Here is a 56222-nt window from a genome sequence, read left to right as displayed (position 1 = left end):
GCCGGGGATCACCGAGACGATCGCGATCCAGTTGGCCCAGGCGGCGAGGTAGCCGGCGAGCGAGCCGTGCGAGTACTGGCCGTAACGGACCATGCCGCCGGCCTTCGGGAACATCGCACCGAGTTCCGAGTAGGTCAGCGCGATGGTCAGCGCCACGAGGGCGCCGATGATCCAGGCGCAGATGGCGGCCGGACCGGCGATGGCGGCGGCCCGCTCGGCTCCGAAGAGCCAGCCGGAACCGATGATGGACCCGAGACCAGTGGCGGTCAGGGCGATGGTCCCGAGGGACCGACGGTAGTGCGAGTGTGAACCCTGCTCCGCACTCGAGGTTTTCGTCGTGCTCACGTGCTGGTCTCCTGGTCTTCCCCCGTGCCGTGCACAAACTTCGCCATCGTAAGAGCGATTCGAAGTGTCGGCTTCCCACACCTGCCTAAAAAAGCCGGTCAGTTGAGGCTCTGTGAGTTATCCAACACAAGGTTTCAGCCATTTTTTGCCATCGAATTACCGCAAAATGGACACCTGTCCGAGAACCAAGGCTGAAGTCGTGGCGTCTCGCGCACGCGCACGGAGCAGGAAAATGCCCGCACGGAGGACAAGCGGAAGGGCTCTGCGACTACTTCACCGGCAGGTGGTAGGCCACCCGGTAGCGGTCCGCGAGCGTGACGACATCGGCCGTCTCGACCGCCCGCCCGCCCGCGCAGTACGTACGGGAGATCACCAGCACCGCATGCCCCGGCACCCCGCCCAGCGCCATCGCCTCCTCGGCCAGCGCGGGCCGCGCCCCGACCTCCTCGACGACGTTGTCCACCACCACGTCGATGGCCGCCATCCGCTCGACCACCCCGCGCCCCGCCAGCGGCCCCTCCTCGGGCAGCATCACCGGCGTCCGCCCGGTCACCTCCAGCGGCTCCCAGGACGTCGAGAGCATCGCCGGCTCCCCCTCGGCCCGGAAGACATAGCGGGTGCGCATCACCCGGGCGCCCGGCAGGATCCGCAGCCGGGCGGCGACCGTGGAACTCGCGGCCTCCTGCTCACTGTTCGACTCCCAGGTGCCGCGCACCCGCTCGTCGGTCTGCTCCTGCCGGAAGGGCGTACAGCCACCGGCGGCGTGGAAGCCGGCACGGGCGATCCGGCGCGGGGCGGGACGTTCGCGCACATAGGTGCCCGACCCGGACCGGCCCTCGACCAGCCCTTCGGCCATCAGCACCTTGCGCGCCTCCAGCGCGACGGTGTCCGAGACGCCGTACTCCTCGCGGATCCGGGCCTGGGAGGGGAGGCGGGTGTGCGGCGGCAGCACCCCGTTGACGATCTTCTGGCGCAGGTCACCGGCGACGCGGAGGTACGCGGGCTGCTCACCGAAAGGCACGTGCCCCTCCCAACAGCTTGACAGTCAGCAGCAGCGTGGCAACCGCGCGTGGCCACTCGCAAGCTTGGGCCAGATATTCACCTGATGTGATGAAACCCAGTTCAGGTCCCTCTGGAGCGCACCCCGGCCCGTCGCCCCCGCCCGCCCGCCTCACCCGCACCGCACGCTCCGCCTCCGCGTCAGCACCGCTCCTGCATGACACGATCGTCACGCACACAGACCACCCCAAACGGGACGAACCGGTACCGGCCGCGAACCCCGTGCGAAGGCTCACCGTCGCCGGCCCCACCACACCCACCCGCAGCCACCGCGGCCACTCGAAGCACCGACAGCCCGCCGGAGAGCCCGGCACGGAACCGGACGCAGGAAGGGAACCAGGCACATGCCCGCCGAACCCCACCTCTCCCCCATGCCCAAGGACTGGCAGCGGGCCCTCGCCGTCGTCGCCCACCCCGACGACCTGGAGTACGGCGCCGCGGCCGCGATCGCCGAGTGGACCGCTGCCGGCCGCGAGGTCAGTTACCTGCTGGTCACCCGAGGTGAGGCCGGCATCGACGGGCTGCCGCCGGCCGAGTGCGCACGGGTCCGCGAGGCCGAGCAGCGGGCCGGCGCCGCGCTCGTCGGCGTCCACACCGTCGAGTTCCTCGACGACCACCGCGACGGCACCATCGATGCCGGTACGGCGCTGCGCCGCGACCTGGCGGCGGCCATTCGGCGCCACCGGCCCGAGCTCCTGATCACCCTCAACCACCACGACACCTGGGGCGGGGTGCGCTGGAACAGCCGGGACCACCGGGTGGTGGGGCGCGCCGTCCTGGACGCGGCGAGCGACGCCGGCAACCGCTGGATCTTCCCCGAGCTCGTCGACACCAAGGGGCTGGCCCCCTGGAACGGCGTCCGCTGGGTAGCCGTGGCGGGCTCCCCCCACCCCACCCATGCCGCCGAGGTCGGGCCCGGCATCGACCGGGCGGTGGCCTCGCTGGCGGCGCACGGCGCGTACATCAACGGGCTGCGCGGCACCGACCTGGACCCGCGCGCCTACGCCCGTACCTTCATCGAGCAGATGCTCCGCAACGGGGGTGAGCGCTACCGGGGGCGCCCGGCCACGCTGTTCCAGCTGTTCCCCCGGTAGCGGCGCGGGCCTCCCCATAGGGCCCTCCGCTACAGCCCTCCGCTACAGCCCTTCGCTACGGCCCTCCTGCCCGGCGGCGCCTCAGGCGCCCGGGCCCGGCCGCGCGCCCCCTGTGCCCGGCCCCACCGCCCCGGCCACGAACCCGGCCACCAGGTCCGCGACCTCCGCGGGACGCTCCAGCACCATGGCATGCGTCCCGTCCACCCCCGCGACACGCACCCCCGGCCGGGTCCGCGCCAGCTCCGCCAGGTCACGCCGCAGCCCCTCGACGTACGCCGCCATCAGCTCGTCGACCCACGGCGGCACGCCCGGCACCGGCGGGTTCGGCCGCAGCGCACGGGCGATCAGCAGCGGCCGGGAGACCCGCCGGTACAGCGCGAACAGGTCGATCCCCGCCATCGCCGCCTGCACCTCCCTCGCCGGCCGGCGCCCCGGCCGGCGGAACAGCCGGCCGTCCGCGGTCTCCGCCAGCGCCCGGTGCACCCCGGCCGCCATCAGCTCCGGGGGAATGCCCAACTCCGCTCCCATACCGGTCTCATAGGCAAGCACCCCCTCCAACGCATCTGCCTCGAAGGTCCGTCCACCCGCCTCCTCGGCGAACTGCCGTACCTCCGCCAGCCGTTCCCGCACATAGGAGGGCTCCAGCCCCACGTACTGCTCCGGCCGGCCCATCCCGTGCCCGTCGAGGTTCACCGCGGCCGGCGTGCCGGCCAGCCGCTCCAGGCAGAGGGCGGCCACCATGCCGCCCATCGAGTGCCCCACCACCACCGCTTCCGGCGCCCCGCAGGCCGCCAGCACCGCCGCGACATCGGCCACGGCCACCTCGAACGTCCAGGGCATCGCCCCGTCCCCCGACCTGCCGTGCCCGCGCAGATCCATCGCCAGCACCCGGTGCCCCGCGGCCAGCAGCGGCGCGACCCGCGCCCAGTCCGCCAGCGTCCGGCCCGCCCCGTGCAGCAACAGCACCGCGGTACCCGCCCCGCCGTAGTCCCGGACGGCCAGCTCCACCCCGTCCCCCGCCACACACACCAGGTCCCTGCCCGCCTCGTCCATCACGTCCGCCCCGTCCGCCGTGCTCGTCCTGTCCGTCACGTCCGCCCCGTCCGCCGTGCCCGTGTCCTGAGTCATGCGTCCACGCTAGGCGCCCAAAAACCGCCCAAGATCATCCCCAGAAAGGATGCCGAACGCCCCGTTTCTGCATCAGAATTGGAGAAGCCGCCTTTGAGTGAGCGCGCATCACGCCGAGGGCGGCCGGCGCCCCAGGTCGAGCATCAACGCCGTGTCCGCGCTGGCCTCACAGCAGTCCCGGCTCGAGGTCCCCGACACCGGATCGCTGCGCGGTGACCTCCTTGCCGCGCCCCAGGTCCTGCGGGAGACGTTCCTCGGGCCTTTGGGCCTGGTGTGCCTCCGGACGGCGGTGGAGGCCAAGATCTATCCCGAGCTGTTCGGACAGGCGATCGCAGACTTGCGGAGGATGGAGAGCCTGGGCGATACGGAGATCCAGCGTCGCGCAGTGCAGCGTGGCGAACTCGCGGAAGAGGCCACTTCACCGCTCATGCTGAAGACCGTGATCGGCCCCCTGATCCTCCGCTATCTCAGCACCCAAGTCGACGAACTGCCGGACTTCGAGGCGGCCTTCGACCACGATGCGGCACCGCTGGTGGACTTCGTATGGACCGTCTTGCACATGCGGTCACCGTTGCCGCCGATCGCCCGGAAAGCTGGTGCTACAACGGTCCCAGAACCTCCGCACAATCAAGGGCGAGGCGTCCAATACTTCCGGCTTCACCCGGGGATCGGATCAACGAATAGATGAAGAGCCCGGCAGCGGCAAGACCGTGAAGAGCCCTGACATATGTGTCGGCGCTGAAACTCCACGGGCTGCGGAGAAGTGCCTTGTTCAGCATGATGACCTCAATGGACACGCTAACGATCATGGTGCATGCCGTGTAGACCATGACCCACCAGGTTGAAGGTCCGGGCTCAGCCTCGAAGACAAGTTGCAGACTGGTGCCGCCTACGAGCAATGGCACCGGGGCAAGTAGATAGAGCAGAACCGTGACCGGGATGTGCCACGGCCCCATGTAGAAGACATACTCGCCATCGTCGTCATCATCCTGAACCGTCTCGCGGACGCGAGGTGTCGCTACGTCGAAGTGGTAGTGGTTCTGGACGAAGTGCTGATCTCTACCGGCCTGATGTACCTGGGACTCATCGGAGGCGTCGGCCCACATCGACCAGGGCTCGTTCATCTCTCCGTCATGACTGGGCAGAGTCACGACTGGGTGATCCTCTGGTCGCGCCCGGCCTGGAACACCTGCCCGTTGCCGCTTGCATTGGCGGTCATGTTCAGGACGGGTGGAGCACCGCTGGTGTTCTCTTGCGCGAGCACCGCGTTGAGGTGTCTGAGGGCGTCAAGAGCCTGAGGCTGTGCGACGAGTAACCCGAGCAGGTACCCGTTCCATGCAGCGACGAGCGCGGCGTGCGTATGTTCATCACCCGCTTGGAGAGAATTGAGGAGAACCCTCCGGTTCTCCTCAAAATCCTCAAGGATCGAGTCGGCGGACTCGGGCCGGAACCGTTGCCAGAGCGCTACGACGCCGTCCCTCGCGCGCTGCCAGCCATCCGTAGCCATCGCTGAAACGATGGCGGTGCCAGCCGCGCCGGCGACTGCGACAATCTGCGGGTCCACACATTCCCCCTGGAAGACGCGGGACGATCTCGTGACGCCATGTGTCGTGACTCATCAGCTATAGCACGCAGTTGATGACTCGCGACAGGCTTTCCAGGAGCTCGCCGCCGAGCTCACTCTTACCGTCCGGAGAGTCGTCGGCCCGGCCTTCTCCGAATCCTGATCCGGCGCCACAGAACCCTGCCCGTTAACACCGAGGACGCAGGGAGATCACACCGCCACGAGCCGGACACGATCGCCGCAGAGTTTGACCATGTCATCGATATCGGAGGTCAACACGACCACGGGGCGGTGCTGCCGCAGCGCAGCCTCGGCGACCGCCGCATCGATCGCATATTTGTGCCCGTGCAAACCGGCATCCATCAGCAGCTTCGAGGCCGCCCTCGCCTCCCCGTCGCCCACCGGGACTACGCGCAGCCCGGAGAGCACCCAATTCAGGCGTGACTTGTTCGTACGGGCGTGGACGGCCTCGATGATGGTGAGAGAGCTGATCACGACCTCCATACCGCGCGAGCGTGCCTCGGCGACCAGCGCAACCACCTGCTCGTCGTCGGCAAGCGTTTTCGAGAGCCCTTCGCTGTCGAGGACCAGCGTCCCCTCGTGACTCAGCTTGCGGCGGGCCACTCGCCCTCCTCAGCGAACACCTCGTCGAAGACCTGCCGCGCCCGCTGACGAGCCGGCTCGGAAACCGGCCCCTTGCGGCTCTCGTAATCCGCCAGGTACTCGTCCAGGACCTGCCCGCGCAACTCACGCTCGACCGCCTCGGCGATGAACGCGGAGAACTCCCGCTTGCCCACCCGCGCCCGGATCGCCTCCGCGGTCCCCTCCGGCAGCGACAGGCTCACCCGCGTCGCCGGGCCTTCCCCGATGCTGTACGTCGTCTCACCCATACCTTGAGTGTGTCAAACGAGTAGGAAAAGCGCCACGGATCGAATCTGCACGGGCCCCGGAGCCGTAAAGAAGTCGTGCGGATGGGCCCCACCCGCCCGCCTGTCACATCGGGGGATCGCTGCCCGAAACCCAGCACGGGCACCCTCATCCCATCCCAGCACGATCCCGGCACGGTAGGGATGAGCAGGGGTGATGACAGGTGACTAGGGGTCAGCTATCCCAGCACGGGAAAAAGCTAAGGGCCCGACTCCGAAGAGCCGGACCCTCCCTGACCTGCATGTTTGCCAGATCAGCGATGTGGCGGTACGTCACCCACTACACGTTGAACCGGAACTCCACCACGTCCCCGTCCTGCATCACATACTCCTTGCCCTCCATGCGGGCCTTGCCGGCGGCGCGGGCGTCGGTGACCGAGCCGGTCTCGACGAGGTCGTCGAAGGAGATGACCTCGGCCTTGATGAAGCCCTTCTGGAAGTCGGTGTGGATGACACCGGCGGCCTCGGGGGCGGTGGCGCCCTTCTTGATGGTCCAGGCGCGGGTTTCCTTGGGGCCGGCGGTCAGGTAGGTCTGCAGGCCCAGCGTGTTGAAGCCGACGTGGGCGAGGGTGGCCAGGCCCGGCTCGTCCTGGCCGACGGACTGGAGGAGCTCCAGGGCCTCCTCCTCGTCGAGCTCGGCGAGGTCGGCCTCCAGCTTGGCGTTGAGGAAGATCGCCTCGGCGGGGGCGACCAGGGCGCGCTGCTCGTCCTTGAAGGCCTCGTCGGTCAGCTCGTCCTCGTCGACGTTGAAGACGTAGAGGAACGGCTTGGTGGTGAGCAGGTGCAGGTCGTGCAGGAGCTCGGCCTTCTCGGAGCCCTGAAGGATGCCCTGGGAGAAGAGCGTGTTGCCCTCCTCCAGGATGGCCTTGGCCGCCTCGACGGCCTTGACCTTCGGGGCCACGTCCTTCTTGATCCGGGACTCCTTGACCAGACGCGGCAGGACCTTCTCGATGGTCTGCAGGTCGGCGAGGATCAGCTCGGTGTTGATGGTCTCGATGTCGTCCTTGGGCGAGACCTTGCCGTCGACGTGGACGACGTTCTCGTCCTTGAAGGCGCGGATGACCTGGCAGATCGCGTCGGACTCCCGGATGTTCGCCAGGAACTTGTTGCCCAGGCCCTCGCCCTCGGAGGCGCCCCGGACGATGCCGGCGATGTCGACGAAGTCCACGGTGGCCGGGAGGACCTTCTGGGAGGAGAAGATCTCGGCGAGCTTGGCGAGGCGGGGGTCGGGGACCCCGACGACGCCGACGTTCGGCTCGATGGTGGCGAACGGGTAGTTGGCCGCCAGCACGTCGTTCTTGGTCAGGGCGTTGAACATGGTCGACTTGCCGACATTCGGCAGACCGACGATTCCGATCGTGAGCGACACGGTGGCGACTCGACTTCCGAAGGGTGGTGGTGGGTGGGCGAGCGCTCCGGGAGCGGATCCGTACGGTGGATGCCGTCCTGGGAGAGCCGATCCACCAGTCTACGGGGCGGGCGGCGGCAACCGGCCGCCACCGGGAGCGGGCGGACCGGACCCGCCCACCGGGCCGGGGGCCGAACGGAGTCCCAAGGTCGGAACAAAGCGCGTGTCCCGTAACCGGTTAATCCCACTTAGCGGCCTACCGTTGCCGGGTGGAGCAACACGAAGCGCGCACGAACCAGCACGGTCCGCCGTGGTCCCCGGGCCCGGTCACGGATACCGGAACCCGGCTTCCGCGCCCCGCCGAGGCCCCCGCCATCGACCCCGACGACGCCTTCCTCACCGCGATGCGGGCCTCCGGGTTCGCCTCCGTCCCGGTGTCCGCGCCCGCGCCCGCATCGGTGCACACCCCGACGCGCGGCCCGGCACCGGCCGGGGCCACCCGCGGGCCCACCCCCGCGTCCGTACCGGCCCGGGCGCCGCGGCGCGCCCCGGCCCCACCGGACGACGCCCCGCCCCCGGCCGTACGGCGCCCGCGCCCCCCGCGCGCCCCGGAACCCGCCGAGCCCGCCGGCCTGGTGGGCCGGATGCCGTCCGCCAAGCTCACCGGCCTGGGCTGCTGGCTGCTCGCGACCCTGACGCTGCTGGCCTTCGGGTATCTGGACCGGCTGCTCCTCGGCGGGGTGCTGCCCGTCTACGGCGCGTTCTTCCTGGTGGTGAGCGTGGGCACGGCACTGTGGGTCAGGCCCTACGACCTGGTCTGCGCGCCGGCCACCCTGCCGATCGCGTTCACGCTGGGCGCGGTGCCGGTGCAGCACGGCGGGGACGGCTTCGGCGGGCTGGCGATGGGGGTCTTCGCCGTCCTGGCGCTGAACGCCGGCTGGCTCTACGCGGGCACGCTGATCTGTGCGCTGATCGCGCTGGTCCGGAAGGCCGCGCTCATCGCCCGGCGTCGGGCCAGCCGACCGGCGACTCGACCGCAGGGCGGGCCGCACGGTCCGCAGGACGGCCGGCCGGCGCGGTCTGCCGGGCGGGTGCGGCCACGACCGGGGAAGCGTCCGCGGCAGGTGGCTCGCCAGCCCGAGCGGCGTACGCCGCCATCGCGGCCCCGACAATCCCCGCGTTGTTCTGAAGCCGAGCCGGCACGATCTCGGCCTTGATGCCTTCGATCAGCGGCAGGAACTTGTCCGCCTTGCGGGAGACGCCGCCGCCGATCACGAACAGTTCGGGCGAGAAGAGCATCTCCAGATGGGCGAGGTACTTCTTGACCCGGTGGGACCACTGTTGCCAGCTGAGCTCGTGATCCTCCTTGGCCTTGGTGGACGCGCGCTTCTCGGCCTCGTGGCCGTGCAGCTCCAGGTGGCCCAGCTCGGTGTTGGGGACGAGGCGGCCGTCAATGAAGACGGCGCTGCCGATGCCGGTGCCCAGGGTCAAGAGGATGACCGTGCCGGACCGGCCGCGGCCGGCGCCGAAGCGCATCTCCGCCAGGCCGGCCGCGTCCGCGTCGTTGAGCACGGTCACCGGGCAGCCGCCGGCCTCGCCGCCCAGTCGGCCGGCGAGCAGTGCGGCGGCATCGGTGTCGATCCAGCCCTTGTCGACGTTTGCGGCGGTACGGGTCGTACCGCCGGTGACCACCCCGGGGAAGGTTGCCCCGACCGGCCCCGACCACCCGAAGTGCGTCACGACCTGCTGGACGCAGTCGGCGACCGCGTCGGGGGTGGCCGGGTCCGGGGTCAGCACCTTGTGGCGCTCCTCCGCGAGGGCGCCCCGCTCCAGATCTACCGGGGCACCCTTGATGCCCGATCCGCCGATGTCCACACCGAAGACCCTCATGGGAAAAGGCTAGGGCGCCCCGGGCCCGCCCGCCCGGGGGACGGCAGAACCGGTTCAGCTCTCGGTGGACTCCACGGCCGACTTGGCCTCGGCCCGCAGATCGCGGCGGAGCTCCTTGGGGAGCGAGAAGTGGATGGACTCCTCGGCGGCGGTGATGGTCTCCACGTCCTCGTAGCCGCGCTGGGCGAGCCAGTCCAGGACGCCCTCGACGAGGATCTCGGGGACCGAAGCGCCGGAGGTGACACCGACCGTGGCGACGCCCTCCAGCCAGGCCTCGTCGATCTCCTCGGCGTAGTCGACCAGGTGGGCATCGCGGGCGCCGGCGCCCAGCGCCACCTCGACCAGGCGTACCGAGTTCGAGGAGTTCTTGGAGCCGACGACGATCACCAGGTCGGCCTCGGCGCCCATCTGCTTGACCGCGGTCTGACGGTTCTGGGTGGCGTAGCAGATGTCGTCGCTGGGCGGGGAGAGGAGGTTGGGGTAGCGGCCCTTGAGGGCGTCCACGGTCTCCATGGTCTCGTCGACGGAGAGCGTGGTCTGGGAGAGCCAGACGACCTTGTCCGGGTCGCGGACCTCGACGTTGGCGACGTCGTCGGGCCCGTCGACGAGCGTGATGTGGTCGGGGGCCTCACCGCTGGTGCCGATGACCTCTTCGTGGCCCTCGTGGCCGATCAGGAGGATGTCGTAGTCCTCCTTGGCGAACCGGACGGCTTCCTTGTGGACCTTGGTGACCAGCGGGCAGGTGGCATCGATGGTAGCCAGCTTGCCGCGCTTGGCCTCTTCGTGGACGACGGGGGCGACGCCGTGCGCGGAGAAGATGACGATGTTGCCCTCGGGCACCTCCTCCGTCTCGTCGACGAAGATCGCACCCTTCTTCTCCAGGGTCTTCACGACGTACTTGTTGTGCACGATCTCGTGGCGTACGTAGACGGGGGCGCCGTACTGCTCAAGGGCTTTCTCGACGGCGATCACGGCGCGGTCCACGCCCGCGCAGTAGCCACGGGGGGCGGCGAGCAGGACCTTGCGGTTGTCACGGCGACGCGAAGCGTCTCCACCCGGGGCGGTGGCGGGCGACGGGCTGGGCGTAGCAGTCATGCGGTCCATCGTAAGGCCGTGCCTCCACCGCCGAAGATCGCACCCAGGCCGACACTGGGGCGGAACGGACCGAGGAGGCTGGGATGGGCTCGCTGCGGCGGACCGGGACGACGGGCGGGGAGGCACGGCCGGGGTCGCTGCGGCGGACGCTGACGTTCCGGGACCTGCTGGTCTACGGGCTGCTGTTCATCGCCCCGATGGCGCCGGTGGGCATCTTCGGGGCGCTCCAGGCCCGGTCGCACGGCGCGGTCACCACCGTCTACGCGGTGGCGACCGTGGCGATGGCCTGCACGGCGTACTCGTACGCCCAGATGGTGCAGGTCGTCCCGCGGGCCGGGTCGGTCTACGCCTATGCGCGGGCTGGGCTGGGCGAGGGCGCGGGGTTCGTCGCCGGGTGGCTGGCGCTGCTGGACTACCTGCTGATCCCGGCGGTGGCGTACCTGTTCTCCGGGATCGCGCTGCAGGCGCTGGTGCCGTCGGTGCACCGGTGGGTGTGGACGGCGGTCGCGGTGGTGGTGACCACGCTGCTGAACCTGTGGGGCGTACGGGCCGCGGCCCGGGTCGGATTCGCGGTGCTGGCGATGGAGATCACGGTGCTGGCCGTCTTCGTGGTGGCCGCGGCCTGGGCCCTGGCCGCGCACGGGGCGGAGCGGAGCTGGACGGCGCCGTTCACCGGCGAGGGCGGCTTCTCGGTGGGCGCGGTGCTCTCGGCGGTGTCGGTGGCGGTGCTGTCGTACCTGGGCTTCGATGCGATCGCGGCGTTCGCCGAGGAGTCCGCGGGCGGCGCGCGGCGGGTGGCCCGGGCCCTGCTCACCTGCCTGGTGGTGGCCGGGGTGCTGTTCGCGGTGCAGACGTATCTGGCGGCGCTGCTCGCCCCGATGCCGGCGGCCCGGCTGGCGGCGCGGCCGGGCGAGCAGGGGACGGCCTTCTACACGACGGCGCAGGCCGCGGTGGGGGTGTGGCTGAAGACACTGGTGGCGGCGAGCAAGGCGATCGGGGCGGCGTTCGCGGCGCTGGCGGGACAGGCGGCGGCCGGGCGGCTGCTGTTCGCGATGGCCCGCGACCGGCGGCTGCCGGGGGCGTTGGCGCGGGTGGACGGGGGCAGCGGGGTGCCGCGCCGGGCGCTGCTGGGGGCGGCGGCGGTGACGCTGGTGGCGGCGGTGTGGGCGGCCCGGCGGGACGACGGGCTCGACCAGCTCTCGTCGCTGGTGAACGTGGGCGCACTGGCCGCGTTCGCGCTGCTGCACGCGTCGGTGACCGGCTGGTTCCTGGTCCGTGGGCGGCCACCCGAGCGGAGCCTGGTGCGGCATCTGGTGGTGCCGCTGCTGGGGCTCGCGGTGGTGGTCGCGGTGATCGCGGCGGCCTCGCCGACCGCCCGGACGGTGGGCGCGGGCTGGCTGGCCCTGGGGCTGGTGGTATTGGCGTGGCAGTACGGACGGCGGGCGCGGGCCGGTGGCGCACCGGGGCGGTGACGGGGCGGGCGCCGCTGTCGGTGGCCGCCGCTAGTCTCGCTCGTATGGCTGTCTCAACGTCCCCGGAAACGCCGATCCCGGTCGGCGAGGTGTCCCGGCTCATCGGCGGCTGGATCGACCGGCTCGGCGCGGTGTGGGTGGAGGGGCAGATCACCCAGCTCTCACGGCGGCCCGGGGCGGGGGTGGTCTTCCTGACCCTGCGCGACCCGTCGTACGACATCTCGCTCAGCGTGACCTGCTACCGCCAGGTCTTCGACAGGGTCGCCGACGTGATCAGCGAGGGCGCCCGGGTGGTGGTGCACGCCAAGCCCGAGTGGTACGCGCCGCGCGGGCAGCTGTCGCTGCGGGCCGCCGAGATCCGGCCGGTCGGGGTGGGTGAACTCCTCGCGCGGCTGGAGCAGTTGAAGAAGTCGTTGGCCGCGGAGGGGCTGTTCGCGGCGGACCGCAAGAAGCCGCTGCCGTTCCTGCCGCAGCTGATCGGGCTGGTCTGCGGCCGGGCCAGCGCCGCGGAGCGGGACGTGCTGGAGAACGCCCGGCACCGCTGGCCGGCCGTCCGCTTCGCGGTGCGCAATGTGCCGGTGCAGGGGGTGCACGCGGTGCCGCAGGTGATCGCGGCGGTGCAGGAGCTGGACGCGCTGCCCGAGGTGGACGTGATCATCGTGGCGCGCGGCGGCGGCAGCGTGGAGGATCTGCTGCCGTTCTCCGACGAGCAGCTCATCCGGGCGGTGGCCGCGGCGGGGACCCCCGTGGTCTCGGCGATCGGGCACGAGCCGGACACCCCGCTACTGGACCTGGTCGCGGATCTGCGAGCCTCGACGCCGACGGACGCGGCGAAGAAGGTGGTGCCGGACGTCGGCGAGGAGCTGGCCCGGGTGCGGCAGCTGCGGGAGCGGGCGCTGCGCGCGGTCGACGGCATGCTGCAACGGGAGGAGCGGGGCCTGGCCGCGGCGCTGCACCGGCCGTGCATGGAGCGTCCGCACCGCATGGTCGAGGAGCGGGCGGAGCAGGTCACGGCCCTGCTGGAGCGCGGCCGGCGGACGTTGGGACATCTGCTGGACCGGGCCGACTCGGAACTGGTGCACACCCTCGCGCGGGTGGTGGCGCTCTCCCCCAAGGCAACGCTGGACCGCGGCTATGCGGTGCTGCAGAAGCCGGACGGGGCGGCGGTGCGCTCCCCGCACGAGGTCGCCCCGGACGAGGAGCTGCGGGCGCGGGTGGCCGAGGGCGAGTTCAGAGTGCGGGTGGGCGGCGCGACCGGCGCCGTCACACCCCCTGCATAGGGTGGGAGACATGGCGAAGGCGAAGACGGACGGCGCGGTGGACGCGGAGCAGGGCGGGGCGGCCGGGGCGCCGGCTCAGGTGGCGCCGGTGGACTCCACGCTCGGCTACGAGCAGGCGCGGGACGAGCTGATCGAGGTCGTCCGCAGCCTGGAGGCGGGCGGCACGACGCTGGAGGAGTCCCTGGCCCTGTGGGAGCGCGGTGAGGCGCTGGCGAAGGTCTGCCGGCGCTGGCTGGACGGCGCCCGGGCCCGGCTGGACGCGGCGCTGGCGGAGCCGGACGAGGTGGAGGCCGACGCCGGGCGCGGTCAGGGACGCAGCTGAAGACGCGGCCAGGGACGCGGCCGGAGAGCGGACGGCGGGCCCGGCCGGGGCCGTGAGCGCTCCGGCCGGGCCCGCCGCCGTCCCCGGAACCGTCCCGGACCCACCCCGGAAGATCCTGTGAGCCGTGCCACAATCACCCAGATTTAGTTGAAACTTAATCTATCTCGCTTAGGGTGGTAGCGACCGTGACCCCCCGATCACCGAGGTGCCCCTTATGTCTCTCGCCCTTGACGCCGCCGCCCAGGACCTCCTCTTCCGCGAGGCCCAGACCGCCAACACGTTCACGGACGAGCCGGTGACGGACGAGCAGGTCCAGGCGATCTACGACCTGGTGAAGTACGGCCCGACCGCCTTCAACCAGACCCCGCTGCGGATCACCCTGGTCCGCTCCGAGGAGGCCCGCCGGCGCCTGACCGCCCACGCCATGGGCGCCAACGGCCAGAAGACCCTGACCGCCCCGCTGACCGCGATCCTCTCGGTGGACCTGGACTTCCACGAGAAGCTGCCGCAGCTCTTCCCGCACGCCCCGGGCATCAAGGACACCTTCTTCTCCGAGGCCGCCGTCCGCGAGGCCGCGGGCACCCAGAACGCCACGCTGCAGGCCGGCTACTTCATCGTGGGCATCCGCGCCGCCGGCCTGGCCGCCGGCCCGATGACCGGCTTCGACTTCACCGGCGTCGACAAGGAGTTCTTCGGCGACGGCAAGCAGAAGTCGTTCCTGATCGTCAACATCGGCAAGCCGGGCGCCGACGCCTTCTTCCCCCGCTCGCCGCGGCTGACCTTCGACGAGGCCGTCGCCACGGTCTGAGCCCGCGCCGCCCGCGTACGAAAGGGCCGCCGCACCGGTCGGTGCGGCGGCCCTTTCGTACGCGTTCGTACGCGTTCGTACGTGTTCGTATGCGTTCGTACGCGTCGTGCGCTCAGCTTCGTACGCGTCGTGCGCTCAGCCCTTCTTCGCCACCAGGGCGGCTGCCAGGTCGGCGAGCCGCCCGTACGGTGCGGTGCCGGTGACCACCGTGGTCACGCCCGACTCCTCGTGGACCAGCGCCTGGTACTTGTCACCCTTGTAGCGGTCCCACTTCTTGCTGCCGACGGCCTGCTTGCCCTCGGTCTTGGTGGCCCCGAGCGTGACGTCCTGGATGAACTTCCGGGCCGGCGCATCGCTCTGCTCGACGGCCGCGTACTGCTGCTCGGGGTCGAGCATGCCCAGGTGCCAGGCGCCGCCCTTGCCGTCGTCGCTCGCCTTGTACGAGACCGAGGTGGCGCGCCAGGTCTTCGGCAGCCCCTCGGGCGCGGCGACCGCGTACGGCGCCGCCCGCCGGGCCGTGATCAGCTCGACGCGGTAGTCGACCGCCTTGACCGCGCTCCGCTCCGCGTCGGCGCTGTCGTTGTGCGGGATGAAGATGTAGATCGCCCCGACCAGAACGCCGATCACCGCCAGCGACAGGACCATGTCCCGCACCGTTTGCCTGCCTCGCATACCTGCCACGCCCCTATGGTCCCCCATGCCCGCGGCGACTCCGACATGCCCCCTGGTGACGGGCGTCACCAGCGCAGATGCCCCGCCACATCGGCCCGCCGACCGCTCATGCGTAGGGCCCACTGCTCATTTTGGCGGGCGCCGGATAAGGTCATACCTACCCTCATCCTCCGCGGCCGTCGCCGTACAGAAAGGTGCGCTCGATGTCCGAGCATCATCTCCCGTCCCAACTCGAGGTCAGTCCGGAGGCTCCGGACCGCAACCTCGCCCTGGAACTCGTCCGGGTCACCGAGGCCGGTGCCATGGCATCGGGCCGCTGGGTGGGGCGGGGTGACAAGAACGGCGCGGACGGTGCTGCGGTCAAGGCCATGCGCGCCCTGATCCACACCGTCTCGATGAACGGCGTCGTGGTCATCGGCGAGGGCGAGAAGGACAACGCCCCGATGCTCTACAACGGCGAGCGCGTGGGCGACGGGACCGGCCCGGAGTGCGATGTGGCCGTGGACCCGGTGGACGGTACGACGCTGACCGCCAAGGGCATGGCGAACGCGGTGTCCGTGATGGCGGTGGCCGAGCGCGGCTCGATGTTCGACCCGTCCGCGGTCTTCTACATGGACAAGATCGCCACGGGCCCGGAGGCGGCGGACTTCGTCGACATCACCGCGCCGGTGGCGGTGAACATCAAGCGGATCGCCAAGGCGAAGAAGTCCGCGGTCGAGGACGTCACCGTGGTGATCCTGGACCGGCCCCGCCACGACGGCCTGGTCAAGGAGGTCCGGGAGGCGGGCGCACGGATCAAGTTCATCGCCGACGGCGATGTCGCCGGAGCGATCATGGCGGCCCGCGAGGGCACCGGCGTGGACCTGCTACTGGGCATCGGCGGTACGCCCGAGGGCATCATCGCGGCCTGTGCGCTGAAGTGCATGGGCGGCGCCTTCCAGGGCAAGCTGTGGCCCAAGGACGACGAGGAGCGGCAGCGCGCCCTGGACGCCGGGCACGACCTGGACAAGGTGCTGGAGATCGGCGACCTGGTCAGCGGCGACAACGTCTTCTTCGTCGCCACCGGCATCACCGACGGCGAGCTGCTGCGCGGGGTGCGGTACCGCGCCGAGAACGCCTACACCCAGTCCCTGGTGATGCGCTCCAAGTCCGGCACGATCCGGCAGATCGACTCCCAGCACCGGCTGTCCAAGCTGCGCGCCTACAGCTCGGTGGACTTCGAGCGCCCTAGCTGACGCCGCGGCGGCCCGCCCGGTCACGCACTTCGCCCCCGTCGGAGACTCTCCGGCGGGGGCGAAGTGGCCCATACGGACCGCGGTGCGGACGGTCAGCCGGCCGCGGGCACATGGGCCGCACGCTGGAGCTCGACCTCCCGGCGCCGCCGCCGGGTCAACACGACCCGGCGCTCGGCCGCCGTCAGCCCGCCCCAGACGCCGTACGGCTCCGGCTGGAGCAGCGCGTGCTCCCGGCACTCGACCATCACGGGACAGCGGGCGCAGACCCGCTTCGCGGCTTCCTCTCTGGCCAGCCGCGCGGCGGTCGGCTCCTTGGACGGGGCGAAGAACAGCCCGGCTTCGTCCCGGCGGCACACCGCCTCCGAATGCCAGGGGCCGGCCTCATCGCGTGCGGACACTCGCGGGGACGGAACGGCAGCGGCATCCTGCACAGGCTGATGCGGTAGCAGCACGGTCTACTCCTGACGACGGCTTCGGCGCGAGAATTCACCCTTGCCCGTCTCGCTGCGCACGGCTTCATTCCGCACCCCGCAGCCGTACGAGAGACGATGCACCAGCCCTACCCGCTGTACGCACGCTTATGCACACCGTGGCGATCGTGCGGAAACGCGACAGGGTGACGAGGCGACAATCGCCTTTCGTTCCACCGCGTTCCGTGCGCCCCCGCCCGCCCGCTGCCTTCTCGCCCGCCGCCTTCCCGGCCGCCGCCGGCCCGGCCGCCCGGAGCGGTCCCGGCCTCACCCCTTGCGGAAGCGGTCCCGGTGGTCCCGGCGCTCCGCACGCAGCCGCTCTCGCAGCTCCCGGTGCTCCTCGCGCCGTTGCTGATGGCGTTCGCGGCGCTCCTCGCGCAGCTGCTCCCGCAGCTCACGGTGCCCCTCGAGCAGACCCTCGCGCAGCTCACGGTGGCCGCCGCGCAGCCGGTCGCGCAGATCGCGGACCCAGGCGCCACGCTTGGGCCTGGCCTCCACGCTGCCCAGCAGGGCGAAGCCGTTGACCTGGACGTGCGGGGCGTTGCCGTCCTCCGCCTCATGGGTCTCGATCTCGAAGCTGCCCAGTACGCCGGAGCCGCTGCTGCGCAGGGTGACGTTCTCCGGGACCCGGATGTCCACACTGCCGAAGATCGACGTGACGTTGATCTGGATCTCCTGCTGCGGGAAGACCGCCTCGGTCAGGTCGATCTCCACGGTGCCGAAGATCGCCACGGCGTTGATCCGGGAGGGGACCTGCCAGCGGCCCTTGCGGACCGAGGCGCTGAAGACCGCGACGAGGCTCTGGGCCGGCATCGGCGCACCGGGCCCACGGGCGTACGGCGCCGGCCCGCTCGCGCCGCCGGTCACGGTCGGCAGGTCACGCACCACGGGCTCCAACTCGCCCATCGTCTTGGCGCGGTAGACCACGTCGATCCGCTCGGCGTGCTCCTCGGGGTCCAGCCGGCCCGCCGCGAGCGCCTCCCGGAGGATCTCCGCGACCCGGTCGCGGTCCGCGTCGGACGCCCGGATGTCGGCCTCGGCCACCGGCGCGCCCGGGGTCCGGGGTTCAGGCTTGGTCAGGTTCACCGATGGCGGGGTCTCGGGGCCCGGTCGTCCCCCGTTGTCTGCATCCACGGCGACAGCGTACCGAAACGCGATAGATCGCGACTAGGGTTCAACGGGGTCGGATCGGAACAGGGGTGCGAGGGCGCCGCACCGGGCCACCGCCGAGCACTGAGCCTCACCTCACAGCGGCCTCCGGGCGCCGGGGTTCTACGCTGTTCAGGCGCTGCCGTAGAAGCCAGCCACACCCCTCCGAGTAAGGAATCTTCCTCAAATGCCGGAATTCGCCTACACCGATCTGCTGCCCACGGGCGAGGACAACACCCCTTACCGCCTCGTCACCTCCGAGGGCGTGAGCACCTTCGAGGCCGACGGCCGGACGTTCCTCAAGGTCGAGCCGGAGGCGCTGCGCAAGCTGGCCGCCGAGGCGATGCACGACATTGCGCACTACCTGCGCCCGGCCCACCTCGCCCAGCTCCGCAAGATCCTGGACGACCCCGAGGCCAGCGCCAACGACCGCTTCGTCGCGCTGGACCTGCTGAAGAACGCCAACATCGCCGCCGCGGGCGTGCTGCCCATGTGCCAGGACACCGGCACCGCGATCGTGATGGGCAAGCGCGGCCAGCACGTGCTCACCGAGGGCGGCGACGAGGAAGCGCTCTCCCGCGGCATCTTCGACGCCTACACCCAGCTGAACCTGCGCTACTCGCAGATGGCCCCGCTGACGATGTGGGACGAGAAGAACACCGGCTCCAACCTCCCGGCGCAGATCGAGCTGTACGCGACCGACGGCGGCGCCTACAAGTTCCTCTTCATGGCCAAGGGCGGCGGCAGCGCCAACAAGTCCTTCCTCTTCCAGGAGACCAAGGCGGTCCTCAACGAGGCCTCCATGATGAAGTTCCTGGAGCAGAAGATCCGTTCGCTGGGCACCGCGGCCTGTCCCCCGTACCACCTGGCCATCGTCGTCGGCGGCACCTCGGCCGAGTACGCCCTGAAGACGGCCAAGTACGCCTCCGCGCACTACCTGGACGAGCTGCCCGCCGAGGGCTCCCCCACCGGCCACGGCTTCCGCGACCGCGAGCTGGAGGAGAAGGTCTTCGAGCTGACGCAGAAGATCGGCATCGGCGCCCAGTTCGGCGGCAAGTACTTCTGCCACGACGTCCGGGTGGTCCGCCTGCCGCGGCACGGTGCGTCCTGCCCGGTCGCCATCGCCGTCTCCTGCTCGGCGGACCGGCAGGCCGTCGCGAAGATCACCGCCGAGGGCGTCTTCCTGGAGCAGTTGGAGACCGACCCGGCCCGCTTCCTCCCGGAGACGACGGACGAGGAGCTGACCGAGGGCGCCGGCGCGGACCTCGACGCGATCGCGATCGACCTCAACCGGCCGATGGACGACGTGCTGGCCGAGCTGACCAAGCACCCGGTCAAGACCCGGCTCTCGCTGACCGGCACGCTGGTCGTGGCCCGCGACATCGCGCACGCCAAGATCAAGGAACGGCTGGACGCCGGCGAGGAGATGCCGGAGTACCTCAAGAACCACCCGGTCTACTACGCGGGCCCGGCCAAGACCCCCGAGGGCTACGCCTCCGGCTCCTTCGGCCCGACCACCGCGGGCCGGATGGACGCCTACGTCGAGCAGTTCCAGGCCGCCGGCGGCTCCAAGATCATGCTCGCCAAGGGCAACCGCTCCCAGCAGGTCACCGACGCCTGCGGCACCCACGGCGGCTTCTATCTCGGCTCCATCGGTGGCCCCGCGGCCCGCCTGGCCCAGGACTGCATCAAGAAGGTCGAGGTCCTGGAGTACGAGGAGCTCGGCATGGAAGCCGTCTGGAAGATCGAGGTCGAGGACTTCCCGGCCTTCATCGTGGTCGACGACAAGGGCAACGACTTCTTCCAGGACCCGGCCCCGGCACCGACGTTCACGAGCATCCCCGTCCGGGGTCCCGGCCTGGCCTGAGTCGCCACCTGAACGCCTCAGCCCCCCGGCGTCGCCGGGGGGCTGCTGCTGCGGGCGGGGCAGGAGAGCGCCGCCCAGGGGCTCAGGACGCCGGGCTCCCCGTATGGCACGCCCACCGCCCGCCACGGAGAGGGAGAGGCGGGCGGTGGGCTCGGTGGCCGGCACCCTCAGGAGGGGCTGGCGTTACCGCAGCGGGAGACCTTCTCCTCTTCGGTCATCGGGCGGGACTGCTTCCGGAAGGCGGTGTACGTCACATCGGCCTCGACATCCGGGAAATCGCGCGCCGCGAGGCCCTTGACGGAATCCCCTTCGTAAGACCAATTACCCCGCAGGGTCTGGGTCATCGGAACCTTGTCCAGCCAGTAGATGGTGTAGGGCTGGTCCTGATTGACCGTGTCGGTGATGCCCGTGGTCTGGGTGTGGACCTGGCTGTAGTCGATTTTCGGCAGGACTTCCACGCCCTTGACGGCGGGAACCTTCAGACCCATGGTGATGACGAGGCCATTGCCATTGGTCTCCTCCTCCTTGTAGCTGAAGGAACCGGTGGCGGCGCAGGTGTCGTGGAATTCCGATACCCGCTCCGGCGTACCCTCAGTCGCGTCGCTGACGAACGTGCCATTGGTGATGGTGCACTTGTCGCCGCAGGTCGAGAGGAAGTCAGCGCGCTTCTGAGGGTCGTCCATCGGGTCGGGACCGGGGCTCGGGTCGTATGCGCCCTCCGCCGACCCCATGAGCCCCCCGCTGCTGCCGAAGCCGCCTCCCTCCGCGTGCGCCGGGGCGACGGTCAGACACAGCGACGCCGCGAGGGCCAGGGCTCCCACCGTGGCCGCCTTCGCCCGCCGTCCCGTGCTGGACGGGAGAACGTTGCGCAGTCGTCCGTTCATTTCTACCTACCTTGCCTTCCACCTGAGGTGCGGATTGCGTCCTGCGATTCCGTTCACGACTCCAGGTACGGCCGTACCGGGAAGGCGACACCCGTCGAGGGGTGTACATCGGCTCCGAACCGGCCGGAACGGAAGTGCTGCCGCTCGCGCAGCACCTATCGATCGCCGCTGCGATCGGCACCCCATGAGAATTGGCCACATCACTCATATTCGGATCACGATCCGCTCATGGGGTGAGTTTCCGGGTCGAGTACGGAGTTTTGACGTCACGGCAGGCGGGCCCGTAGCGCCCGCTGGGCAACCGGCCGCAGGCCCTCCAGGACGCCGAGCAGGCCGGACAGTTGCTTCAGGGCGGCCAGGCCTGGAACCCGTTCATGTGCAGCCTGAAGGGCTGAACCCGTCGACAACTCCCCGCAATCGCTAGACTTTTCGAGCTACGTGTCGCCGGACCAGCGGCATGTCGCTCCGTCAGTTCATGAACGCATCCATGGGGGAATCCGCACCATGCGCACAATGAAGCGCTCGCTGGCCCTTGCCGCCAGTGCCGTCGCCGTCGCCGGCATCACCTTCGCCGGCGTCGCCCCGGCCACCGCCGCCCCGGCCAAGACCGCGGCCGCGAAGGGCCGCAACTGCGACGACTACCTGCTGAGGTGGAAGAAGCACGCGAACGAGGCCGACAAGTTCCAGGCTCTCTACGCGGCGGAAGCCCACAAGTCGCACCCCGACCCGGCCAAGCTCGAAGCGTACGAGGCGCAGATCAAGTACGAGGTGCGCGCCGCCGACGCGCTGCACGCGGACTACAACAAGTGCCGGAAGGGCTGATGCGCACGATGAAGCGCTCGCTCGCCCTGGCGGCCAGCGCCGTCGCCGTCGCCGGCATCACCTTCGCCGGCGTCGCCCCGGCCACCGCCGCCCCGGCCAAGACCGCGGCCGCGAAGGGCCGCAACTGCGACAAGTACCGGGTGGAAGCAGATAGGCACGAGACCTTGAGCAGGAAGTACACGACCCTCATCGATCTGGAGAAGCGCAAGGCCCACCCGGACATGCGCAAGATCGTGCAGTACGGCGCCCTGGCGGACAACGAGCACCATGGGTTCGAGGTCCTCATGAAGCAGTACGACAAGTGCCGGAAGGGCTGAAGCCGCGGCGCCGCCACTGAGCGGTGCGCTCATGGGGCCCGGCTCTTCGGAGTCGGGCCCTCGGCCGTATGTGCGGCGATCGGCGAGCCGGTGCCCCGTATCCGGGAACAGAATCGCCGCCTCAGGTACTGAAGCAGATATGAGCGAGAACAGCGATTTCGGCAGCGGAGCCGACGGTACGGGCGGTCTCGGCAACCCCGGCGCATCCGGCGGCCCCGGCGCATCCGGCCCTCCCGGGGACTTCCGCATCGAGCACGACTCCATGGGTGAGGTCCGCGTGCCCGCACGGGCGAAATGGCGGGCGCAGACGCAGCGCGCCGTGGAGAACTTCCCGATTTCGGGGCAGCGGCTGGAGCGTGCGCACATCGAGGCGCTGGCGCGCATCAAGGCCGCGGCGGCGCTGGTCAACAGCGAGCTCGGGGTGCTGGACAAGGAGATCGCGGGGGCGATCCGGGAGGCCGCCGCCGAGGTGGCGGATGGCGCGTGGGACGCCCACTTCCCGGTGGATGTGTTCCAGACCGGGTCGGGGACGTCCTCCAACATGAACGCCAACGAGGTCATCGCGACGCTGGCCGGTGAGCGGCTGGGGCGGGACGTGCACCCCAACGACCATGTCAACGCCAGCCAGTCGTCCAACGACGTCTTCCCGTCCTCGATCCACATCGCGGCGACCTCGGCCGTCCTGGGAGACCTGATCCCGGCGCTGGAACACCTCGCCGCATCCCTGGAGCGCAAGGCCGAGGAGTTCGCCACCGTGGTGAAGTCGGGGCGCACGCACCTGATGGATGCCACCCCGGTGACGCTGGGGCAGGAGTTCGGCGGGTACGCCGCACAGGTGCGGTACGGCGTCGAGCGGCTGCGCAGCGCGCTGCCGCGGCTGGCGGAACTCCCGCTGGGCGGGACGGCGGTGGGCACCGGCATCAACACCCCGCCCGGCTTCGCGGCCGCGGTGATCGCCGAGGTCGCGCGGTCGACCGGGCTGCCGCTGACCGAGGCCCGCAACCACTTCGAGGCGCAGGGCGCGCGGGACGGCATCGTGGAGACCAGCGGGCAGCTGCGGACCGTCGCCGTCGGCCTGACGAAGATCGCGAACGATCTGCGGTGGATGGCGTCCGGGCCGCGGACCGGGCTGGCGGAGATCGCGCTGCCCGATCTGCAGCCGGGCTCGTCGATCATGCCGGGGAAGGTCAACCCGGTGGTCCCCGAGGCGGTGCTGATGGTCGCGGCGCAGGTCACCGGGAACGACGCGACGGTCGCAACGGCCGGTGCGGCCGGCAACTTCGAGCTGAACGTGATGCTCCCGGTGATCGCCAAGAACGTACTGGAGTCCGTGCGCCTGCTCGCGAACGTGGCGCGGCTGCTGGCGGACCGCACCATCGACGGGATCACGGCGAACGTCGAACGGGCCCGGGAGTACGCGGAGTCGTCCCCGTCGGTGGTCACCCCGCTCAACCGGTTCCTCGGGTACGAGGAGGCCGCCAAGGTCGCCAAGACGTCGCTGGCGGAGCGGAAGACGATCCGCCAGGTGGTCCTGGAGGGCGGCTATGTCGAGCGGGGGCTGCTGACGGAGGAGCAGTTGGACGAGGCGCTGGACGTGCTGCGGATGACGCACCCGTAGGCCACGCCCGCAGCAAGGGGAGTGCGCCGCACCCGTACCGGCGCAGGGGGCGCGCGTTTCCGCGCTCGTCACAGCGGGTGCGGCTCATGTCACGGCGGCCGTCATGCCACGCCACTAAGATCTGCTCATGACAGCGGACATGGTGGACACGACGGAAGGCGAGACGGCCGGCGGACCCGGAACGGCCGGAGCGGGGCGGACGGCGCACGGCGCGGCTGGCGCAGCCGGGGCGGGCCGCTGGGCCCCCGGGGACCACATCCTGTGGCGCTACCGCGACAACGCCCGGCCCGAGCAGTTCCACATCTGCCGGCCGGTGACCGTCGTCGCGGACACCACGGAGCTGCTCGCGGTGTGGATGGCGCCCGGGACGCCGTGCATCAAGCCGGTGCTCGCCGACGGCACACCGGTCCACCGCGAACCGCTGGCCACCCGCTACACCAGACCCCGACGGACGGTCCGTGACCAGTGGTTCGGCACGGGGGTGCTGAAGCTGGCGCGGCCCGGCGACCCCTGGTCGGTGTGGCTGTTCTGGGAGCGTGGCTGGCAGTTCAAGAACTGGTACGTCAACCTGGAGGAGCCGCGCCGCCGTTGGACGGGCGGGGTGGACTCCGAGGATCACTTCCTCGACATCTGCGTCTATCCGGACCGGCACTGGGAGTGGCGGGACGAGGACGAGTTCGCGCAGGCACAGCGGGACGGGCTGATCAGCGAGGCCCGGGCCGCCGAGGTCCGCTCGGCCGGCCGGGCCGCGATCGCACAGATCTCCGCCTGGCGGGGGCCGTACGCGGACGCCTGGGAGGACTGGCGACCCGATCCGGCCTGGGGCATCCCGCCGTTGCCGGAGGACTGGGACCGCGCACCGGATCGTTTGCGGTCGTGAGGAAGTGAAGTGAAGGGACGGTGGTGAAGCACGCGTGAAGGGGGCGGACCGTGGAAAGGTGCGCCTATGGGCGAGGCTGTTCCCCGCAGGGCGGGGAGCGGGGCCGAGCCCCCTTGCTGCGCCCCGGGTCTTCAAACGTAGGATCGTCCTCCGCAAGACTGCACAGGCGCAACTCCAGAACTGGAAAACGAACTTGACCGCGGTCGCAGGAGGGGCGAGGTCGTGAGTGCGACTAGCTACGACGGATACGAGGGTCTGAACCGGTTAGCGCTGGACCGGGCCGGTCAGGCCGAGGCGTTCGACGCCATCGGCGACCGGTACGACGAGGCCTTCCCGCACAAGGAGGGCCAGCTCACGTCCGGCGCCTGGCTGGCCGATGCCCTGCCCACGGGCTCGCGCATCCTGGACGTCGGCTGCGGGACCGGGCTGCCGACCGCCCGTCAGCTGTCGGACGCCGGGCACCGTGTGGTGGGAATCGACCTCTCCCCCTCGATGGTCACACTGGCCCGGGAGCACGTCCCGGGTGCTGAGTTCCACCGGCTGGACCTCGTCGATCTGCGCGGCGGCCGGCTCGGCGGCGCCGGTTCCTTCGACGGAATCGCCGCCTATTTCTCCCTGCTGATGCTGCCCCGTGCGGAATTCCCTTACGCACTGGGCCTGCTGCATGATCTGCTACGTCCCGAGGGGCTGCTCGCCCTGTCGATGGTCGAGGCAGATGTGGACGACTTCACCATTCCGTTCCTGGGCAACTCGATCCGGGTATCGGGATACCTGCGGGACGACCTGCGCCGGGTCGTGCACGACGCGGGATTCGACCTCGTCGGGGAGGACGCGTACGCATACGCCCCGGCGAGTACGGACGTACCACCCGAAATCCAGCTCTTTCTGCACCTGCGACGCGCCTGAGACGCAGCGCGTCGGGCGCGCCCCGTACGGGTGCCGCGCCCGGAACGCGGCGCGTCGGGCGCCCAGCCCCGGACGGATGGAATCCCACGCGTGACGGAGCACCCCACCTCCCACGAATCGCGGCGGTCGGCCTCGACCGCCGCGCCCTCGGCGTCCCCTGCGCGGGGGCCGGGCGGGACGGCGCCGCTGGGCGCGGTCCCCGACCCGCGCAGCGCCCTGCAGCAGCCCGTCGGGGCCGGTTTCACCCCGGCGCCCGGCAGCGGCTTCGCGGTGCGCGGCGGTGACGACCTCGGCCTGGCCGGCGCCACCGTGACGGCCTCGGCCGGCCCACCGGCCGGCCGGCCCGGGCGCGCCGGCGACGAGCCGGTCACGGACCACGGTGCGGCGCGGGACGATGCCGCCATCCCGTACGGGGAGGCGTACGGGGACCCATACGGCGGTGACAGATACGGGGAGGTGGCCATGCCGGCGAGCGGGCGGCCGGGCAGTGCGTCGGACGCGGGGCGGGAGACGGCCCGGACGGGGCGCCGGAGCGGGCAGGGCGCGGTCGGCCGCGCCGAGGCGCCCGAGCCGGGCGACGAGCAGCACCGCGGGCAGCGGCCGCGGCACGGCGGCGACGACCTGGGGCGGGCGCACGAGGGCGGCGCGGGTGCTTCGGTGCCGGCGCCGGCCGGCCCGCCGGCGAGCCTGCCGTCCGTCCCGCTGCCGCCGGTTCCCCCGGCGCGCTCGGCGCACCCGGGCGAGAGCGGGGAGGTTGCGGCGGCCCGTCAGGCGGGCGGTGACCGGCTGCGGTTCATCGGGGCGGCGACCCGGCGGATCGCGCGCGGCATAGACCTCGACGAGATCGTGCTCGGGCTGTGCCGGGCGACGGTCCCGACGTTCGCCGACGCCATCCTGGTCTACCTGCGCGATCCGCTGCCGGTGGGCGACGAGCGCCCGACCGGGCCGGTCGTGCTGCGGCTGCGGCGCACCGACCGGATCCCGGAGGAGCCGGACACCAACGGCGCACGGCTGCCGGTGCTGCCCGCCCAGCCCGACCTCGGGCCGGCGATGGGCGGCAGCGCCGCGGAGCTGGCCGAGGTGCAGCCGGGCGGTCCGCTGGCCGAGGTCCTGCGGGGCGTACGGCCGCTGTTCGGCGAGGCGCAGGCGGCGCGCACGGCGCTGCCCGAGCTGCTGGGGCCCGATCCGCGGCTGCCCAGCGGCCACCGGGTGATCCTGGCGCCGCTGCGCGGGCGTCGGCGGGTGATCGGCGCCGCGGTCTTCCTGCGCCGCCCGGACCGACCGGCGTTCGAGCCGGACGACCTGCTGGTGGCGGCGCAGCTGGCGACGCACACCGCGCTGGGCGTGGACAAGGCGGTGCTCTACGGGCGCGAGGCGTACATCGCCGACGCGCTGCAGCGCACCATGCTGCCGGACTCGCTGCCGCAGCCCACCGGTGTCCGGCTGGCCAGCCGCTACCTGCCGGCCGCCGAGACCGCCCGGGTGGGCGGCGACTGGTACGACGCGATCCCGCTGCCGGGCAGCCGGGTGGCGCTGGTCGTGGGCGATGTCATGGGGCACTCGATGACCTCGGCGGCGATCATGGGCCAGCTGCGGACGACGGCCCAGACCCTGGCGGGGCTGGACCTGCCGCCGCAGGAGGTGCTGCACCACCTCGACGAGCAGGCCCAGCGGTTGGGCACGGACCGCATGGCGACCTGCATGTACGCGGTCTACGACCCGGTGGCGCACCGGATCACCATCGCCAACGCCGGGCATCCGCCGCCGGTGATGCTGCACCGCGGCGGGCGGGCCGAGGTGCTGCGGGTGCCGTCCGGTGCGCCGATCGGCGTCGGCGGAGTGGACTTCGAGGCGGTGGAGCTGGACGCCCCGGCGGGCGCCACGCTGGTCCTCTACACCGACGGCCTGGTCGAGTCGCGGATCCGGGACGTGTGGACCGGGATCGAGCAGCTGCGGGAGCGGCTGGCGGAGACGGCCCGGCTGACGGGTCCCAACCCGCCGCCGTTGGAGCCGCTGTGCGACGAGGTGCTGGACATGCTGGGGCCCGGCGACCGCGATGACGACATCGCGCTGCTGGCGGCCCGGTTCGACGGCATCGCGCCAAGCGATGTCGCGTACTGGTACCTGGACCCCAAGGCGCAGACGGCCGGGCAGGCCCGCCGGCTGGCCCGGCGGGCGCTGGCGCGCTGGGGGCTGGACGAGCTGAGCGACCAGCTGGAGCTGCTGGTCAGCGAGGTGGTGACCAATGCGGTGCGGTACGCGGAGCGGCCGATCACGCTGCGGTTGCTGCGAACGGACGTACTGCGCTGTGAGGTCGGGGACGACGTCCCGCAGCTGCCGCGGCTGCGGCAGGCCCGGCCGTCGGACGAGGGCGGGCGGGGGCTGTACCTGGTCAACCGGATGGCCCGGCGCTGGGGCGCGACCCGTCTGAGCATGGGAAAGGTCGTCTGGTTCGAGCTGTCGATGCCGTCGGCGGCGCTGCGCCGCTGAGGCCCGGCGGGCGCCCGCCGGCCCGTATCCCACATGTTGGACCCCGTCTGGGATCGGACGGGGTCCAACTCTTGCCGACATGCCGTCGGCGGAGTTGACTGCTTGGGTGGACGTAAGGGACTGACCGCCCCAAAAGGGACCGACCTCTCCCCGCGGGACCGCACGGCTCCCCTTCGTCCCTCCGTCGTCGAACCAGGAGGCACTCCTCCATGACCAGCACTGCGCACAACGACCCGCGCACCACGAACAACGTCGGCATTCCGGTGGAGAGCGACGAGCACTCACTGACCGTGAGTCCGGACGGTCCCATCCTGCTCCAGGACCACTACCTGATCGAGAAGATGGCCCAGTTCAACCGGGAACGGGTCCCCGAACGGGTGGTGCACGCCAAGGGCAGCGGCGCATACGGAATCTTCGAGGTCACCAACGACGTCAGCCAGTTCACCAAGGCGGGCCTCTTCCAGCCCGGCAGGACCACCGAGATGCTGGCCCGCTTCTCGACCGTGGCGGGCGAGCAGGGCTCCCCCGACACCTGGCGCGACCCCCGTGGCTTCGCCCTGAAGTTCTACACCGAGCAGGGCAACTACGACCTGGTCGGCAACAACACCCCGATCTTCTTCGTCCGTGACACGATCAAGTTCCAGGACTTCATCCGCTCGCAGAAGCGCCGCCCGGACAACGGGATGCGCGACAACGACATGCAGTGGGACTTCTGGACGCTGTCGCCGGAGTCGGCGCACCAGGTCACCTGGCTGATGGGCGACCGCGGCATCCCCAAGACCTACCGCCACATGAACGGCTACGGCTCGCACACCTACATGTGGATCAACGGCGGGGGCGAGAAGTTCTGGATCAAGTACCACTTCAAGACCGACCAGGGCATCGACTTCCTCACCCAGGAGGACGCGGACCGGATCGCCGGCGAGGACGGCGACTTCCACCGCCGCGACCTGCACGAGGCCATCGCCGGCGGCAACGCCCCGTCGTGGACGCTGTATGTGCAGGTCATGCCGTTCGCGGACGCCCCGGACTACCGGTTCAACCCGTTCGACCTGACCAAGGTGTGGCCGCACGGCGACTACCCGCTGATCGAGGTCGGCCGGATGACCCTCAACAAGAACCCCGACGACTACTTCATCCACATCGAGCAGGCCGCGTTCGAGCCGTCCAACATGGTCCCGGGCATCGGCCCGTCCCCCGACAAGATGCTGCTGGGCCGGCTGTTCTCCTACCCGGACACCCACCGGTACCGGATCGGCCCGAACTACGCCCAGCTGCCGCCCAACCGCCCGCACGCGCCCGTCCAGTCGTACGCCAAGGACGGCCCGATGCGGTACGAGCCCAGCAGCGCGGCCCGGCCGTACGCCCCGAACAGCTACGGCGGCCCGGCGGCCGAGACCCGGTCGTACGGGGAGCCGGCGGGCTGGGCTACGGCCGGCGAGATGGTCCGGGAGGCCTACACGCTGCACCGTGAGGACGACGACTTCGGCCAGCCGGGCACGATGGTCCGCGAGGTCCTCGACGACGCGGCCCGCGACCGCCTGGTGTCCAACGTCTCCGGGCACCTGCTGAACGGCGTCAGCCGTCCGGTGCTCGAGCGCGCGCTCGCGTACTGGCGCAACATCGACAAGAACGTGGGTGACCGGATCGCCAAGAAGGTGAACGGAGGCTGAGCGCGCCACCGGCACCGCACCACCCGCGTACGCACTGCGGCCCCCGCCTTTCGCAAGGCGGGGGCCGCAGTGCTGCCGATTGCGCTAGAAGCCGGGCAGGTTGTCGCCGCCCTTGCCGCTGTTGGGCCGGCCTCCGGTGCCGGAGGTGGTGCCACTGGACTCCGTACCGCCGTCCTGGCCGGTGTCCGGCGGGACGGAGGAGGACTGGCTCGGGGTGGGCCGGCCGGTCGGCGTACCGGACTCGCTCTGCGAGGGCCGGCCGCTCGGCGTCGGCTTCTCGCTCGGCGAGCTGCTCGGCGAGCCGGACGGGGACGGCGTCGACGAGGGGGTGGCGCTCGGCGTGGGGGTCGGGGTCGGGGGCACTCCGGCCCCGAGCTCCGCCTCCAGGTCGAAGTCGGCACCGGTGCTGCCGTTGAGCACGGACTCGTTGTAGTCCGCCCAGACCTGGGCCGGGTAACCGCCGCCGTTGACCCGGCCGCCGCCCCCGGTGCCCTTGAGGGTCACCTGGGCGCCGCCCTTGGGGGACTCGCCGAACATGCCGACCGAGGTGACCAGCTTGGGCGTGTAGCCCACGAACCAGGCCGACTTGTTGTCGTCGGAGGTGCCGGTCTTGCCGACCGCGTGGTAGGCGGTGTTCTTCACGGACTGGGAGGCCGTGCCGTCGTTGACCACGCCGGCCAGCACGGAGGTGAGGGTGTCGGCGGTCGTCCGGCTGAGCACCTGGTCCCCGATCGGGTCCTTCAGGGGCTGCTCGGCGTCGACGCCGTTGACGCTGTGCACGGCCTTGGTCACCAGCGTCGGGGTGACCTTCTTGCCGTGGTTGTCGAGCGTGGCGTAGGCCCCGGCCATCTGGAGCGGGCTGGCGCCCATGGTGCCCAGGGTCATGGCCGGCTTGACGTCGATCTTGGAGCCGTCCAGGCCCAGCTTGACCGCGGTGTCCTTGACCTTGTCCAGGCCGACGTCCGCACCCATCTGCGCGAAGACCGCGTTGACGGAGTTGTTGGTGGCCGTCTGGACGGTGATCTTGTCGTAGTCGTGCTCGTCCTCGTTGGGCGGCGCGAAGGGGATCGACCCGCCCACGACCGGGCGGCGGTTGTGGCCGTCGTAGATCGTGTTGGGGTTGATCGGGAGGCCGCCCTGGGTGACCGCCTTGTTCTCCATGGCGGACGCGAGGATCAGCGGCTTGAAGGTGGACGCCGGCTGGTAGTCGGAGCGCGTGGCGTTGTTGGTGTAGTGCTGGGGGTAGCCCGCACCGCCGTACATCGCGACGATGTGCCCGGTCTTGGGGTCCACCGAGGTCGCGCCGAGCTGGGCGTCCCCGTCCACCTTGCGGCGCTTGGGGTCAAGGTCGTCGGTCAGCTTGCGCTTGACGGCCTTCTCCAGCGCCTTCTGCTTGTCCTTCTCGATGCCGAGGGTGATCGTCCAGCCGCCGGCGTCGAAGGACTTCTCGTCGACGCCCTGGGCGAACAGCTCCTTCTTGGCCTCGGTCACCAGGTAGCTGGTCTGACCGTTCATGCCCGGCAGCGGCTTGGGCGCCTTGGGGATCTCGAACTTCTGCTTGGCGCGCTCCTGCGGGGAGAGCCAGTGCATCTCGACCATGTTGTTGAGCGTGTAGGCCCAGCGCTCCTGCGCCCGCTTCTTGCCGTCCGCGGTCGCCAGCGTCCAGTCGTACTGGTTCGGGGCCTGGAGCAGCGACGCCAGGTAGGCGCCCTCCGAGACGGTGAGCTTGTCGACGTCCTTGCGGTAGTACGCCTGGGCGGCGGCCTGGATGCCGTAGGCGCCGCGGCCGTAGTAGCTGGTGTTGATGTAGCCGGCGAGGATCTTGTCCTTGCCCAGCTTGTTGTCCACCTTGAGCGAGATGACGATCTCCTGGAGCTTGCGGCTGACCGTCTGCTCCTGGCTCAGGTAGTAGTTCTTGACGTACTGCTGGGTGATCGTCGAACCACCCTGCTTGCCCTGCCCCCGCAGGGTGTTGAAGATGCCGCGCAGCGTGCCCTTCAGGTCGACGCCGGAGTCCTGGTAGAACGTCTTGTTCTCGGCGGCGACGAAGGTGTGCTGGACGGCCTTGGGTATCCGCGAGAGCGGGACGTTCTCGCGGTTGACCTGGCCGGCGCGGGCCAGGACCTTGCCGTCGGCGTACTTGTAGACGTTGCTCTGCAACTGGGCGTCGCGGTTCCCGTCGTTGGGGACGTCGACGTACAGATACAGGCCGATGAAGCCGAGGATGCCCAGCAGGCACACCCCCAGGAAGGCTCCGAGGAGCTTCTTCCAGGTGAAGAAGCGGCGTATGCCGGACTTCTCGGCTTTCTGTTCGGCCCGGCGGGCGCTCCCCTGCTGCGCCCGTCTCGCTTCCGCTCGGCCCATCGCTTCGACAACTCCAGTCGTTCCGCCCCCAGCTAACTCAGCTGTTGAAGCTAACACCGCATCTGTCAACAAATACTCATCGATCGCGGCTTTCCCCGGCGTGACAAACAGCACCCGGGGCGAGGGAACCGGGAGGTGGGTGTTGCGCGTCGCGCCGCTCCCACCTGCGCACTTGCCGCAATCCGGACCCCGCACGAGGACTGGACGGGCGACCGCCCCGGCGTTAAAGTGCTATCACTTTGCTAGACCAGTGACATCACCCAATGCGGCGGACATCACGTGCCGCATCAGGAGAAACGGGGACCCCATGTCCGACCAGACACCCACCGGGCCGACCGCCGAACGCGGCGACACCCTCGCGGTGGACGCTCCCGAACTGCCCCGCCCCCAGGTCCGCGAGGTCCCGGCACACAGCATCCCGGGCGGCCTCGCCCTGCTGCTGACCGTGCTCGGCGTGGGGCTGGGCATCGCCCTGCTGATCACCGGTGGGATATCCGCCGACGGCGGCAACAAGGCCGTCGGCGTCCCGATGATCGTCGTCGGCATCCCGATGCTGCTCGGCTCCTTCTTCTGCATGACCGGCGTGAAGATGGTCGCGCCCGGCGAGGCTCGGGTCATCCAGCTCTTCGGCCGGTACGTCGGCACCATCCGCACCGACGGGCTGCGCTGGGTCAACCCGCTGACCAGCGCCCGGCGGATCTCCACCCGGGTGCGCAACCACGAGACCGCGGTGCTGAAGGTCAACGACGCCTACGGCAACCCGATCGAGCTGGCCTCGATCGTCGTCTGGCAGGTCAACGACACCGCCCAGGCGCTCTTCGAGGTCGACGACTTCCTGGAGTTCGTCGCCACCCAGACCGAGGCGGCGGTGCGGCACATCGCGATCGAGTACCCCTATGACGCGCACGACGAGGACGCCCTGTCGCTGCGCGGCAATGCCGAGGAGATCACCGAGAAGCTCGCCCTGGAGCTGACCGCCCGGGTCCAGGCCGCCGGCGTACGGATCATCGAGTCCCGCTTCAGCCACCTCGCCTACGCTCCGGAGATCGCCTCCGCGATGCTCCAGCGGCAGCAGGCCGGTGCGGTGGTCGCGGCACGGCAGCAGATCGTCGAGGGCGCGGTGGGCATGGTCGAGCAGGCGCTGGACCGGATCAACCAGCAGGGCATCGTCGAGTTGGACGAGGAACGGAAGGCAGCCATGGTGAGCAATCTGATGGTGGTGCTGTGCGGCGATCGGGCCGCCCAGCCCGTCCTGAACACCGGCTCGCTCTACCAGTGAGCGGCGACGCCACCGAGGGGTCCGGCGCCGAAGGCGGCCGGACCCCCGCACCCCGGCCGCAGCGGCGCAAGCAGGTCCTGCTGCGGCTGGACCCGTTGATCCACGACGCGCTGGCCCGCTGGGCCGACGACGAACTGCGCAGCGCCAACGCCCAGATCGAGTTCCTGCTGCGCAAGGCGCTGTCGGACGCGGGGCGGCTGCCCCGGGGCGCGGGCGCGATCCCCCGGCGCGGGCGACCTCCCAAGGCGCAGCCACCGGACGGGGAGCGACCGGACGAGGGCCGAGCGGGCGAGGACCGGCCGGGCGGGGACTGAGCGGAACGGGTACCTAGCGGACGGGGACCGAGCAGGCGAGGGCCGCCCGGCGCCGCGGAACTCAGGGAGCGCGGGAGCACAAAGAGAACTCTCTATACATCGCATGTATACACCTCATGTAGAGCGTGCGGCACGCCCTCGGACCTCCCGGGGCACACCCCCCTGCCCGCACTTCCGGAGGCCCACCGATGACACCGGCCGGTTCCCTGCTCGTCGCCGAGGGGCTGTACAAGGCGTACGGCCCGACGCCCGCGCTGGACGGCGCGGACTTCTCCCTCCACCCCGGCGAAGTGGTCGCCGTCATGGGCCCCTCCGGCTCCGGCAAATCCACCCTCCCGCACTGCCTCGCCGGCATCACCACCCCCGACGCCGGCACCGTCCGCTACGCCGGGCACACCCTCACCGCCATGACCGACACCCAACGCAGCGCCCTGCGCCGCACCGACTTCGGCTTCGTCTTCCAATTCGGCCAACTCGTCCCCGAACTCACCGCCCTCGAAAACGTCGCCCTCCCCCTCCGCCTCAACGGCACCCCCCGCAAAAAAGCCGAACACCAAGCCCACACCTGGCTCGAACACCTCGACGTCCACACCACCGCCACCCAACGCCCCGACGAACTCTCCGGCGGACAAACCCAACGCATCGCCGTCGCCCGCGCCCTCGCCACCCAACCCAAAGTCATCTTCGCCGACGAACCCACCGGCGCCCTCGACTCCCTCAACGGCGAACGCGTCCTCACCCTCCTCACCGACGCCGCCCGCACCACCCACACCGCCGTCATCCTCGTCACCCACGAACCCCGCACCGCCGCCTACTCCGACCGCGAAATCATCGTCCGCGACGGCAGGGTGAAGGACACGTCAGCGGGATGGGTGTGAGCCTGCCGCGCCCTCGCGCCGGCAGGGGCGGCGGGCGCGACACCGCCCCGCCCCCGTCCCCGGGACGGGCCGGGCAGCGCGCCCCGGCCCCGCCGGTTGGGCCCGCGACCCGGCCATGGGCGTAGCCAGGCGGCGCTCCTCGCTTCGGGCCCGGAAAGCGACAACTGACGTCTCCGCAACTGCTGACCTACTCGTTTTCGCTGCAGGAAACAGTTTCACTGAGGATGCAGGCCTTTGAGAGGCGAGGGAAAATATAGCTGGGCGCGTTGGGCATAGTTGGTGAAAGCCTTTCGCACTGACCGCCATGACCAAGGCCGCCTGCGCCGACTCAACTGTGAGTACGAGTCCACGAATTACGCCGAGCAGGCGCGACCGAATCAGCGGCCATCGAACTGCCCGCACACGTTCTGACCAGGCAATAAGCACCTCCCACACACGGGAGGAAGCTCCGGCCCGGAACCGTCGCAGAGCTCGTACTGCCAGTACCGGGGCGGCGATCAGAATCTACCGTCGATTGCAGCACTGCTCCGCTCCCACCACGACTCAACGAGCATTGGAGTCCTGAATGGCCGGCTACGAAGAACATGCCCAAGCCGCGAGCGATTACTTGGCGCCGGTGAAACTTGGCAGGATGGCTGACCCCGCCACCCGTGCACAGGTCGCACAAGTTGAAGCCCTGCTGGCTCTCGCCGCAGCTATTGCCAGCAATCCGACCCGGGCGTCATCTCAGCCGACCCAGTCACCTCCGGGGCGCATCGCTTAGCCGGGCGTGGCTACGCGTAGGTGAGTCACGCACGAAACCACCGGGCGGGCGGCGCCACACCGCCTCGGTCGGCGAACTGACGTCGGCCGCTCCAGCAGCGGTTCGCGCCCTGAGCTCTCGACGACACCAGGCCCCGCCGACCGCACCCCGGCCCCACCCCGGCCGCTACCCCTTCACCATCCGCACCGGCAGCCCCCGCAGCGCGCCCCGCAGCGCCTCCGCGAAGGCCTCGAACTCGTTCTGCCGGGCGGCGCCGGTCCGCATGGCCAGGGCGATCCGGCGGGACGGGGCCGGGTCGGCGAAGTAGCCGGTGGTGAGCTGGTCGTTGCGGGCGGTCTCGACCCGGAGCGCGGTGCGCGGCAGCAGCGTGACGCCCATGCCGCCGGCCACCAGCTGGACCAGGGTGGACAGCCCGGCGGCGCTGGTGGTGACGGGGGTGTTCTCGTCGCGGCCGGCCTCGCGGCAGATGTCCAGGGCCTGGTCGCGCAGGCAGTGACCCTCGTCAAGCAGCAGCAGGTCCAGCTCCTGGAGGGCCTGGCGGGGGATGTCCCCGCGGCCGCCGAGCCAGTGCTCCTTGGGGGCGACCAGGACGAAGTCCTCGTCGAACAGCAGGAGTTCGGTGACCTGGGGGACGCCGAGCGGGACGGCGAGCAGCAGCAGGTCGAGCCGGCCGTGGGCTAGGCCGTCCAGCAGGGAGGCGGTCTGCTCCTCGTGGACCTGGAGGTCCAGGTCGGGGTAGGTGTCATGGACCAGCCTCAGCACCGCCGGCAGGAGGTACGGCGCGACGGTGGGGATGACACCCAGGCGCAGCACCCCCGTGAAGGGCGCGCGGGCCGCCTCCGCCTCCTCCATCAGATCGCCGACCGCCTCCAGGACCGTACGGGCCCGGGCGGCCACCCGCTCCCCCGCCGGGGAGAGCAGTACCTTGCGGGTCGTACGCTCCAGGAGCTGCACCCCGAGCGCCTCCTCCAACGCGGAGACCGCCCCGGACAGTGCGGGCTGGCTCATGCCGATCTCGGCCGCCGCCTCGCGGAAGTGCAGATGCTCGGCCACCGCGGCGAAGGCCCGCAGCTGGGCGAGGCTGGGCTGGCGGGGTCGCCCGCCACTCACCGGTGAAGCCACTGATAACCACCTCCGATCAACATCTACCAGTCTAGCTATTTCCCTGATCAATGGCTGCTGTGCCAGGGTGTAAGCCGTCCAAGCCTCAAAGAACGACTGAAGGACCTCAAAAGGGACCTTCTGCAACAAGGAGAGCGCGTGCTCACTGTCGGTGACAAGTTCCCCGAGTTCGACCTGACTGCCTGTGTCTCGCTGGAGAAGGGCAAGGAGTTCGAGCAGATCAACCACAAGACCTACGAGGGCAAGTGGAAGATCGTCTTTGCCTGGCCCAAGGACTTCACCTTCGTGTGCCCGACCGAGATCGCGGCCTTCGGCAAGCTGAACGACGAGTTCGCCGACCGTGACGCCCAGGTCCTCGGCTTCTCCGGTGACTCCGAGTTCGTGCACCACGCCTGGCGCAAGGACCACCCGGACCTGACCGACCTGCCCTTCCCGATGCTCGCCGACTCCAAGCACGAGCTCATGCGCGACCTGGGCATTGAGGGCGAGGACGGCTTCGCGCAGCGCGCCGTCTTCATCGTGGACCAGAACAACGAGATCCAGTTCACGATGGTGACCGCCGGCTCCGTCGGCCGTAACCCCAAGGAGGTCCTGCGGGTCCTCGACGCCCTGCAGACCGACGAGCTGTGCCCCTGCAACTGGAGCAAGGGCGAGGACACCCTGGACGCGGTCGCCCTGCTGGCTGGTGAGTGACACCCATGGCTCTCGATGACCTCAAGTCCGCCGTTCCGGACTACGCCAAGGACCTGAAGCTGAACCTCGGTTCGGTGATCGGCAACAGCGACCTGCCGCAGCAGCAGCTGTGGGGCACGGTGCTCGCCTGCGCGATCGCCTCGCGCTCGCCGAAGGTGCTGCGCGAGCTGGAGCCCGAGGCGAAGGCGAACCTGTCCGCCGAGGCGTACACCGCTGCCAAGTCGGCGGCCGCCATCATGGGGATGAACAACGTCTTCTACCGGACCCGGCACCTGCTGTCGGACCCGGAGTACGGCAACCTGCGCGCCGGTCTGCGGATGAACGTCATCGGCAACCCGGGCGTGGACAAGGTCGACTTCGAACTGTGGTCGCTGGCCGTCTCGGCCATCAACGGCTGCGGCATGTGCCTGGACTCGCACGAGCAGGTGCTGCGCAAGGCCGGTGTCGAGCGCGAGACGATCCAGGAGGCCGTGAAGATCGCGTCCGTCCTGCAGGCCGTCGGCGCCACCCTCGACGCCGAGGCCGCGCTCGCCGAGTAACTCCGGCACCCCGGCGCACCCGCGCCACGCCTGACGTACGGAACCCCGCAGACACCACGTCTGCGGGGTTCCGTACGTCAGGGCACTCCCCGCCTCAGGGGCCGGTGACGCCGTCGAGGGACTCCCGGATCAGATCGGCGTGGCCGTTGTGGCGGGCGTACTCCTCGATCATGTGGACCAGGATCCAGCGCAGCGAGACCCCCTGCTCCCCCACATGGGCCGCCTCCTCCTCCGAGAGCCTTCCGGAGTCCGCCAGCGACGCACCGGCGACCGCCTCCCGGCTCCGCGCCACCTCCGCGCGCCAGACGGCCAGGGCCTCGTCGATCCCGCGGTCGGGCACCAGGGCGAAGCCGTCCGCCGCGCCCTCCCCGTACACCGGCGGTAGGTCGCGGCCGGCGAACACCCGCTGGAACCAGTTGCGTTCCACCTCCGCCAGGTGCTGGACCAGGCCCAGCAGCGTCACCGACGAGGGCGGCACGGCGGCCCGCCGCAGCTGCCGGTCGTCGAGCCCCGCGCACTTCAGGGCGAGGGTGGCACGGTGGAAGTCCAGCCAGGTCTCCAGCATGGTGCGTTCATCGGCGTGTGGGGGCGGGACGGGTCGGCCGTCCAGAGTCGTACGCATCCACGCACTCTGGCACGAACGCCCGGCCCGCACCGGGGAATCCGCACGGGCCGCCGACGTCCGGGACGGCACCGCGCGGTGCCGCACGGTGCCGCCGGACGGGCTATTGCTCCGCGGTCCCCGCGTCCCGCCGGGCCGACGGGGGCAGCGTCGGGGCGACGCCGATCGCGGTCGCACCGCGCGGCGCCACCGACATCCGTAGTGCCTGCTCCCTGGAGTGCGAGCGCAGATAGCCGACGACGGCGTTGGTGACCGCCACCAGGGGGACCGCGACGACCGCACCGCCGATGCCGGCCACCAGGCTGCCCGCGGCGACGGAGAGGATCACCGCGAGCGGATGGACCCGGACCGCCCGGCCCAGGATGAACGGCTGCAGCACATGGCCCTCGATCTGCTGGACCGCCAGCACCACCGCCAGCACCATCAGCGCCGGGAAGACGCCCTGGGTCACCAGCGCGACCACACACGCCAGCGCGCCCGAGACCACCGCACCGACCAGGGGGACGAAGGCGAACAGGAAGATGAACACGGCGAGCGGGACGGCCAACGGCACATTCAGGAAGTACAGCCCGATGCCGATGAACACCGCATCGATGAGCGCGACGATGACCGTGCCGCGCACATAGGCGGTCAGCGTCCGCCAGGCTCGCGGACCGGCGCCCGCCACCCCGTCGCGGGCCGCCGCCGGCACGCCCTTGAGCAGCCACTCCCAGATCCGCCGCCCGTCGTAGAGCAGGAAGAGGGTGGTGAACATCGCCAGCAGGATGCCGGTGAGCACCTCCAGGACGACGGTGACGCCCTCCAGCCCGACCGAGGTGATCGCCTCGGTGTTGGCGCCGATCGCGTCCTGCAGGTTCTTGGCGATGCTGTTGATCTGACTCTCGGTCACATGGAACGGGCTCTTCAGCAGCCAGCCCTTGAGCTCGGTGATGCCCTCCTGGACCCGGCTGGAGACCGAGTCGATGTTGTCCTGCACCTGCCATGCGACGAACCAGCCGACCAGGCCCATGATGACGAACCCGCCGATGAAGGTCAGCGCGGTGGCCGGCCCGCGCGGCAGCCCGCGCCGGCGCAGCCAGCCCACGGACGGCTGGAGCAGCGCGGTGATCAGCGTCGCCGCGGTGCAGGACAGCACGACCAGTTCGATGGTGGTGATGACCTTCGCCAGCACCCACAGCGCGGCGGCCAGCACCAGCAGCCGCCAGCCGGCCTCCGCGGCGACCCGTACGCCCCAGGGCACGGCGGCGACCGGGTCGGGGCGGGCGGCGACGGCGGGGGCGTAGGAGGGCGGCGCCGGGACCGACTCGGGCGGACTCACCGCTTCGGCCGGGGCCGCCTGCGGGTGTGGCACCCCCTCGCCCGGTTCCGGCGTCGGCAGTTGGGTGCGGGGGACGGTGACCGTGGCCACCGCGGCGGGCGCGGCGGCGTCGGCCGGCGGCGCGTCGGCCGGGGGCGCCTCAGCGTGCCCGGCACGCCTCGGCTCCTCCGGGTCGCCGGCCGCCCCCAAGGGGTCCGGCGGGCCCCCTCCAAGGGGGACCCCCGCCGCGTCCTCCGCGCGGCGGCGCTGCTCCTCCAGCCGCTGCGAGAGACGCGTCAGACCGGCGCCGAGGCCGCCGACCCACTGAGGCAATCTGGACATGGCCCTTCCTCTTCCCCTCCCACGCACCACACATTGATGGCACGACGTTACCTGTGCCGCATGCGCGAAACCCCCGACGCGGGTGCGTTCGGGGGTTTCGGATGTGCTGTGGTGCGGCCGGCGGGCCTAGTACCAGCTGTTGGCCTGCCAGAACGACCAGGCGCCACACGGGCTGCCGTAGCGGTCGTTCATGTAGTTCAGGCCCCACTTGATCTGGGTTGCCGGATTCGTCTGCCAGTCGGAGCCGGCGGACGCCATCTTGGAGCCGGGCAGCGCCTGGACCAGCCCGTAGGCGCCGGAGGAGGCGTTGGTGGCCTGGTAGTTCCAGCCGGACTCGTGGTCCACGATGTTGCTGAAGCACTGGAACTGGTCGCCCGCCATCATCTGCCGCGCGATGTTCTGCGTGTCGGCGATGCTGTACGAGCCCTTGCCGAGGAGGTCGCCCAGGTCGGCGCGCGTGGAGGAGCGGGTGGCGGCCTGCTCCTTCTTCTTGCGCGCGTCGGCGTCCTTCTTTGCCTTGGCCTCGTCCGCCGCGTCCTTCTTGCTCTGCGCGGTCTCCGCGGCCGCCTTGCGGGCAGCTTCCTGAGCGGACTTGAGGGACGCCGCGTCCGCCTGGGTGGACTGGTCGTCCGCCTGCTGCGTCAGGGAAGCCGTCTGCACCTGGGCCTGAGCGCCTGCGGGGATGTCAGCGATCGTCGCGTCGGCAGCGGTGGCCTCGGTGTTGCCGACCGAAGCGGGCTGCCCTGCGGCGACGCCGACCACGGCGCCGACGGTGGTGACCGCGGTGGCGGACGCCACGGCGAATCCCCGGACCGAGATCCGGCTCACACGTTTTCCTTCCAGCATCGCCCGCATAGGTGACCTCGCGGACGCAATCGTGCCCCTGGCGCTGGTCTCCCCTTGTTCCGGGCCCTGTTGAACGGACGGGTCCGGCTGGTCACGGGAGGCACGGGCCCGGTACGTCCCCCTCGGGGTCCGCGTGGTGCTCGGGCGGCATACGGCGATTCGCTATGAAGTTCGTGGTTTCCGCACCGCTGGGGGTGCTGATGCTGCCGTATGCGGGGCCTGACAGGACCCAGACTCTGCCCGAACGGCACGCCGGGAAGCAATTCCCCGCGTGGTGTGAAAGCTCACACCTCGTTTACCAGTCAGGATTTTCGGATAACCGCCCACACCCGAACGCCGCCCGGCTAAGCTCCTTCGCTTTGCCGGGCGGCGCGGGGTTCACCAGGGGTCAGATCCGGCCGTCCTCCAGCATTTCGGTCACCAGCGCGGCGATCGGCGACCGCTCCGAACGGTTCAGCGTGACGTGCGCGAAGAGCGGATGCCCCTTCAGCTTCTCCACCACCGCGACCACACCGTCGTAGCGCCCGACCCGGAGGTTGTCGCGCTGGGCGACGTCATGGGTCAGCACCACCCGGGAGTTGGCCCCGATACGGGACAGAACCGTCAAAAGGACGTTCCGTTCCAGGGACTGAGCCTCGTCCACGATGACGAACGCATCGTGCAGCGACCTGCCGCGGATATGGGTCAGCGGCAGCACCTCCAGCATGCCGCGCCCCACCACCTCTTCGATGACGTCCTTGGTGGTCACCGCGGACAGCGTGTCGAAGACGGCCTGCGCCCAGGGGCTCATCTTCTCCGCCTCGCTGCCCGGCAGATAGCCCAGCTCCTGCCCGCCGACGGCGTACAGCGGACGGAACACCATCACCTTGCGGTGCTGCCGGCGCTCCAGCACGGCCTCCAGGCCGGCGCAGAGCGCCAGCGCCGATTTGCCCGTACCGGCCCGGCCACCCATCGACACAATGCCGACGTCCGGGTCGAGCAGCAGATCCAGGGCGATCCGCTGCTCGGCGCTGCGGCCGTGGATCCCGAACGCCTCCCGATCGCCGCGCACCAGCCGGACCGAGCCGTCGGCGGTGACCCGACCGAGGGCCTTGCCGCGCTCGGACTGCAGCACCAGTCCGGTGTGCACCGGAAGTTCGGAAGCTCCCGGTACGTGCACGGTCTCGGCGGCGAACAGGTCGTCGACCTGGTCGGCAGGGACGGTCAGCTCGGCCATCCCGGTCCATCCGGAGTCGGTGATCGCCAGCTCGGCGCGGTACTCCTCGGCCAGCAGCCCCACCGAGGACGCCTTGATGCGCATCGGCAGGTCCTTGGAGACGACGGTGACGTCGAACCCCTCGGCCTGGAGGTTGCGCGCCACGGCGAGGATCCGCGAGTCGTTGTCACCCAGACGGCTGTGTCCGTTGATGAAGCCCGGGGGGAGGATCCCGGTGTCGGAGTGGTTCAGCTCGACCCGGAGCGTCCCGCCGAGCTCCCCGATGGGGATGGGCGAGTCCAGCCGCCCGAACTGCACCCGGAACTCATCCAGACGGCGCAGCGCCTGCCGGGCGAAGTAGCCGAGCTCGGGATGGTGCCGCTTGGCCTCCAACTCCGTGACCACCACGACCGGCAGCACGACCTCGTGCTCGTCGAAGCGGGCCATGGCGCCTGGATCGGCGAGCAGCACACTGGTGTCGAGGACATAAGTGCGCCGGTCGTTGTCACGGCGCTGCTTGATGTTCACCACGGGTGGACGAACCCCCTCGGATGAGGTTGGGGTGCGACGGCGTCGCGGGGCGGTGTGCTCCCCGGGGCCTGGCCCCGGGGACCCCCGGCCATCTGGTGACCGGACCGGGCTCAGGCCACAGTGCGCGGGCCGAGCGCCGGCCCCTCGCGTCGCCCGTGCGGTGCGCACGGATGTCCGTGATGTGCAAAGGGCCTCCCGGGCGGACGACCCCATGTCGTCCGCTGAGATGCGGCGCCCGATGGCTTGTTCCGGACGCCGACCTGGAAGGGATATTCCCTCGAACCCCCGCCGCCATGCCACGCCGTCGGACGCACGGCCGATGAACCTTTGGTGACGCGGGGCGGGTGGGACGGGCGGGGCCGCCGGTGGCGGTCGCCGGGTAGAGGGGGCGTCAGAAGTCCCCGCGCCGGGCGCCCGTGGGGCCCGGACAGCGCGAAGGCCGCGGCCGGTACGGCGGTGGTGCGCCGTCCCGGCCGCGGCCTCCGGGGCTGGTGGGCCGTACGGCCTAGAAGCCGTAGCGGCGGTGCCGGGCGGCGTAGTCGCGCAGCGCGCGCAGGAAGTCGACCTTCCGGAACGCCGGCCAGAAAACCTCGCAGAAGTAGTACTCCGAATGGGCGCTCTGCCACAGCATGAAGCCCGACAGCCGCTGCTCGCCGCTGGTGCGGATCACCAGGTCCGGGTCCGGCTGCCCCCGGGTGTAGAGGTGCTCCGAGATCAGGTCGATGTCGACGGTCTCGGCCAGCTCCTCGAAGGACGTGCCGCGCTCGGCGTGGTCCAGCAGCAGCGAGCGGACCGCGTCGGCGATCTCCTGGCGGCCGCCGTAGCCCACGGCCACGTTCACCAGAATGCCGCGGTTGGCCTCGGTGGCCTGCTCGGACTCCTTGAGCACCCGCTGGGTGGCCTCCGGGAGGAGGTCGCGGTTGCCCACGTGGTGCACCCGCCAGCGGCCGTCGGCGGCCAGGTCCCGCACGGTGTTCTCGATGATGCCCAGCAGCGGGGTCAGCTCGGCCTCGGGCCGGTCGAGGTTGTCCGTCGACAGCAGCCAGAGCGTGACGACCTCCACATCGGTCTCTTCGCACCAGCCCAGCAGCTCACCGATCTTGGCCGCACCCGCCTGGTGGCCCTGCTCGGTGGTCCGTCCGTCGGCCCGTGCCCAGCGGCGGTTGCCGTCCAGGATGACGCCGATGTGCTTGGGCACCTGGTCGTGATCCAGGCGCCCCTCCACCCGGCGTGCGTACAGCCGGTAAACCAGATTTCGCAGTGCAGGCGGATACGGGATGCGCATCCCGGAAGATCGCAGCATGTATGGTCCAGCCCCTCCGTGCCAATGGCGGTCGCCCCGTCGCCTCAAGTGGGCAACTTTACTTCTCGGCCGTCGCGACAGCCCAATCAGGTAGGTCACAAGTACGTGATAGGGAGATGAGCATGACTGGCACCGACTACCGCGCTGCGGATTCCCGCTACGACTCGATGAAGTACCGGCGAACGGGTCGCAGCGGACTCAAACTCCCCGCCATCTCCCTTGGACTCTGGCACAACTTCGGGGACGACCGCACCCTGAGCTCCCAGCGAGCCCTCCTCCGCCGCGCCTTCGACCTGGGTGTCACCCACTTCGATCTGGCCAACAACTACGGCCCGCCGCCCGGCTCGGCCGAGCTGAACTTCGGAAAGATCTTCGCGCAGGACTTCCGCGGCTACCGCGACGAGATGATTCTCTCGACGAAGGCCGGATATCTGATGCACCCCGGGCCCTACGGCGAATGGGGCTCACGGAAATATCTCCTCTCGTCGCTGGATGCCTCACTGAAGCGGATGGGCGTCGATTACGTCGATATCTTCTACTCGCACCGCTTCGATCCGGACACCCCGCTCGAGGAGACGATGGGCGCGCTGGCCTCCGCCGTCCAGCAGGGCAAGGCCCTCTACGTCGGTGTCTCCTCCTACAACGCCGAGCAGACCCGCACGGCGGCCGGGATCCTGCGCGACATGGGCGTGCCGGCGCTGATCCACCAGCCCTCGTACTCGATGATCAACCGCTGGATCGAGGACGACCTGCTGCTGGACACGCTGGAGGACGAGGGCATGGGCTGCATCTCCTTCGCCCCGCTGGCGCAGGGGATGCTCACCGACAAGTACCTCGACGGCATCCCCGAGGGCTCGCGCGCCTCCCTGGGGAAGTCGCTGGACCCCCAACTCCTCTCCGACGAGGTCGTCCGCCGGCTCCGTGGCCTCAACGACATCGCCGCCGGCCGCGGCCAGTCCCTGGCGCAGCTCGCGCTCGGCTGGGTCCTGCGCGACGAGCGGATGACCTCCGCGCTGATCGGCGCCAGCAGCGTCGCCCAGTTGGAGGCCAATATCGCGACCCTCGACGCCCCCGCGCTCTCCGACGCCGAGCTCTCCGAGATCGACGCCTTCGCCAGGACGACCGACGGTGTGAACATCTGGGCCCGCCGGTAGCAGCGGCGCTCCGAGCGCCGCGACGGTGTGAGCAACCGCACACGGCGGGCGGGAAGACCCGGCGCACATCCGGTGCATATCCGGTGCGTACCGGCGCACAAAAAAGCGGGCCGGTCCGTGGGGGGGATACGGACCGGCCCGAGGGGGGGTTTCCACCATAACCCCGCGGAGGGTGTGGTGTGTGCACCGGCGCGCGCGGCGGCGTGGCACATCCGTACCGGTGCACCACCGCGCGCGGTCCCCGGCACCCGTCCGGGGCCCCTCATGGCGCGGCGGCGGCTCCCAGCAGCAGCCCGCCGAACGCCCCGACGATCATGAACGGGCCCAGCGGCATCACCGTCGGACGGTCCCGGCGGCGGACGAGCACCAGCCCCGCCGCATAGAGCCCGCCGAGCAGCACCCCCGCCGCGCCCCCGGTGACCAGCGTGCGCCAGCCGTACCACCCCAGGGCGACCCCGAGCCCGGCCGCCAGCTTCACGTCCCCCAGGCCGAGGCCGGACCGGTTGACCCCGTGCAGCAGGAGGTAGCAGGCGGCGAGCAGCAGACCGCCGAGCAGGGCCCGCCGCCAGGCCCCGGTCTCACCGGTCCAGCCGGCGACCAGCCCCAGCACACCGGCCGCCGCGGCCGCGAGCGGCAGCGTCAGGGCGTCCGGGAGCCGCCGGACCCGCCAGTCGACGGCCGTCAGCAGCACCGCGGCCGGCGCCATCAGCAGCCAGGCGAGGAGTTCCGGCCGGGGCCCGGTGGCCGCCGCCAGGGCCGCGCAGGCCAGCGCGGTCACGGTGGCCATGGTCAGCGCCCCGGGTCCGTACGGCCCGCAGCCCGGACAGCGCCCCGGGCCGAGCCAGCCCCGCGCCGCCCCGGTGAGTGCATGCCCTCCGGGGCACGTCGTGCGCCATCCGTCCTCGGGCTCGACGGCCATCCGGTAGGCGGGCCGCGGCAGCAGCAGTCCGACCGCGGCCCCGTAGGCGGCGGCGAGCGCCATCAGCATCACTGACACCCGTCGACCCTAAGGGCTGTCCCGTGGAGCGCGGGGGCTGATAGAACGCCGGTCATGGTGCACAGGAAGAACGGCCCGGCGGTGCTGTACGGCGCGGAGTGCGCCGTACCGGTGGAGGTCGCGGCGTCCTACCGGGCCCGCACCCGCGGCCTGTTGGGCCGCGACGGCATCGCGGGGGCGCTGCTGCTGACCCCCGCGAGCGGGGTGCACACCTTCCGGATGCGGTTCCCGATCGATGTGGCGTATCTGGGGCGGGACTTCCGGGTGCTGGCCGTACGGACCATGCGGCCGGGACGGCTGGGCCGCCCGCGGCTGCGCGCCCGGCACGTCCTGGAGGCGGAGGCGGGCGCCATGGCGGGCTGGGGCGTGCGCCCGGGCGTCCGGCTGCGCCTGGAGGCGGCCGAGCCCGTGAACCCCGCGCCGCACCCCGGCGGCGACGTCACGGGCTGAGGGCGCTCGCTCCGGCCGGCCGCCGGTCACGACCCGGCGCGCGGGAAGCTGACCTCGACCCGGCGGTTCTTCTTGCGGCCTTCCTCGGTGCTGTTGTCGGCGATCGGGTACTGCTCGCCGTAGCCGCGGATCTGGAAGCTCACCGAGGAGCCGAGGTCCTTGGCCAGCTGCTGCTGGACGGCGTTGGCGCGCTTCTTGGACAGCACCAGGCCGTGGCTGGCCGAGCCGAGGTCGTCGGTGAAGCCGAAGACCCGCAGGCTGGTGGCGTTCTGCTTCTTGATCTCGGCGGCGATGGTGTCGATCCGCGACAGCGCTTCCGGCGTCAGCTCGGCGCTGTCCTTGCCGAACAGCACCTCCGCCTGGAGCGCGAAGGTCACATTGTCGTTGGTGTCCTGCCGCCGCTCGGAGCCGTCGTCGGTCTCGATGATCGACTTGATGTTGAGCACCTTGGACGGGGCGAGTTTGGCGCCCTGGACCATCCGCAGATCGGGGTCGTGCGGATCGATCCGGACCGGCGGGTTGGAGTCCTCGGTCACGCCCGGCGGGTCGGCGTGCGCGGCGGGGGCCGACAGCGCCGCGGTCAGCAACAGGGCGACGGCCGCGGTGACGGCGCGACGGGGCGCGCGGGCCCCACGGCGGGCACGGGGGATCTCGGTGACGGTCATCGGGCGGCCCGCTCAGTCGGTGATCTGCACGGTGGCCGGCGGCATGGTCGGCAGCTGGAAGTCGACCTCGGTCACCTTCGCCGGCGGCGCCGGGAACTGCGCGAAGACCGGCCGGCTGGCGCCCGGCATCAGACCGCTCAGCCCGGTCGTGCACAGGCATTCGCCGTTGGTGTCGCGCAGCACCAGGTAGCGCTTCTTGCCCGCCTTGTCGACGAGGGTGGCTCCCGAGATGGACGAACGGGAGCGCAGCTCGGTCTCGTTGGAGCGCCAGTTGATGGCGTTGAAGGGGCGGGAGCCGTGGTTGCTGACCGTGCCGTTGACCGTGACGAAGCCGCCGGAGTCCCGGACGGCCGAGCTCAGGGTCACCACGATGCCGTCGGGGCCCTTCATCTCGCCGATCACCTTGTCGGAGTCGGCCGCCGGGCTGCCCGGGCCGCTGTCCTTGGGGGTGGCGCTGCGCGCCGGCGGCCGCTTGTCGTCCGCCTGCCCACCGCCGTCGCCGCCGCCACCACCGCAGCCGGCGACGACGAGTGCCAGCCCGACAGCGCTCGCCATGGCGACCGCTCCCCTGGCGGCCTTCGTGGTGCGCCGAATGCTCATGGATGCGATTCCTTCGATCGTCGGGTGCTCGATGGGCCGGTGGTGCGGTGGTGCGGCGTTGCCTGTGGTGCGGTGTTCCTGTAGTGCGGTGTTCCTGTGGTGCGGCGTGCGGGTGGTGCGTGCGGTGCCGGTGGTGCCTGTGGTGCGGTGTGCGGCGCGGCGGTTCGTGCGCGGTGGGGCCGGGGAGCTCAGTGGGCCAGGCGTACGGAGAACAGGTCGGCGGCGTCGGGGAGTTCGCGGAGGTGCTCGGGGTCGAGCGTCCAGTCCTTGCCGTCACAGGTGAGCGTGACGGCGGCGGCATCGCCCTCCCCGTCCTTGCCGCCCTTGCCCGGCGTGCCTCCCGTGCCTCCCGTTCCTCCCCTGCCCCCTGTTTCTCCGTTGCCTCCCTTACCGCCCTTGCCCCCCTTGTCCTTGCTGTCGGTGCCCCCGGCGCCGCCCGTCCCGCCGCCGTCCTTCCCGGCCGGGCCGAGGGTGCAGCGGGGGCCGACCACGGAGGTCGCCCGGGCCGACGCCCGGGTGTCCTCCTTGCCGGGGACGACCGAACGGCCGATGCCGTGCCGGGTGGTGACGTCCACCGCGAACGAGGTGGGCCAGGAGTCCGGGACGCAGGAGGAGACCTCGGCGTCATTGCGGCCGGCGAACCAGGCCGCGCTGGCGCAGGCCCCCGGGGACGGCGCGCCACGGCCGTTCAACAGGTCCTCCCAGGCCGCCCGGTCGCTCTCGTAGCCCCCGTCGCGGAGGCCGTCGAGCAGGTCCTTGGTCAGCAGGTCGCGGTACTTCTGCCCGGCGGCGAGCGCGGCCGCGTCGGCGGCGGTCTGCGCGCCGTTGCGGGTGGCCGCCGCCTGTCCGACCGCGAAGAAGGCGAGCGCGAGAAAGAGCAGGCCCGCTACCGCGACGATGTAGAGCGGAAAGGCCTGCCCGGCGTCGCGCCCGCTGCGGCGCGTGGTGTCGGCCGTCACGGCAGTGGCGGAGCCGCGCCCTAGATCCCGACGACGTCGGAGATCTTGTTGGCGATGGCATTGGCGATCTGGCTGCCGAAGTCCGTGGTCGACAGGACCAGAACGATCGCCACGACCACCGCGATGATGCCGAGGTACTCGATCGAGGTCTGCCCCCGGTCGTCGTTCCCCACAGTCCGCTTCGCCATCGTCTTCCCCTTCATGGGCGGCCGCACCGCTCTGGTCCGGCTGGTCTGCCCCCGTGATGTCGGCGCGGTCGGCCGCGCTCATGACACGAGAAAAGTACGCCGGAACGGCGGTCCCGGAACAGGGATTCCGTACCCAATCCTCATTCGGGGACACGGGTGGATCGCACAACGGCGCATTTCGGCCACCCAGCCGCATGTTACCCACCCCCGCTCCCCCTCCGGGACGACGCCCCGCTCCGATGCCCATGCGGGCCGGCCGGACGCTGTGCACGGTTGCGCGCAGCTGACCGCCGACCCACCCACTGTGACACAACTCGTTGCTCCTGCGAAGGTTTTGACGAGAAGCACACGGTGCGGTGTCCGCATCCGGCCGGACGCCCGGCCCCGCTACGCCCACGCGCCGCGGCCGCCGGCACCGGCGGCCGGGCAGGTCAGCGGCCCATCAGGGAGCCGAAGTTGGTCCCGGACCCCAGGAAGAAACCGGCGATGAGCAGGATCATCGTCGCCGGGACCATGAAGGTGGTGACCACCATGGTGGCCTTCGGGACCGCACGGGCGGCCCGCCGACGGGCGTTCTGGGCGTCCGTACGGCGCATGTCGTTGGCGATCTGGATCAGGGTCTCCACGATCGGGGACCCCAGCTCCTCGCCCTGCTGGAGGGCGGTGACGAACTGGGCGACCTGTTCGGAGTCGTTGCGTTTGCGCAGCTCGTCGAAGGCGGCGCGGCGGCTGACGCCCATGTCCATCTGCCGGAGTGTGATCCGGAGTTCATCCGCCCATGGCCCTTCGTACTTCTCCGCGACCCGGTCGAGTGCCTGACGGAAGCTCAGTCCGGCGCTGACGACGACGGCCAGCACATCCAGAAAGTCCGGAAGGGTGCGCTCGATGGTGTCCTTGCGCTGGCGGATGGCGGCCCAGATGCCGACCTCCGTCCAGAACAGGCCGAAGAGCACCATCAGGACGCCGAGAAGCGGCTGGCCGCGCAGGAACATCACCAGCGCGCCGACGAAGCCCAGCGCCCCGTAGACCGCGCGGCGGGCGGCGTACCGGTCGACGGTCAGCCCGCCGGGGTTGCCGGCCAGGTCGATCCGGCGGCGCACCCGGGAGGTGCGCTTGTCGCCCATCAGCCGCAGCACCAGCGGGGCGTAGCGCATGCCCGCGCGGTCCACGGCCGAGCCGACGGCCGTGGTCCGGGTGGCGCCGACCTCCAGGGACAGCGTCAGGTCGGGCGGCAGCCGCGCCTCACGGCGGTAGAGGGCGATGCCGCAGCCGATGCCGACGACCGAGAGGGCGAAGACCGCGGCCAGCAGGAGAGCGATTCCCATTCCCGTTCCGTTCCCGTTCCCGTCAGACGTCGATCTTGGACAGCCGGCGGATGAGGAAGAAGCCCACCCCGTACAGGGCGAAGGCCGCCACCACCGCGAACTGGCCGAGGAAGGAGGAGGTCATCCGGTCGATGGCGCCCGGTGCGATGCGGTTCATCAGCAGCAGGGTGCCGATGCCCAGCAACGGGACGACATAGGCGGTGACCACGACCTGGGAGAGCTGGGTGCGGACCTCCCGGCGGGTCTCCTTGCGCTCCTCCAGCGTCCTGGTGAGGTTGCGCAGCGAGCCGACGACCGTGCCGCCGGCGCGGTTGGCCAGCACCAGGGTGCTGACCAGGACCACCAGCTCGCGGGAGGGCAGGCGTTCGGCCAGCTCGCCGAGCGCCTCGTCGATGGAGTGCCCCACCGCGAGCTTGTCGGAGACCTTGGCCAACTCCTCGCCGGCCGGCGCCTCCAGCTCCTCGGCCGCCATGCCCAGGGCGGTGCGCAGCGCCAGCCCGGCCTGGGTGGCGTTGGCCAGGATCCGGGAGAGCTCGGGCAGCTGGTTGATGAACCTCTCGATCCGCTTCTGCCGCTGCCAGTTGAGGAAGGCGAACGCCGCCCAGATGGCCACCAGCGCGGCGATCGGCCCGAAGAAGGGGGCCAGGACGGCCTGGGCGACCAGCCACAGGGCGAGGACGGTGGCGAGCATGCCGACGAAGAACTCGCCGGGGGTGACGTCCAGTCCGGTGGCGGCCAGCCGCAGTTCGAGCCGCCGGCCGAAGCGGGTGGTGCGCAGGGTGCGGTCGACGGACGGGAACAGCCGGCGCTTGCCCGCGACCGGCAGCCCGCGCTCGTCGGCGAGCCGGTCGACGACGGCCTGCCGCTGGGCGCGCCCAGACGCATAGCTGCGGGCGCCGGCGACGGCCAGCACCCCGCACAGCAGGGTGCACCCGAGGGTGAGCAGGGCGAGGTGGTTCCCGCCGGTCATGAGAGGGCCTTCCGGGTGGCGAGTTGGGCGTCGGTGGCCGCCACGCCGAAGGCCGGCGGGACGGGTTCGCTCGCCATGAAGAGGCGTTCGGCGACCCGGCGGGGCAGCGGGAAGTAGCGGAAGCGGCCGTGCACGACGCGGTCGGCGCCCATCGGTTCGGCGTCGAAGCGGCAGACCGTCGCGATCCGGTAGTCCTCGTGGCCGCGGGAGTCCAGGAGGGCGATCTCGCTGATCCGGCGGGAGCCGTCGGCGTGCCGGGTGAGCTGGACCAGGCAGTCCACCGCGCTGTTGATCTGGTCCCGGATCGCCTCGAAGGGGATCTTGACGTCCGACATGGAGGCCAGCGTCTGGAGCCGCATCAGTGCGTCCTCGGCGCTGTTTGCGTGGACGGTGGCCAGCGAGCCGTCGTGGCCGGTGGACATCGCCTGGAGCATGTCGAGGGTCTCGCCGCCGCGCACCTCGCCCACGATGATCCGGTCGGGGCGCATCCGCAGGGAGTTGCGGACCAGGTCGCGGATGGTGATCCGGCCCTTGCCCTCGACGTTGGGCGGGCGCGACTCCAGCCGGATGACGTGCGACTGCTGGAGCTGGAGCTCGGCGGCGTCCTCGACGGTGATGATCCGCTCGCCGTCCGGGATCAGCCCGGAGAGCGCGTTGAGGAGCGTGGTCTTGCCCGCACCGGTGGCCCCGGAGACCACCACGTTGAACTTGGCCCGCACCAGCCCCGCCAGCAGCATCAGCATCTGCTCGTCGAGGGTGCCGATGCCGATGAGTTCGGCGAGGGTGTAGGCGCGGGGGAAGCGGCGGATGGTGAGGGTGGCGCCGTTCAGGGCGAGCGGCGGGATGATCACGTTGACCCGCTCGCCGGAGGGCAGCCGGGCGTCGACCATCGGGTTGGACTCGTCCACCCGGCGGTTGACGGTGGAGACGATCCGCTCGATGGTCTGCATCAGCTGCTCGTGGGAGGCGAAGCGGACCGGGACCAGCTCCACCCGGCCGGCCCGCTCGACGTACACCTGGTCCGGTCCGTTGACCATGATCTCGGTGATCGAGGCGTCCTCCAGCAGCGGCTCCAGGACGCCGAGGCCCAACGCCTCGTCGACCACCCGCCGGATCAGCTGGGCGCGTTCGGCGGTGGACAGCACCGGGCCCTCGCGGCTGATGATGTGGCCCAGGACGCGCTCCAGCCGGGACCGACGCTCGGCCGCGGCCAGCGAGGACATCTCGGCGAGGTCGATCTCTTCGAGCAGCTTGGCGCGGTAGGCGGCGACCATATGGCTGTCGTGGCGCGCCTCACCGGCCGGCTCGGGGGCGACGATCCGCGCTTTCAGACTCATCGCGGGGGTGCTCCTTCGTACGTGCGCAGCGCGGGGCCGAGGGCGGCCGGTGGGGCGGGCAGCGGCATGGTGGCGCTGCGTTCGGCGGGGCCGAAGTCGTCGACGCCGGGGATGATCGAGGGGATGCGGACGGTGGCGGTGGCGTTGACCGCGTCCCCGGCGCCGCCCACGGAGATCGTGGCCCGTTCCGCGACCCAGCCGCTCATCGCGGCCAGGCCGGCGGAGCGCGGATCGGTCGTGCGGTCGGCACGGTCCATCGAGGCGACCCGGGCCGCGGCCCGCGCACCGGTGCCGGCCTGTTGAACGGCGTACGCGGCCAGGCCGAGCTGGACCACGGCCAGTCCGACCAGCAGCAGGAGCGGCAGGAAGCCCAGGAACTCGATGGAGGCCTGACCGCGGTCGCGGCCGGGGGGCCGCCGGACGGCGGCCGGGCGCGGGCCAGCCGGGCAGTCGGCGGCTGAGCGCGGGCGGGCGGCGGCCGGGCGCGGGCGGTCCCGGTGGGATGCGGGGTGCGCGGTGGGGCGTGCGGTCCGGTGCGCGGCGGTCATCCTCGGTCCTCCTTCGCGGCGCCGGCCGAACCGGTGACCCGCCAGGGGAAGTCACCGGCACCGGGGAAGAGCACCGGCACCTTGAGGCGGACGGTGGCCTGCCACAGGCCGGCGCTCGGGACGCAGGACGGCTCGGCGCCGGCGCGCCAGGCGGACGGCAGCTCGTCCTCGGCGGCGGCCCGGCAGGCGCCCGCACCACCGCCCTCGGTGGCGCTGGCGGCCCGGGCGCCGCGGTCGGCCGCGTGCGCGGCGAGCGTGTAGGCGTACCCGACCAGCACCAACTGCCAGAGCAGCACGAGGACCAGCCCGATCAGCGGGAGCATCCCCAGGAACTCCACGGAGACCTGCCCCCGGTCGCCGCCACCCGGCGGGCGCCGCACCGCTCAGCCCTCCTCGTACGGGCCGGCCGGGTCGAACGGCCCGGCCGCGGCGGCCGGCCCGCGCCGCCCGCCGAACCGTACGGCGCCGCCCGCACCCGTCCCGGAGGTCGACCCCGGAGCCGTCCCGGAACCGGGAGCCGCCCCCGTGGTGAGGGCCTTGCGCCGGCGCCCGGTCAGCGACGGGCGCGCCCGGTGGCTGCCCCGGCCCTGCCGGGTGGCCGGCGCCTCGACCAGTCCGAGCTCGCCGGCCAGCGCCCACAGCGCCTGCTTGACCGTCGACCGGCTGTCCAGGTCCTGCATCCGGCCGGCGTCGACACAGGGCTGCAACTCCTTGAAGGCGGCCGGGACGTGGGTGTGGGCGACCTGGGTGCCGGTGGCCTTGGCGACCAAGGGCGGCTGGATCTCGGTGTTGCGGGTGAGGCGGTTGAGCACCGTCGTGGTCTCCTCCGCCTTGCGGATCTGCAGCCGGTCCCACAGCCGCACCTGCCGCTTGGCGGCCCGTACGGCCACCACGTCCGGAGTGGTCACCAGCAGGGCCACCTCGGCGAGTTCGACGGCCGCGGCGTTGGCGGACTGCATCTGGGAGCCGCAGTCGACCAGCACCACTTCGTAGCGGGAGCGCAGTGCGCCGATGATCTGGCGGGCCGCCCGGTCGTCGACCTCCTCGCCGCGCTCGCCCTCCTCCGGCGCCAGCAGCAGCCCCAGGCCGGTGTGGTGGTCGTGGACGGCGTCCTGGAGGACCCGTACGGAGATGTCCTGGATGCCGGCGAGGTCGACGACCGAGCGGCGGAACTGCACGTCCAGGTAGGAGGCCACATCGCCGGACTGCAGGTCCAGGTCGACCAGGGCGACGCTGCGGCCCGCGGCCCGGGCGGCCAGCGCCAGCTGGACGGCGGTGACGGTGGTGCCGACCCCGCCCTTGGCGCCGGTCACGGTCACCAGCGTGCCGGCCGGACCGGGCGCCGCCTCCGAGCCGCCCCCGAGGTGGACCCGCACCCCGGTGGCCCACTGGGCGGCGGCCTGCACCCGGGCGGCCAACTCGTCGTAGCCGAGCGGCAGTCCGACGACACCGCGGGCGCCGGCGTCCATCGCGGCGGAGAACAGCGCGGGTCCGGCGTCGGCGGTGATCAGCACCACGCCGACGGCCGGGAAGCGCAGCGCCACCTCGCGGATCAGCTCCAGCGCCGGGGTCGGGCCGATCCGCTCGTGGACCAGCACCACCTCGGGCAGCGCCTCCACGGCCGGCGGTGGACCGGCCGGGGGTGCGGCGGCGGAGTGGCCCGCGGGCGGGGCGCCGGCTCCCTGGGCGGCAGCCCCGGCCAGCGCGGAGAGCAGCGCGGCGGAGTCGGCGACGGCGGGGGCGGGTTCGGCGTCCGGCAGCTGACCGAGCAGCGCGGAGACCGTGCGGGCGGCGTCCGGATCGCCGATCGCCGGGAGGATACGGATGGTCACCTGGGCCTCCGGGTCACTTGTCGCCGTCGAGGGTGTAGCTGCGCTGGCCGGGCGGGACGATGGCCTCGCTGCCGGGGGCGAGCAGGGCGAGCCGTACGTGGGAGGCGAAGGACTCGGCGTAGGCGACCCGTTGGGCGTCCTGGGTGTTCAGCGCGAAGGTGATCGGGACGGCCTCGCCGGCCTGCCGACTCGTGGTGGTGGTCTCGCCCGGGTCCTTGGCCTCCAAGGGCGTCAGCTTGCCGACGTCGATGACCTGGGCGCCGGACACGATGACCTTGGAGACCGGCTTGTCCTCGGGGCGCTTGCCCTCGAAGGTGGCGTAGATGTTCACCCGGGCACCGGGGTTGATCTTGCCGGCCACACCGGTGGCCGCGTCGATCATGATGGCGATCTCCTGCTGGCCGGGCTTGAGGGCGGGCCGCTCAACGACCATGTCGTCCTGCAGCAGCGAACCCTTCTTCAGCGGGGTCACCGCGATCTTGCCGCTGACCTGGTCGAGATCGGTCACGGCGGTGGGCGGCAGCCAGCGCTGCGGCATCGTCACCTTCTCGAACTGCCCCGGATCCAGCGCTTTATAGGCGGCGATGTCCGTCTTCAGTCGATAGGCGGTCTTCTCGGGGCCGACCTTGGACTCGACGTTGTTGATCACCGACAGGACGCCGACGAACGCGCCGATCGCGCAGAGGACCGACAGGAGCAGCAGGATCACTCCGCGGCGCTGGCGTGAGTTCATGGGGGTGGGACCTCGATCGGGACGGGGAGCGGGCAGTTCCGGGACGGCGGCGGGGGTGGTCGGTCTCAGCGCACGCGGGCCACCGTCCGCGGGACGCCGGGCGCCTCCGGCTCACCGGCGGCGTCGGGGTGGCCGGGCAGGCGCCGGAGGCCGGGGACGCGGGGACCGTCGGACGCATAGGGGTTTCCCGGTACGGGGCGGCCCGAGCCGTAGGCGTCGCCGGGCGCGTAGGGGGTGGCTGATCCGTAGGCGTCAGCGGCTCCGTACGGGGTGGCTGATCCGTACGGGGTGCCGGTGCCGTTCGAGGTGCCCGGGGCGCCCGGGCCGTACGGGGTATCCGGGGTGACCGGGGTGCCGGTGCCGTACGAGGTGTCCGGGGTGACCGGGGTGCCGGTGCCGTACGAGATGTCCGAGGTGCCGGTGCCGTACGAGATGCCCGCCCCGTAGGAGTCCTCGGCCCCGTAGGGGGTGCTCGGCCCGTACGGGGTGCCCGACCCGTGGGAGTCGTCCGGAACGCCCGGGGCGGCGGCGCCCGTTGTGGATCCGGGACCCGGTACCCCGGGCACACCCGACGGCACCACGGGCGACAGCCCCCGCTCCGCCCAGGGCCCGGACGGCGGAGGCCCGGACGGCGGAGGCCCGGACGGCGGAGGCCCGGACGGCGCGCCCGGGGCCACGGCCGGGCCGGCCTCCACGGCCGACCGGGGCGCCCTGGCCGGGCCGGCTCCCGCGGCCGGAGCAGCCTCCTCGGCCGGAGCCGCTCCCGTCGCCGGAGAGGGGCCGGCTCCCGTGGCCGGTGGCAGGGCGGCTTCCGCGGCCGGAGGCGGGGCGTGTTCGGTCCCCCGCTCCGGCCCCGCTATGGCCGCGGGGCCACGGGCGGACGACCCGCCGCGCGCGCCCCGCTCCCGGGCCAGCGGTGCCGCGCAGAACGCACAGCGGTCACCGAGGAGTTCCCGGCCGCACCACCCGCACTCCTCGCGCCGTACGGAGGCCACCAGTTGGTGCAGGACCGACAGGTCCGGGATGGCCGCGGCGAACTCGATCAGCTTCTGGGTCCCCCAC

General features: G+C 71.3%; 55 protein-coding genes and 1 pseudogene (2 of these 56 cut by a window edge). 23 read left to right on the top strand and 33 right to left on the bottom strand.

The window, feature by feature from the left end; translation table 11 throughout:
• On the bottom strand, positions 1–345 hold the beginning of the coding sequence (locus AB0G84_RS03210; RefSeq protein ID WP_361314653.1) for an APC family permease. The gene continues 1359 nt to the left of window position 1, outside the view; the window shows 345 of its 1704 coding nt (coding positions 1–345); the start codon lies at positions 343–345; the stop codon falls past the left edge of the window.
• A 268-nt stretch (positions 346–613) separates the two neighbouring features.
• A complete protein-coding gene (locus AB0G84_RS03205) occupies positions 614–1366 on the bottom strand; it encodes a GntR family transcriptional regulator (RefSeq protein WP_361314650.1) in 753 nt (250 codons plus the stop codon).
• Between the two features lie 382 nt (positions 1367–1748).
• On the opposite strand from AB0G84_RS03205, the gene AB0G84_RS03200 reads away from it, so the two are divergent.
• Positions 1749–2498: a PIG-L deacetylase family protein gene (locus AB0G84_RS03200; protein ID WP_361314647.1), complete on the top strand. Its 750-nt coding sequence runs from the start codon at positions 1749–1751 to the stop codon at positions 2496–2498.
• Between the two features lie 81 nt (positions 2499–2579).
• Here AB0G84_RS03200 and AB0G84_RS03195 read toward each other — a convergent pair whose 3' ends face one another.
• On the bottom strand, positions 2580–3626 hold the full coding sequence (locus AB0G84_RS03195; protein ID WP_361314645.1) for an alpha/beta hydrolase: 1047 nt from the start codon (positions 3624–3626) through the stop codon (positions 2580–2582).
• Positions 3627–3777: 151 nt separating this feature from the next.
• Here AB0G84_RS03195 and AB0G84_RS03190 point away from each other — a divergent pair, with 151 nt between their 5' ends.
• Entirely contained in the window at positions 3778–4314 is a 537-nt protein-coding gene (locus AB0G84_RS03190) for a TetR-like C-terminal domain-containing protein (RefSeq protein ID WP_361314642.1), read from the top strand.
• Between the two features lie 459 nt (positions 4315–4773).
• On the opposite strand, the gene AB0G84_RS03185 is transcribed toward AB0G84_RS03190, so the two are convergent.
• From AB0G84_RS03185 to ychF, 4 genes are all read right to left on the bottom strand, one after another.
• Complete coding sequence (locus AB0G84_RS03185) at positions 4774–5190, bottom strand: hypothetical protein (protein ID WP_361314639.1); 417 nt, start codon at positions 5188–5190, stop codon at positions 4774–4776.
• Positions 5191–5400: 210 nt separating this feature from the next.
• Positions 5401–5814, bottom strand: a complete 414-nt coding sequence (locus AB0G84_RS03180; RefSeq protein ID WP_361314637.1) for a DNA-binding protein — start codon at positions 5812–5814, stop codon at positions 5401–5403.
• The gene (locus AB0G84_RS03175) at positions 5796–6080 is read right to left on the bottom strand and encodes a hypothetical protein (protein WP_361314634.1); all 285 of its coding nucleotides are present in this window, start codon (positions 6078–6080) and stop codon (positions 5796–5798) included. The genes AB0G84_RS03180 and AB0G84_RS03175 overlap by 19 nt, the downstream gene beginning before the upstream one ends.
• 316 nt (positions 6081–6396) lie before the next feature.
• Complete coding sequence (ychF, locus tag AB0G84_RS03170) at positions 6397–7485, bottom strand: redox-regulated ATPase YchF (RefSeq protein WP_361314631.1); 1089 nt, start codon at positions 7483–7485, stop codon at positions 6397–6399.
• Between the two features lie 248 nt (positions 7486–7733).
• On the opposite strand from ychF, the gene AB0G84_RS03165 reads away from it, so the two are divergent.
• On the top strand, positions 7734–8681 hold the full coding sequence (locus AB0G84_RS03165; protein WP_361314629.1) for a DUF6542 domain-containing protein: 948 nt from the start codon (positions 7734–7736) through the stop codon (positions 8679–8681).
• Here AB0G84_RS03165 and ppgK read toward each other — a convergent pair.
• Positions 8602–9354: pseudogene (ppgK, locus tag AB0G84_RS03160) on the bottom strand (polyphosphate--glucose phosphotransferase); the annotation flags it as partial. The gene AB0G84_RS03165 and the pseudogene ppgK overlap by 80 nt on opposite strands.
• A 54-nt stretch (positions 9355–9408) precedes the next feature.
• Positions 9409–10449 carry a 4-hydroxy-3-methylbut-2-enyl diphosphate reductase gene (locus tag AB0G84_RS03155; protein ID WP_361314626.1) on the bottom strand — a complete coding sequence of 347 codons (1041 nt, stop codon included), beginning with the start codon at positions 10447–10449 and terminating at the stop codon, positions 9409–9411.
• Positions 10450–10532: 83 nt separating this feature from the next.
• Here AB0G84_RS03155 and AB0G84_RS03150 point away from each other — a divergent pair, with 83 nt between their 5' ends.
• From AB0G84_RS03150 to AB0G84_RS03135, 4 genes are all read left to right on the top strand, one after another.
• Entirely contained in the window at positions 10533–11921 is a 1389-nt protein-coding gene (locus AB0G84_RS03150; RefSeq protein ID WP_361314624.1) for an APC family permease, read from the top strand.
• A gap of 44 nt (positions 11922–11965) precedes the next feature.
• Positions 11966–13201: an exodeoxyribonuclease VII large subunit gene (gene xseA, locus AB0G84_RS03145; RefSeq protein WP_361314622.1), complete on the top strand. Its 1236-nt coding sequence runs from the start codon at positions 11966–11968 to the stop codon at positions 13199–13201.
• Positions 13202–13211: 10 nt separating this feature from the next.
• Positions 13212–13523: an exodeoxyribonuclease VII small subunit gene (locus AB0G84_RS03140; protein ID WP_361314619.1), complete on the top strand. Its 312-nt coding sequence runs from the start codon at positions 13212–13214 to the stop codon at positions 13521–13523.
• A gap of 214 nt (positions 13524–13737) precedes the next feature.
• Complete coding sequence (locus AB0G84_RS03135) at positions 13738–14331, top strand: malonic semialdehyde reductase (protein ID WP_361314616.1); 594 nt, start codon at positions 13738–13740, stop codon at positions 14329–14331.
• Between the two features lie 135 nt (positions 14332–14466).
• Here the strand turns inward: AB0G84_RS03135 and AB0G84_RS03130 are convergent, their stop codons facing one another.
• Positions 14467–15003 carry a DUF4245 domain-containing protein gene (locus tag AB0G84_RS03130; RefSeq protein ID WP_361315125.1) on the bottom strand — a complete coding sequence of 179 codons (537 nt, stop codon included), beginning with the start codon at positions 15001–15003 and terminating at the stop codon, positions 14467–14469.
• A gap of 203 nt (positions 15004–15206) precedes the next feature.
• Here AB0G84_RS03130 and glpX point away from each other — a divergent pair, with 203 nt between their 5' ends.
• Positions 15207–16238, top strand: coding sequence for a class II fructose-bisphosphatase (gene glpX, locus AB0G84_RS03125; protein WP_361314613.1), 1032 nt, complete (start codon positions 15207–15209; stop codon positions 16236–16238).
• 92 nt (positions 16239–16330) lie between these two features.
• On the opposite strand, the gene AB0G84_RS03120 is transcribed toward glpX, so the two are convergent.
• Complete coding sequence (locus AB0G84_RS03120) at positions 16331–16690, bottom strand: WhiB family transcriptional regulator (protein WP_361314610.1); 360 nt, start codon at positions 16688–16690, stop codon at positions 16331–16333.
• A gap of 285 nt (positions 16691–16975) precedes the next feature.
• Entirely contained in the window at positions 16976–17794 is an 819-nt protein-coding gene (locus AB0G84_RS03115; RefSeq protein ID WP_361315123.1) for a DUF1707 domain-containing protein, read from the bottom strand.
• Positions 17795–18044: 250 nt separating this feature from the next.
• Between AB0G84_RS03115 and AB0G84_RS03110 the strand changes: the two genes are divergently transcribed.
• A complete protein-coding gene (locus tag AB0G84_RS03110; RefSeq protein ID WP_361314607.1) occupies positions 18045–19724 on the top strand; it encodes a fumarate hydratase in 1680 nt (559 codons plus the stop codon).
• Between the two features lie 167 nt (positions 19725–19891).
• Here the strand turns inward: AB0G84_RS03110 and AB0G84_RS03105 are convergent, their stop codons facing one another.
• Entirely contained in the window at positions 19892–20608 is a 717-nt protein-coding gene (locus AB0G84_RS03105) for a hypothetical protein (RefSeq protein WP_361314604.1), read from the bottom strand.
• Between the two features lie 513 nt (positions 20609–21121).
• Here AB0G84_RS03105 and AB0G84_RS03100 point away from each other — a divergent pair.
• The 7 genes from AB0G84_RS03100 (at position 21122) to AB0G84_RS03070 (ending at position 29314) form a co-directional block, all read left to right on the top strand.
• On the top strand, positions 21122–21430 hold the full coding sequence (locus tag AB0G84_RS03100) for a hypothetical protein (RefSeq protein ID WP_361314601.1): 309 nt from the start codon (positions 21122–21124) through the stop codon (positions 21428–21430).
• Positions 21430–21747, top strand: a complete 318-nt coding sequence (locus AB0G84_RS03095) for a hypothetical protein (protein ID WP_361314598.1) — start codon at positions 21430–21432, stop codon at positions 21745–21747. Before AB0G84_RS03100 ends, AB0G84_RS03095 begins: the two co-directional genes overlap by 1 nt.
• Before the next feature lie 139 nt (positions 21748–21886).
• A complete protein-coding gene (locus tag AB0G84_RS03090; protein ID WP_361314595.1) occupies positions 21887–23365 on the top strand; it encodes a class II fumarate hydratase in 1479 nt (492 codons plus the stop codon).
• 127 nt (positions 23366–23492) lie between these two features.
• Complete coding sequence (locus tag AB0G84_RS03085) at positions 23493–24245, top strand: DUF402 domain-containing protein (protein ID WP_361314592.1); 753 nt, start codon at positions 23493–23495, stop codon at positions 24243–24245.
• Between the two features lie 222 nt (positions 24246–24467).
• Positions 24468–25151, top strand: a complete 684-nt coding sequence (locus AB0G84_RS03080) for a methyltransferase domain-containing protein (protein WP_361314590.1) — start codon at positions 24468–24470, stop codon at positions 25149–25151.
• A 90-nt stretch (positions 25152–25241) separates the two neighbouring features.
• Positions 25242–27641 carry a SpoIIE family protein phosphatase gene (locus AB0G84_RS03075; protein ID WP_361314587.1) on the top strand — a complete coding sequence of 800 codons (2400 nt, stop codon included), beginning with the start codon at positions 25242–25244 and terminating at the stop codon, positions 27639–27641.
• Positions 27642–27850: 209 nt separating this feature from the next.
• On the top strand, positions 27851–29314 hold the full coding sequence (locus tag AB0G84_RS03070; protein ID WP_361314584.1) for a catalase: 1464 nt from the start codon (positions 27851–27853) through the stop codon (positions 29312–29314).
• An 84-nt stretch (positions 29315–29398) separates the two neighbouring features.
• On the opposite strand, the gene AB0G84_RS03065 is transcribed toward AB0G84_RS03070, so the two are convergent.
• On the bottom strand, positions 29399–31678 hold the full coding sequence (locus tag AB0G84_RS03065; RefSeq protein WP_361314581.1) for a transglycosylase domain-containing protein: 2280 nt from the start codon (positions 31676–31678) through the stop codon (positions 29399–29401).
• 307 nt (positions 31679–31985) lie between these two features.
• Here AB0G84_RS03065 and AB0G84_RS03060 point away from each other — a divergent pair, with 307 nt between their 5' ends.
• From AB0G84_RS03060 to AB0G84_RS03050, 3 genes are all read left to right on the top strand, one after another.
• Positions 31986–32957, top strand: a complete 972-nt coding sequence (locus tag AB0G84_RS03060; protein WP_361314579.1) for an SPFH domain-containing protein — start codon at positions 31986–31988, stop codon at positions 32955–32957.
• Positions 32954–33271, top strand: a complete 318-nt coding sequence (locus AB0G84_RS03055) for a hypothetical protein (RefSeq protein WP_361314576.1) — start codon at positions 32954–32956, stop codon at positions 33269–33271. Before AB0G84_RS03060 ends, AB0G84_RS03055 begins: the two co-directional genes overlap by 4 nt.
• 188 nt (positions 33272–33459) lie before the next feature.
• Positions 33460–34149 carry an ABC transporter ATP-binding protein gene (locus tag AB0G84_RS03050; RefSeq protein ID WP_361314573.1) on the top strand — a complete coding sequence of 230 codons (690 nt, stop codon included), beginning with the start codon at positions 33460–33462 and terminating at the stop codon, positions 34147–34149.
• 928 nt (positions 34150–35077) lie between these two features.
• Here the strand turns inward: AB0G84_RS03050 and AB0G84_RS03045 are convergent.
• Entirely contained in the window at positions 35078–36034 is a 957-nt protein-coding gene (locus tag AB0G84_RS03045; RefSeq protein WP_361314570.1) for a hydrogen peroxide-inducible genes activator, read from the bottom strand.
• A gap of 138 nt (positions 36035–36172) precedes the next feature.
• Between AB0G84_RS03045 and AB0G84_RS03040 the strand changes: the two genes are divergently transcribed.
• Complete coding sequence (locus tag AB0G84_RS03040) at positions 36173–36727, top strand: peroxiredoxin (RefSeq protein ID WP_150512830.1); 555 nt, start codon at positions 36173–36175, stop codon at positions 36725–36727.
• Positions 36728–36732: 5 nt separating this feature from the next.
• A complete protein-coding gene (locus AB0G84_RS03035; protein ID WP_361314567.1) occupies positions 36733–37266 on the top strand; it encodes an alkyl hydroperoxide reductase in 534 nt (177 codons plus the stop codon).
• A 94-nt stretch (positions 37267–37360) separates the two neighbouring features.
• Here AB0G84_RS03035 and AB0G84_RS03030 read toward each other — a convergent pair whose 3' ends face one another.
• The 5 genes from AB0G84_RS03030 to AB0G84_RS03010 form a co-directional block, all read right to left on the bottom strand.
• Positions 37361–37888, bottom strand: coding sequence for a DinB family protein (locus AB0G84_RS03030; protein ID WP_361314565.1), 528 nt, complete (start codon positions 37886–37888; stop codon positions 37361–37363).
• Positions 37889–37991: 103 nt separating this feature from the next.
• Positions 37992–39527, bottom strand: a complete 1536-nt coding sequence (locus AB0G84_RS03025) for an AI-2E family transporter (RefSeq protein WP_361314563.1) — start codon at positions 39525–39527, stop codon at positions 37992–37994.
• Between the two features lie 126 nt (positions 39528–39653).
• Complete coding sequence (locus AB0G84_RS03020; RefSeq protein WP_361314560.1) at positions 39654–40355, bottom strand: transglycosylase SLT domain-containing protein; 702 nt, start codon at positions 40353–40355, stop codon at positions 39654–39656.
• Positions 40356–40761: 406 nt separating this feature from the next.
• On the bottom strand, positions 40762–42099 hold the full coding sequence (locus AB0G84_RS03015) for a PhoH family protein (RefSeq protein WP_361314557.1): 1338 nt from the start codon (positions 42097–42099) through the stop codon (positions 40762–40764).
• 505 nt (positions 42100–42604) lie between these two features.
• On the bottom strand, positions 42605–43384 hold the full coding sequence (locus tag AB0G84_RS03010) for an isoprenyl transferase (RefSeq protein ID WP_361315121.1): 780 nt from the start codon (positions 43382–43384) through the stop codon (positions 42605–42607).
• Between the two features lie 140 nt (positions 43385–43524).
• Here AB0G84_RS03010 and mgrA point away from each other — a divergent pair, with 140 nt between their 5' ends.
• Positions 43525–44556 carry an L-glyceraldehyde 3-phosphate reductase gene (gene mgrA / locus AB0G84_RS03005; protein WP_361314554.1) on the top strand — a complete coding sequence of 344 codons (1032 nt, stop codon included), beginning with the start codon at positions 43525–43527 and terminating at the stop codon, positions 44554–44556.
• 262 nt (positions 44557–44818) lie between these two features.
• Here mgrA and AB0G84_RS03000 read toward each other — a convergent pair whose 3' ends face one another.
• Positions 44819–45553: a prepilin peptidase gene (locus AB0G84_RS03000; protein ID WP_361314552.1), complete on the bottom strand. Its 735-nt coding sequence runs from the start codon at positions 45551–45553 to the stop codon at positions 44819–44821.
• Positions 45554–45607: 54 nt separating this feature from the next.
• Between AB0G84_RS03000 and AB0G84_RS02995 the strand changes: the two genes are divergently transcribed.
• A complete protein-coding gene (locus AB0G84_RS02995; RefSeq protein ID WP_361314549.1) occupies positions 45608–46003 on the top strand; it encodes a DUF192 domain-containing protein in 396 nt (131 codons plus the stop codon).
• A 26-nt stretch (positions 46004–46029) separates the two neighbouring features.
• Here the strand turns inward: AB0G84_RS02995 and AB0G84_RS02990 are convergent, their stop codons facing one another.
• The 12 genes from AB0G84_RS02990 to AB0G84_RS02935 form a co-directional block, all read right to left on the bottom strand.
• Positions 46030–46668 carry an OmpA family protein gene (locus AB0G84_RS02990; RefSeq protein WP_361314546.1) on the bottom strand — a complete coding sequence of 213 codons (639 nt, stop codon included), beginning with the start codon at positions 46666–46668 and terminating at the stop codon, positions 46030–46032.
• A 12-nt stretch (positions 46669–46680) separates the two neighbouring features.
• Entirely contained in the window at positions 46681–47268 is a 588-nt protein-coding gene (locus tag AB0G84_RS02985) for a hypothetical protein (protein ID WP_361314543.1), read from the bottom strand.
• Positions 47269–47456: 188 nt separating this feature from the next.
• Positions 47457–48227, bottom strand: coding sequence for a pilus assembly protein TadG-related protein (locus tag AB0G84_RS02980; protein ID WP_361314540.1), 771 nt, complete (start codon positions 48225–48227; stop codon positions 47457–47459).
• A 20-nt stretch (positions 48228–48247) separates the two neighbouring features.
• Positions 48248–48415 carry a hypothetical protein gene (locus AB0G84_RS02975; protein ID WP_361314537.1) on the bottom strand — a complete coding sequence of 56 codons (168 nt, stop codon included), beginning with the start codon at positions 48413–48415 and terminating at the stop codon, positions 48248–48250.
• 431 nt (positions 48416–48846) lie between these two features.
• Positions 48847–49740, bottom strand: a complete 894-nt coding sequence (locus tag AB0G84_RS02970) for a DUF5936 domain-containing protein (RefSeq protein WP_361314534.1) — start codon at positions 49738–49740, stop codon at positions 48847–48849.
• A 22-nt stretch (positions 49741–49762) separates the two neighbouring features.
• Positions 49763–50710, bottom strand: a complete 948-nt coding sequence (locus AB0G84_RS02965) for a type II secretion system F family protein (protein WP_361314531.1) — start codon at positions 50708–50710, stop codon at positions 49763–49765.
• Complete coding sequence (locus AB0G84_RS02960) at positions 50707–52047, bottom strand: CpaF family protein (RefSeq protein ID WP_361314528.1); 1341 nt, start codon at positions 52045–52047, stop codon at positions 50707–50709. Before AB0G84_RS02960 ends, AB0G84_RS02965 begins: the two co-directional genes overlap by 4 nt.
• Entirely contained in the window at positions 52044–52430 is a 387-nt protein-coding gene (locus AB0G84_RS02955) for a TadE/TadG family type IV pilus assembly protein (RefSeq protein WP_361315118.1), read from the bottom strand. Before AB0G84_RS02955 ends, AB0G84_RS02960 begins: the two co-directional genes overlap by 4 nt.
• Positions 52431–52591: 161 nt before the next feature.
• The gene (locus AB0G84_RS02950; RefSeq protein WP_361314525.1) at positions 52592–52975 is read right to left on the bottom strand and encodes a TadE/TadG family type IV pilus assembly protein; all 384 of its coding nucleotides are present in this window, start codon (positions 52973–52975) and stop codon (positions 52592–52594) included.
• Between the two features lie 3 nt (positions 52976–52978).
• The gene (locus AB0G84_RS02945) at positions 52979–54427 is read right to left on the bottom strand and encodes a P-loop NTPase (RefSeq protein ID WP_361314522.1); all 1449 of its coding nucleotides are present in this window, start codon (positions 54425–54427) and stop codon (positions 52979–52981) included.
• Positions 54428–54440: 13 nt separating this feature from the next.
• Entirely contained in the window at positions 54441–55160 is a 720-nt protein-coding gene (gene cpaB / locus AB0G84_RS02940; RefSeq protein WP_361314519.1) for a Flp pilus assembly protein CpaB, read from the bottom strand.
• A gap of 65 nt (positions 55161–55225) precedes the next feature.
• Positions 55226–56222, bottom strand: the 3' portion of a protein-coding gene (locus AB0G84_RS02935; RefSeq protein WP_361314516.1) for a hypothetical protein. The gene runs 668 nt beyond the window's last position; only the last 997 of its 1665 coding nucleotides appear in the window; its start codon lies beyond the right edge, outside the window; the stop codon is at positions 55226–55228.

This window comes from Streptomyces sp. NPDC020742, assembly GCF_040641675.1.
Taxonomy (GTDB): domain Bacteria; phylum Actinomycetota; class Actinomycetes; order Streptomycetales; family Streptomycetaceae; genus Streptomyces.
The sequence above is the reverse complement of the archived record's forward strand: the minus strand, read 5'-3'. Positions and strand labels throughout refer to the sequence as shown.

Coding starts and splice junctions, on each gene's coding strand:
- AB0G84_RS03175 (WP_361314634.1), bottom strand. CDS start 6,080: ATGGGTGAGACGACGTACAGCATCGGGGAAGGCCCGGCGACGCGGGTG.
- AB0G84_RS03150 (WP_361314624.1), top strand. CDS start 10,533: ATGGGCTCGCTGCGGCGGACCGGGACGACGGGCGGGGAGGCACGGCCG.
- AB0G84_RS02965 (WP_361314531.1), bottom strand. CDS start 50,710: ATGACCGGCGGGAACCACCTCGCCCTGCTCACCCTCGGGTGCACCCTG.
- AB0G84_RS03105 (WP_361314604.1), bottom strand. CDS start 20,608: ATGAACGGACGACTGCGCAACGTTCTCCCGTCCAGCACGGGACGGCGG.
- AB0G84_RS03100 (WP_361314601.1), top strand. CDS start 21,122: ATGAAGCGCTCGCTGGCCCTTGCCGCCAGTGCCGTCGCCGTCGCCGGC.
- AB0G84_RS02995 (WP_361314549.1), top strand. CDS start 45,608: ATGGTGCACAGGAAGAACGGCCCGGCGGTGCTGTACGGCGCGGAGTGC.
- cpaB (WP_361314519.1), bottom strand. CDS start 55,160: ATGAACTCACGCCAGCGCCGCGGAGTGATCCTGCTGCTCCTGTCGGTC.
- AB0G84_RS02960 (WP_361314528.1), bottom strand. CDS start 52,047: ATGAGTCTGAAAGCGCGGATCGTCGCCCCCGAGCCGGCCGGTGAGGCG.
- mgrA (WP_361314554.1), top strand. CDS start 43,525: ATGACTGGCACCGACTACCGCGCTGCGGATTCCCGCTACGACTCGATG.
- AB0G84_RS03070 (WP_361314584.1), top strand. CDS start 27,851: ATGACCAGCACTGCGCACAACGACCCGCGCACCACGAACAACGTCGGC.
- AB0G84_RS03010 (WP_361315121.1), bottom strand. CDS start 43,384: ATGCGCATCCCGTATCCGCCTGCACTGCGAAATCTGGTTTACCGGCTG.
- AB0G84_RS03140 (WP_361314619.1), top strand. CDS start 13,212: ATGGCGAAGGCGAAGACGGACGGCGCGGTGGACGCGGAGCAGGGCGGG.
- AB0G84_RS03095 (WP_361314598.1), top strand. CDS start 21,430: ATGCGCACGATGAAGCGCTCGCTCGCCCTGGCGGCCAGCGCCGTCGCC.
- AB0G84_RS02970 (WP_361314534.1), bottom strand. CDS start 49,740: ATGGGAATCGCTCTCCTGCTGGCCGCGGTCTTCGCCCTCTCGGTCGTC.
- AB0G84_RS03200 (WP_361314647.1), top strand. CDS start 1,749: ATGCCCGCCGAACCCCACCTCTCCCCCATGCCCAAGGACTGGCAGCGG.
- xseA (WP_361314622.1), top strand. CDS start 11,966: ATGGCTGTCTCAACGTCCCCGGAAACGCCGATCCCGGTCGGCGAGGTG.
- AB0G84_RS02985 (WP_361314543.1), bottom strand. CDS start 47,268: ATGAGCATTCGGCGCACCACGAAGGCCGCCAGGGGAGCGGTCGCCATG.
- AB0G84_RS03035 (WP_361314567.1), top strand. CDS start 36,733: ATGGCTCTCGATGACCTCAAGTCCGCCGTTCCGGACTACGCCAAGGAC.
- AB0G84_RS03130 (WP_361315125.1), bottom strand. CDS start 15,003: ATGCGAGGCAGGCAAACGGTGCGGGACATGGTCCTGTCGCTGGCGGTG.
- glpX (WP_361314613.1), top strand. CDS start 15,207: ATGTCCGAGCATCATCTCCCGTCCCAACTCGAGGTCAGTCCGGAGGCT.
- AB0G84_RS03060 (WP_361314579.1), top strand. CDS start 31,986: ATGTCCGACCAGACACCCACCGGGCCGACCGCCGAACGCGGCGACACC.
- AB0G84_RS02975 (WP_361314537.1), bottom strand. CDS start 48,415: ATGGCGAAGCGGACTGTGGGGAACGACGACCGGGGGCAGACCTCGATC.
- AB0G84_RS02990 (WP_361314546.1), bottom strand. CDS start 46,668: ATGACCGTCACCGAGATCCCCCGTGCCCGCCGTGGGGCCCGCGCGCCC.
- AB0G84_RS03030 (WP_361314565.1), bottom strand. CDS start 37,888: ATGCGTACGACTCTGGACGGCCGACCCGTCCCGCCCCCACACGCCGAT.
- AB0G84_RS03025 (WP_361314563.1), bottom strand. CDS start 39,527: ATGTCCAGATTGCCTCAGTGGGTCGGCGGCCTCGGCGCCGGTCTGACG.
- AB0G84_RS03065 (WP_361314581.1), bottom strand. CDS start 31,678: ATGGGCCGAGCGGAAGCGAGACGGGCGCAGCAGGGGAGCGCCCGCCGG.
- AB0G84_RS03050 (WP_361314573.1), top strand. CDS start 33,460: ATGACACCGGCCGGTTCCCTGCTCGTCGCCGAGGGGCTGTACAAGGCG.
- AB0G84_RS03155 (WP_361314626.1), bottom strand. CDS start 10,449: ATGACTGCTACGCCCAGCCCGTCGCCCGCCACCGCCCCGGGTGGAGAC.
- AB0G84_RS03085 (WP_361314592.1), top strand. CDS start 23,493: ATGACAGCGGACATGGTGGACACGACGGAAGGCGAGACGGCCGGCGGA.
- AB0G84_RS03135 (WP_361314616.1), top strand. CDS start 13,738: ATGTCTCTCGCCCTTGACGCCGCCGCCCAGGACCTCCTCTTCCGCGAG.
- AB0G84_RS03195 (WP_361314645.1), bottom strand. CDS start 3,626: ATGACTCAGGACACGGGCACGGCGGACGGGGCGGACGTGACGGACAGG.
- AB0G84_RS03090 (WP_361314595.1), top strand. CDS start 21,887: ATGAGCGAGAACAGCGATTTCGGCAGCGGAGCCGACGGTACGGGCGGT.
- AB0G84_RS03110 (WP_361314607.1), top strand. CDS start 18,045: ATGCCGGAATTCGCCTACACCGATCTGCTGCCCACGGGCGAGGACAAC.